The organism is Chryseobacterium sp. T20, from assembly GCF_047345655.1.
Lineage (GTDB): Bacteria > Bacteroidota > Bacteroidia > Flavobacteriales > Weeksellaceae > Chryseobacterium.
Genome location: NZ_JBLFDU010000002.1, coordinates 461,370 through 519,040, shown reverse-complemented (window position 1 = coordinate 519,040; position 57,671 = coordinate 461,370). Strand labels below are relative to the sequence as shown.

Genomic DNA, 57,671 nt, shown 5'->3' with positions numbered 1-57,671 from the left:
GTTCGATATAATCAGATTCACCATGAGCCCAGTCGTACATTGGATAAATTTTCCATGCAGTACCGGTTCTGTGGTGAGGCTTATTCAAAATTCTGTACATAACAGGGTCACGCATATTCATGTTGGGTGAGACCATGTCAATTTTTGCACGAAGAGACATTGAACCACTTTCAAATTCTCCGTTTTTCATCCTTTCGAATAAATCTAAAGACTCTTCAACAGGACGATTTCTGTATGGAGATTCAATTCCTGGCTCAGCAGGATTTTTTCTTTGCTCAGTAATCACTTCAGATGGCTGCTCATCTACATAAGCTTTTCCTTCTTTAATTAACTGAACGGCCCAATCGTAAAGCTGCTGGAAGTAATCGGATGCATACAAAACTTTATCCCATTTAAAACCTAACCATTCAACGTCTTTCATAATAGAATCTACGAATTCCTGTTCTTCTTTCTCAGGGTTCGTATCGTCGAAACGAAGGTTTACGGGAGCATTGTATTTTTCACCCAGACCAAAGTTAATGCAGATCGCTTTTGTATGCCCTACATGCAGATAACCATTGGGTTCAGGTGGAAAACGGAAACGGATCTGATCTCTTTTCAAACCGTTTGCCAGATCATCTTCTATAATTTGCTCAATAAAATTGAGTGATTTTTTTTCTTCTTCCATTAAAGTAGCTTTTATTTTTTTGCAAAAAAAGTTTCACAAAGTTACGGAAAAATAAGCTTTTGTAAAAGTGATAATTTAAAAGCCTTATGTATTGTATTTCAATATTTTTCACTAATTTCGGGATGCTAATACCATTTTAACCAATTAACCGTCATGGCCGTTTATATCTTAAGCAACCGGAAAATTATCCGGCACAAAGGCGAAAGAGTAGACTCTTTTTCCAATGAAGAATACTCGATTCCTAATTTCAGAATCGCCAAGTGCGATTTTGATAATTATAAGGAACCTACCGCACAGATCAAAAAGAAAAAAGACTATACCAACAGAAATATTTTAAATTACAAGCTTTTTTCCGAACCCGAAAAACAAGGGTATGAAGAAGTTTTAGACGTTCTGTTGAGTGAAAAAGGAATTAAAAACTCCCCTCTTACAGCCAATAATCTTGGTGGCACCCAAAGAATGTTTTATGAATTGTACAAAAACATGTCTTCTACCAAAGACAGAAGTGATGTACTGATATTCATCCATGGTTATCTGTATGATTTTGATGATGAATTAAAGGCCATACTTGATCTAAAAAAAATATTCATTGATAATCCAGCATCTCCTGTAGAACATATCTTATTTGTCAGTTGGCCCGCTTCCGGCAGTATGATCCCTTTGAGTTATTTTGATGATAAGGCTTCCAGCATCAATTCCGGAACCTCTCTGGTGAGATTGTTTTATTTCTATACTCAGTTTCTAAAAGATATTTTCTCCAACCGGGATCTTGCTCCCTGTAATCAAAGAATACACCTGATGGCTCACTCTATGGGAAACAGAGTGCTTCAAAGTATGCTATACAGTCTTAAAAGAGAGAATATACTTCGTGTTATTGACCAGGTTCTCCTGTTAAATGCAGATGTAAGCTATAAAGTGTTTGAAGATTCTGAGGATTCATTTAATAAACTCCCCTTATTAGCCAACCGGATTTCCATTTATTTAAACAGACAGGATATTATTCTGGGAGCTTCTCAGTTTACCAAAAATATTCTTACCCCGAGACTTGGTAAAAATGGACCAAGTGATATTGCTCATTACAAAGATATTGTGTCTATTATCGACTGTACCTTTGTAAAAGATGATCTTCTCAATAGTCTTAAATATGAAGTAGGAAATCATTGGGGATACCTTTCAAGCTCTCAGGTACAGAAAGATATCTTTCAAAATTTAAACGGAATTGACAGAAATCTTATCACCAACAGATCAAAGGATAACGAAAATATTTTCACAATTATTTCTTAACAAATAATTAAAATAATTCTTAAAAAATAAACTCTGTGTTAAAATTAGCCTCAATTTACAGTATGGCACAGAGATTGCTAATTCAAAGGTTAGGGAATTACAATTTTTTATTATGGGACAGATTAAAAAAAGGTTTTCTGATATATTAAACTATATCAAGAAAGCCATCTTCGTAAAAGATGTGATTTAACTGAGTAAAAACCTCTAAATCAACAAAATATTCGATACAAAACTACTACATCCTCATAAAGACCGGATTAAAAAAAGCCCTCATCTATTCTGCATAGGAAGGGATTGCTAAATTGAAAAACCGGAACTACCTTTTTAGATTTCAAACAATACAAACTTTTTAGTAAAATTGTTAAATATTACTAAATAATTCCCCATGTGTTGTATAATTAAAAAAAGTTATCGACATTTACTTACCAATCAAATAAAATCAATAACATGAAAAATCTAAAGAAAATCAAAAGAGGGGAATTAAAAACCATCAAAGGAGGAAGACCACCTCTTGGATGCAACAGTTGGAATCCGGTTGCCATGTGCTGCAGATCATGGGCCCCTGACTATTGTGGTCAGACTACTTGCCCGGATTCACCACCGCCATTATGCTAATTAATTTTATAACAGTTATATTTTGAACCACAGCAGCTCATTTCTGAGTTCTAAATCGGATTCAAAATTATTGACAAATAAAGCTCCAGTGCCTAACCCTTGAGGCATTGGATTTTTTTTGGTAAATGTATACTGAGCAATAGCATTCAAGCCGATATTACTCTCCAAAGCTGAAGTAATCCACCAGCCTATATTCTGATTTTCTGCCAGAGAAATCCATTCATCTGACCCTGAAAAACCTCCTACTAAAGCAGGTTTCAGAATAATATACTGAGGATTTATCCTTTCTAAAAGCTGTTTCTTTTTTTCAGGATCAATAATTCCAATCAGTTCTTCATCCAATGCAATGGGAGTCGGTGTTTTTGCACATAACTCAGCCATATCATCCCAATTTCCAGCTTTGATAGGCTGTTCAATGGAATGAATATGAAGATCTGCAAGTTGCTGCAACACAATCACCGCTTCCTCTTTACTGAATCCTCCGTTGGCATCCACACGAAGTTCCAGCTGTTCTTTGGAGAATTTTTCTCTTAATTTCTGAAGAATAACATGCTCAGACTTCCAATCGACACCAATTTTTAATTTGATACAATGGAAACCTTTTTCCAGTTTCTCCTGAATCTGTTCTTCCATATATTCTGCATCTCCCATCCATATCAGCCCGTTGATGGTAATAGCAGATTTTTCTTCGGTAAATTCACTGGGAAAATAAAGACTGTCACCATATTTCAGATTCTGAATTGCCTGCTCATATCCAAACCAGATGGAAGGAAATTCTTTCAGTTCTTCTTTCAAAAAGTCGGTATCCTGATTGATATTTTCACAAAGCCATTTCAGTTTTTCTTCGTAATCGGGTCTGTCATCAAAACTCAATCCTCTGAAAATAGCGCATTCCCCTACTCCTTTTCTTCCATCTTCGGAAATAGCAAGAATAAAGGTTTCTTTATCAAGCAAAACGCCGCGAGATGTTCCACTCGGGCGTTTAAATTGTAATAAATATTGTAAGTATGTTGCTTCCATTTATTTCACGCTGTCGATACGCATAAATTCTTCAGCTTTTTCTACCATTTCAATACTTCCGCAGAAGAAAGGAATTCTTTGGTGAAGTTCTGTAGGTTCTATTTCAAGAATTCTTCTGAATCCATCAGTTGCTTTTGCTCCTGCCTGTTCTGCAAGGAAGGCCATTGGATTACATTCGTATAAAAGTCTTAATTTACCATTCGGAGCTTGTGAATAAGAAGGATAAATATAAATACCTCCTTTCAGCATATTTCTATGGAAGTCTGCTACCAAAGAACCGATATATCTTGAAGTATATGGACGGTCACCTTCTTCCATCTGACAGTATTTAAGATAATTCTTTACGCCCTGAGGAAATTTGATATAGTTTCCTTCGTTAATAGAATAGATTTTACCCGTTTTTGGGAAAGTCATATTAGGATGAGAAAGATAATAGGTTCCTAAAGATGGATCTAATGTAAATCCGTTTACTCCATTTCCTGTTGTATAAACAATCATGGTAGATGAACCGTAAATAACATATCCTGCAGCAATCTGGTTGATCCCTTTCTGTAAAAAGTCTTCCAACTGTACAGGTGTTCCAGGTTCTGTAACTCTTCTGTAGATTGAGAAAATAGTTCCTACGGAAACATTAACATCAATATTGGAAGATCCGTCCAAAGGATCAATTAATACAACATATTTACTCAAATGTCCGTTTTCACCACATTTAATATCAATAAAGTCATCATTTTCCTCAGAAGCAATACCACAAACAACCTCTCTTTGAGACAAAGCCGTAATAAAAATTTCGTTAGCAATCACATCTAGTTTCTGCTGCTCTTCTCCCTGAACGTTTTGGTTTCCTGCAGCACCTGTAATATCTACAATTCCGGCTTTATTTACTTCTCTGTTTACCACTTTCGAAGCCAATCTTATTGCACTTAGAAGACGAGAGAATTCACCTGTAGAATATTGAAAATCGTCCTGTTTATCAATAAGAAATTCTCCTAAAGTCTGTAATGGTTGATTTGACATATTTTTCTTTTTACGTTTTGCCCAAATTTCGGAAAATTTATTGCATTAAGAAAATTTAATTAAAAAAGAGATTAACTACTGTATTTCAACACAATACAGACCAAACACAACATAATACCTGGCCATTATTAAAAATTACATCTCCAGATTTGTTTGCTAAGACCCATAAAAAAAATAAATTATTTCATTATTTGTTGATTTTAAGGAAATCTTAATTCTATCTCTGCGCTAGGCTATTTCATATCTCGTTGTAAATTTATAATTTTGACGTCCGTAAAAAACTCATGTAATTTTTTATCTAACAATTTTATTTTTAACAATTTAATGAAAATTTTCAAGTTTGGTGGAGCATCGGTAAAAGATGCTGACAGTGTAAAAAACGTGTCCATGGTTCTAAAAAGCCAGGGATTTGCCAAATGTTTGCTGGTAATTTCAGCAATGGGCAAGACGACAAATGAGTTGGAAAAAGTTGTAGAACTTTATTTCAAAAAAGATAACTATCAAACTGAGATTGAAAAGATAAAACGAAAACACATGGAGATTGCGGAAGGACTTTTTCCTGAAAATCATGCGGTTTTTGCTGAAATCAATCTCTTTTTTGATGATATTGATTCTTTTTTAAGAAGAAATAAATCTCCTAACTACAACTTCGTATACGATCAGGTGGTAAGTTGCGGAGAAATGATCTCCACTAAAATCGTGAGTGAGTATCTGAATGAAATTCAATTTACGAATCAGTGGCTGGATGCCAGAGATTATGTAAAAACGGATAATTCTTACAGAGAAGGTACGGTAGACTGGACAAGAACGGAAGAGTTTATTTCCCATCTTAATCCTGAAATCTGCTATGTAACTCAGGGATTCATCGGTTCTGACGACAATAATTTTACGGTGACGTTAGGAAGAGAGGGGTCTGACTATTCTGCTGCTATTTTTGCGTATTGCTTAAATGCTGAAGCAATGACGATCTGGAAAGATGTACCTGGAGTAATGACCGGAGATCCGAGAAAGTTCAATGATGTAAATCTTCTTTCCAACATTTCTTACGAAGAAGCAATTGAGATGGCTTACTATGGAGCAAGTGTTATTCACCCAAAAACATTACAGCCACTACAGCAAAAAAATATTCCTTTTTATGTAAAATCTTTCGTAGATCCTACCAAAGAAGGAACAAAAGTAGGTGCTTCTGACAAAAACCAACAGGAAGAATCTTACATTCTGAAAGAAAACCAGGATCTTTTGAAAATCTCAACCAGAGACTTCTCTTTCATTGCAGAAGATCATATGAGCCTGATTTTTGGATATTTGTCCAAGTATAAAATTAAAGTTTCCCTAATGCAGAATTCTGCAATCTCTCTGGCACTGTGCCTAGAGGATAAATTTAATCATATTGATGAGCTCAACGAAGAGCTTCAAAAAATTTTTAAAACCGAAGCAATTAAAAATGTATCTTTATTCACAGTAAGAAATGCGAAGAAGGATCACATTGATAAATTTTACCATGAAAAAAATGTATTATTGGAACAAATCTCCAAGAATACTCTTCAAATGGTAACACAATAATATTAATTGCGACTAAACACACATGAGTTTAATTTCGAAAAACGATCTGATCAAAGCTTCCGGCTTAAGTAAACTTGGGTTCCTCAAGAACCCGGTAGCATCTGCTGTGATGAGCATTGCTAAAATAAACGAAGTAAATAAATTATACGATAAATTAAAAGACAAGGAAGGCAAAGACTTTTTCGACTCATTTGTGAGAGAAAGAAACCTAAGCTATGTAGCTTTTGAAGAGGATCTGGCAAAGATTCCGAAAACGGGACCATTTGTTTTGGTTTCCAATCACCCGCTGGGTGCTATTGACGGAATTCTGATGTGCAAGGTCTTATCAGAGGTTCGTCCGGATTTCAAGGTAATGGGCAATTTCCTTTTGGAGAAGATCAAACCTATGGAGCCGTATGTAATCGCTGTAAATCCTTTTGAAAACAGAAAAGAAGCTTACAGCAGCTCTTCGGGAATGCGTGAAACCCTCAAGCATTTGCAAAACGGAGGCTGTGTAGGTATTTTTCCGGCAGGAGAAGTTTCCAACAAGAACAATCCTTACGGAGAAATTTTAGATAAGGAATGGGAAAAAACGGCACTTAAGCTGATCAGAATGGCTAAAGTTCCGGTAGTTCCTATGTATTTCCATGCTAAGAACAGCAGACTTTTTTATCAGGTGGCTAAACTTCACCCGAATTTACAAACTCTGATGCTTCCTGCAGAAATGATGAATGACAGGGAAAAACCTATCAGAATCAGAATCGGACGTCCTATTACTGTAAAGGCAATGGACGAAATGGAAACGATTGAGGAATTGGGAGAGTTTCTGAAACGTAAGGTCTATATGATGAAATCTTACTATGAAAAGAGAAAATCTCTTGCCCAAAGTATTAATCTTCAGAATTTATCAGTAAAGTTTCCTTTATTGAAGGAAGAAAATATTGTTCAGAATATCATTGATGAAACCCCTCTGGAAGACATTATTAAAGATGTTGATAAATTGAGAGGAACTGATAAAATGCTTTTCAGTAACGGAAATTACGAAATCTACTTTACGACTTACGAGGAAATCCCTTCTATTATGAGGGAAATCGGACGTCAGAGAGAACTTACCTTCCGTGCTGTAGGGGAAGGAAGCAATCTTCCATTTGACCTTGATGAGTATGATAAACATTACCATCACCTGTTCCTTTGGGACAATGGTGAGAAAAAGCTGGCTGGTGCTTACAGAATGGCATTGGGTAGAGAGGTAATGAAGAAATATGGCATCAAAGGCTTCTATACCAGCTCTTTATTTGAGTTTGAACAGGACATTCATCCTTTCTTCAAAAAGGTGATTGAAATGGGCCGTGCTTACATCTGTCAGGAATATCAGCAGAAACCACTCCCACTCTTCCTTTTATGGAGAGGAATTGTGCATGTATGTCTGAGAAATCCTGATCATAAATTCCTTATGGGTGGGGTGAGTATCTCGAATAAGTTCTCTGAATTCTCAAAATCATTGATGATTGAGTTCATGCGTTCTAATTATTTTGATTCTGCAGTAGCTCAGTATATCACTCCAAGGAATGAATATAAAGTAAAGCTTCGTGACAGAGATAAAAACATTTTCTTTGAGGAAATGGAATCTGACCTTAATAAACTGGACAAGATTATTGATGATCTTGAACCAGAATTGAGACTTCCTGTTCTGATCAAAAAATACATCAAACAAAATGCTAAAGTAATTGCTTTCAACGTTGACCCTAACTTCAATGATGCAATTGACGGATTGATGTATATCCGAATCAGTGATCTTCCGGAAAACACGATTAAACCGGTATTGGAAGAGATGAGCGAGCAGATCAGAAAGGAGCAGGAAAATAATCCGGCTGATAATCAGTAAGTTTTTAACTTTATTCAAAAAAAGTACGATGAATACTTGCTTTGTATACTAAAACTTACTACTTTTGCATCACTTTAAAACAACGAAGTAAGTCAAACAAAAATATAATGGTTTCTTAGCTCAGTTGGTAGAGCAATGGATTGAAAATCCATGTGTCCCTGGTTCGATTCCTGGAGAAACCACTTTAAAACCTCTAATTCAGTTTAGAGGTTTTTTTGTTTTCTATATTGACCTTAAACCTATCCTTTTCCGGAAAAATTAAGACATCATATCTTTCTATCTATGTATTTATTCAAAAATAATTAATCAAATCAATGGGAATTATTTTTTCATTTGACAGGTAAAACTTAATTTAGTGAGCCAAACTTAATTACAAATACAATTATGGAAGTAAAATTATTAGCCAATACCTTTTGGGGTATTGCTGCTCTGTTCATTTTTCAATCATGTGCAGAAAACACTATGGCAACAGAGGATACAGTTGCAACTCAAAAAAACACCTCTGCATTAAGGAATGCCACCCCCTTCAGTGTACCAATTGCCGGAAATTCGTTTTTTACCGTAAAGCCATCTGGAGCCAGCGAAGTCATCACCTCCACTAATTTAGGTAACTGGACCAACTCCAATACTGTGATCAGCACTTATTTCAGGGTGAGCAATACCGGAACTTTAAACATTGGATTAAAGGCTTCTGTCCCTTCGGGCACAAGTATTGTAAAAGTAACAGTAGGCAACACCTCCCAAAATGTTACTTTAACCGGATCTACTTCTAAGAATTATACTGTAGGAGATTTTACGATTTCTTCTCCGGGTTATGTAAAAGTTGACCTTCAGGGAGTCTCTAAAACCGGAGGATATTTTGCGGATGTTACAGATGTTACTTTCAGTGGAACTGCTTCTGCAGGAACTAATATCTACAGTAATGACCCTTCATATTACTATTGGGCACGTAGAGGACCTTCCTGCCACCTTAATTATACAATTCCAACCACCAGTAATGTTAGCTACTATTACAACGAAGTAACAGTCCCTGTGGGGGAAGATAAAATTGGCTCTTATTTTATGGCCAATGGCTTTAGTGCGGGCTATTTTGGAATGCAGGTTAATTCTGCTACAGAAAGAAGAATTTTATTCTCAGTATGGAGCCCATTTGAAACCGATGATCCCAATAATATTCCTCCTGATCACAAAATCATTCTGAACAGAGCCGGAACCGGAGTAACAATCGGAGAATTCGGCAATGAAGGCTCGGGCGGACAAAGCTATTACAAATACAACTGGAGCGCAGGACAAACCTATAAATTTTTATTAAAAGGTGAACCCGATGGAACCGGAAAAACAGATTTTACAGCCTGGTTTTTATCTCCGGATTCTACGACATGGAAACTGATAGCCAGCTGGAAACGACCTCAAACCAGTACTTATCTTAAAAGCTTCTATAGTTTCGTTGAAAATTTCAATCCTGAAAACGGATATCAGGGCAGAAAAGCAGAATTCAAAAATCAATGGGTAAGAACTTCAGATGGGAACTGGGCAGCCATTTCCGGTGCAAAGTTTAGTGTAGATAACACTTATAATGCCCAACAAAGAATAGATGCAATAGGCGGAACAAATGGTAATGCCTTCTTTTTACAAAATGGAGGATTCTTTAATACAATTGTTGCACCCGGCACACAGTTTTCTGTTACTGCACCTACCCAGGCTCCGAATATTAATTTTTCTACACTTCCTTAAAATGATCACTTAAAAATAACAAGCCAGCTACTTTAAATAATAGCTGGCTTTTTTATCTTGTCTTTTTGAAGATCTATTTGAATTTTCATCAATTAATCCGGAGCACCTACACTATCAAACCCTTCAGCATAGCTTATCACTTCTTTTAAATTAGGTAAACCATAATAATTATTTCTTTGCATGTCTTCTTTTAAATGAGGCCATTTAATTTTACTCCTTGAATTATCTTCAAAATATGCTCCTAAAATATTCCATCTAGGATCCCAACCATCCTGATGTCTATGATTTTTTTTGAACAGGAAATCATAAGTATTTGCAAGATAAGCTACCATTTTAATTTTTTCATTCTCTGAATAATTATTGTACTCATCTGTTTCTAATAATTTTGACCCGAACTCCATTAACCCATATAAATCTTTTGGATTTGAGCTTTTTTGATAAGCATCAGTCAAACTCTGTAATATTCCCTCCCGTACTTCTAATTCATTATTACAATTTTTAGCAAATATAAGTTCACCTATTTTATATTGATCTTTAGATTGAATATATTCATTAATAAGCATTTCATTAAATTTAGGTTCTTTATCAAAACCAAAGGTTTTAACCAGCATTTTAACAAATAATTTATCACGCTCTAACAACCAGCCTGCATAAGATTTATTATCATTAAATAAATACTTGTTTCTAGCTATAATTGTTTGAATATTTTGCTTTCTGATATTTTTCAAGTCAGCCATATCTTTCCAGTAATATATCTTAACATCTGTTGCATGATTATTACTTTCAGCTTCTTTTTCATATTGGGATAATTCAGCATTCCCGGTATAATCCAGTATTTCAGGAATGCTGTATAAATCTGAAATGAAAAGTCCATTCTTAAAAACATAAGTACTGTATGGATTCACATCGATACTGTTTGAATTTTTATACAGCTTCAAGTCTTTTGAACATTTGTCTTCGAAATTGACATGCAAATACTTTGATTCCGATTTTGGATCAATTACCCTTTTGAAAATCGTGTTAATTTTATTAATAAACTCTTCTGTACCTGGTTTCTTATATCCATTATCATCTAGTTGTTTTGCTATAATAGATTCAGTAGCTTCTAAATCTTTTAATGTAAATTTATAGGTCGGATAATCTGTTTCACTTTTCTCTCCACTTGCTCCGGCTAATAACTGTGATTTAAGAACAGGCAGAAAAGAGTTTTTCATACCCAATGATATATTTTGTGAATACAATTCATTCAATACTAAAATAGCCAGAGAAATTATAACCTTCTTTATCATTGTTGTGTTTTTAAAATAAAAGCACAGTTAGATTTAACTGTGCTTGATATATTATTTTTTAGGATGTTGCTTTCGCCATTCTGTAACATTCATAGGTTGATTATCCGGTCCACATGTTCCATTGTATTCACATTCTTCAACAAAATATTCATCATAGTCTGCATTATCCCACCATTCTTTAAATTTTGGTAGGTTAAAATAATTATTTTTCTGTAAAATATTTACCTCGTCCTGATCTAAAAAGAATCGTAACCTTCCCATCATTTTAGAATTATCTCCATATCCTGAAACATACCTTTTGTCATACTTATATTGTTCAGAAAAATAAACAATATTTGCGAGTATTTTCACCTTATCTTCTTTTGAAACACTTGCTTCTTTGTTATTAAAATCAGCAAAATATTCAAGATAATTTTTTATATTATCCAAGATAAATCTATTTTCATTTGACATATCGTTTGTTATATCTGGAGTATAAATCTTTTGTAAAATTTTAAAAGTACTAGCATGTATTTTTACTGTTTCATCACATTGCTTTACCCAAAACAATTTCCCATAATCAGACGGGTCTTTTTTATCAAATTTTGTTCTTTCAATAACCCACTTCAATAAATCAATATCCTGAGTGTAGCCAAAAGTTTTTACTAAAGCCTCCATAAAATAGGAATCATTAAGGGTAAGCCATTTGTATTGAGCCTTATTATCATTAAACAAATAGAGGTTACGTGCAACTAATGTTTGTATATTCTTCTTTCTCTGCTCCTTCAGATTGGACATATCTTTCCATAAATATTTCTTAACTTCATTTCCGTTGGCATCTTTATAGTTTTTTGAAGCCGAATTTTCTTCCTGAGCTGCTTCACTATATGTTTTTTGATAATCAATAATCAAGGGAAGTGGATAAAGATCAGTAATGAAGTTCTGATTTTTAACTACAAATACCCCATTATTCTCTGCATTATTTGGAAAAAAATTCAACTCCTTATCACACTTATCAACTAAATTGATATACAGAAATTTACTGGTTGAGTTTTTATCAATAATCCGGTTAAAAATCTGTTTTATTTTATTACTAAATTCTTCATTGCTGATAGCTTTATAACCATTATCTAAAAGTAATTGATTCAATATTGGAGTTGCTACTTCCAAATCTTTATCGGAATACTGGTATGGATTATCAAAAGAAGGTTTTCCATATTCTAACTGTTTTTTTAGCATAGTATTAACATCTTGATTAAATTGCAGACCTGCTGAACTTTCTGTAATAGTTGTCACATTCTTATTATTTTCAGCCTTTTTATCCTGACATGATACTAAAGCAGAAGAAATAAAAAGCAGGCTCATTAAAATTCTATGTTTCATTTTCTTTTTATATTTTAAAGTTCAGATCCTTTTGCACCAGGATTTCCTTTATATTCCGGTAAATTATAATCTGCGTCTGTAATTTCGTAATTTGTAGGGACTACATAGGCATAATAATCAGAAATCTCATAAGCTACACAATACAATTTCTGCGATTGATTACCTCCTAAAATAACGACTTTATTTCCTTTTTTTCCAGCAACAAAACCTACATGCCCTCCTCCGGTTCTTGTTTTCACAGCAATTGCTCCGTAAACAGGTTTTTTCAGGTCTTTTCCTTCTGCCCATGTTGCCCATTTTAATGCTCTCACAGCATCATATCCTTTATCAGTAGTAACTCCTTCGTAACCGTAATGTTTCATAATCCAGTTGACAAAAGCCGCACACCATGCAATAGTTGTTTCATTTTCTGTACCATTTTTCATTGCATTTTCATAAGGAGTTCCATCAAAAAACTTCTGAATTTCTTTATTGGTTCCGTTTTCTACTAGATTCCTTGCTTCTTCTTTCCAAACCAGTTCCATCCATGGCGCTCTTCCTTCAAGATTTGGCATTGCCACTACTTCTCCATCGCAGACTTTTTTATCGTATTTAAACCATGTTTTAAGATTGGAAAGACCTTGTTTTCTATGTTCCCATCCATTAGGATTTACTTCTAATTTATGACTCAAGGTATAGCCGTTTAATACTTTACAAATTAAAAAATAATAACGTTCTTCCTCATCCTCCATTAATAATGCAGTTTCATTTAATGTTTTCCCAAGCGCTTTACTAAAATATTCCCTTTTAAACTTCATTGCATCCTTTTCTGCTTGCGAATAGTCTTTATTAGGATTTTCCTTCCAATTTGGTATTTTTTTATAAACTGACCAAAACCAACCACCACTGTCTACCGCTAAATAAAGCTTAGTAGCCACCAATTCAGGATATGTAACAATATCTTCAGGAACTTTTTCATCATAATCTTTATATGCAACAGGATCACTCCCATCCCCAGTAAGCTGCTGTATTCCACGACCTTTATATTTGTAGCCACTAGAGGCATGAGAACTTGATTCTTCTCCTGCTGTTCTAAAAAAACTGGTTTCAGAATAAACATTTGCTAAAAATGCTATTTTTTGAATGCATTTATTAATATCATATTTTCTAAACATAGCATTCAACTCCATTGTTAAATCTGCAAAACTTTCACGATCCATGTCTGTAGATTCCCATATTTCTTCTTTACCACGCATATGTTTTACCAAACTTTTGATTTCACTTTCAGTAAAATCACGATTACAATAACATGTTTTCTGTTTTCTCACTTCCGCCATTTCCACCACAATAGGCATCACATCATTCTCAATAGCCTCCGGTGTCTCTTTCTGAGATACTTTGAGACAACCACTCTCGTAGAAAATAAATTGCTTACGCAACTCCAACATCTCTTGCTGAGTAAATGCTGTTCCATCTTTCTTCTTCGCATGAATTCCCAGTTTCTCCATATCCTCTGTTCTTACCAGATCGGCAGGAAGTGTACTATTGATGGTTAACTGGCTTTTTTCTATTTTCCAGACTTTCTTTTTGGGATCGGCAGGATCCTGAACCTGGCGGGAAACCTGTGCAATATAGTAATCAAAGTTTTTCGGTGGATTTTTCCATTCTTCTTTTGCTGTAAAGGAAACTTCCAGAAGACCGTCTTTACCAGTTTTTTCCTCGTTATAACTTTGTTTGCTTTCGTGGGTATAGGTGATATGATCTTTTTCGTTTAAGCCTTCTTTGGGAATCTCCTTCAAAACATCAATCTTCAGAACTTCTTCAGTCATATTAACGGTATGCACCCAAAGTTTGTGGGTTTTTCCATAGAAAGTCTGCATACGCTGAATATCTTTACCATCTTCGGTAGAAAACATAATGGAAACGATTTTCTGCTCGGAAGTGATGACCAGTTCTTCATTGGAATCTAAAACTTCCAGATAAGTTGTAGCACTGTCTACCACCACAGGTTTCGTTCCCTGAATGGTAATGTTACCCGGAAGCACAATATCTCCAGATGAGCTTGCCTGAAGCTCCACCGTAAATACGATTCGGTAAGACGGATTGGGATTTTCCGTTGTTTTTGGTATAGCCGCCAGCAATTTTTTCTTGTAATCGTCATTGGTGGTAATCAGGAAAGAAGCTTTACCTTCATTATTCAACGTGACTGTTTTCTCTTCCAGCATGTATTTGTCTTTCTCCTTATAGAAATCATCGCCCTCACCTTTTACCCAGATTTTTACTTTTAAAGCCTGGTTTTGCAGTCCATCAATTTCAATAAATCCATAGGTTTCTTCTCCAAATCCGGTTTCCGTACGTTTCACACCGGTTCCATAAGCCCACAGCGCTCTTTTTACAGCAGGTTCAGAAACTTTTACTTTTGCTTCTATTTTCTTTCCATCCGTATAATCTCCTGTTAAATAAGCAGAAAGAGTATATTCTCCTAGATCATTAAAGGTAATGGTTCCGTCTCCGTTATTGATTACTTTATCGGGAACTTCTATTTTTATGGCTTCATTGCCAGCCAGCGTAGCAATTCTTGCCGTTGCTGTATATTTTATTTTTGTTCCTTTCGGAATATTGGCAGCCGGAAGGGTGAATTTATCTATGACATTTTGAATCACCTCAAAATTAAAACAGTCTGATCCGGAAAAGCCAGGTTGCTTTCCTGCTCCCAAAGGATTAGCGTAGGCTTCAAGTATATATTTCCCAAAATACTGGTTACTGGCCAGTTTTGCATCATTATACAGAAGTTCGGCCACCTTTTTATTGATTGTGCCTGTTCTGAAGGAAGGAGAGTTTTCAAATAAAGCCACTCTTCCTATACCTTCTTTTTTAAGATACCAATATACAGAAGTCCCTGAAGGCATGTAATTGACATTAAATTTCGAAGCCTGCACTTTGATCGTATCACTGAATCTCACCAAGCCAGGTTCTCCTTTAACACCCATGACTCCCAGGTTGTTTTCGATTTTAATTTCTACAGATTGCGGTTTGGGATCTGTAGGATTTGTAAAGGCCTCTATGGTATATTTTCCTGCATTTTTAAAAGTGAGAATAACACGATCGCCTGCACCCGCAACGGAAACAAGGTGTGATGAAGAAGCTCCGGACGAACTGTTGTACAATACTGCAGTTCCTTGTTTTACAGTCCAATGAACAGTATTTACAGGCATAAAGAATCCTCTGTTCAATATTTTCGCCTGGTCTGTTGTACTGTTGAGTTTACGTTCAATGGATAGTGGCAAAGGAATATTAATCAGTGTTGAGGATCCGGGGCTAACAATTTTCTTTACAAAATCCTGTATAACTTCTACATTGAGAGAGCATTTAGCATCACCTGCTTTTTTACCATAAGCTTCCAGCCTGTACTTCCCTTCTGTAAGTCCATCGAATATTTTACTCATGGATTGGCTGAAATTGCTTCCCAATCCAATAAATGTTTTTATTTTATCTTTTGTTCCTTCCCCTTTGAAGAGTGCCCAGATAATCTTTTTCTCATCGCCTTTGAACAGAGCTTTCAGATCCAGATTATCACCACCAAAAGGATTCATAATAGGAAGAAGCGGGCCATTCATTCCTTTGATATAATAGTAAGTACCATTAAGTTTATCAGTTGGTATCGGCCTTATCATTGAAATGGATGACACTGCTATACTCGCCTCGGAAGCAGAAGATGAAGGCCATTGCGGGGAAGTATTGGCAACAGAAAATTCATCGGCTTCTTTGACATCGATCTGTGAAACATTGTTGGCCTGCCCGGTGGTTGCAAAAGCAATTGTTCCAGGAACACCGTATCCCGGACAGTTTCCTGTAGAAGCATCCAACAGGATTTTCATGCTCTTGTTGAATTCTACATTTTCGTAATAGTCTTTATATTTGATATTGCACTTGCCTTTGCATGGATAGGTTTTTCCATCCGAACCTTTGCAGTTTCCGAATCCGTTTCCTCCTCCGAAACTGTCTGCTTTATCATCAAGATAGGTTGCTACAGGCTTATTCTGTGCAAAATATTTGTTTTTGCCCAGCTTTTTTTTCTGGCTTTTGACTTCCATCGGAACGGCCGTCCCATTGGAATTGTTGGTTACAGAACTGCTGCAGTACGCAGTGGCTCCTTCTATAATGATGTATCCTTTATCCGCCATGTCATTTGTTCATAAAGTTTAAGTCATTGTGATCGTTTCCCGGTATACTGTTTTTTCTCCATCTGACAATATAAAGTCAGCTTTCTTTTTGGAATACTGTTTTTTGTGAGAATTGTATTCCATTTCTATATGCAATCTTACGTGATACTCTCCCGTCTGATACAGGTATTTTGTATCTAATTCTTTTTTTATTGTTTCCGGAGTTTTAATTTCAGAAGTAAAGAAAGCTTCAAAGCCATATTCTCTCTGTTCTGCAATAATAATTCCGCGGCATTCTACATCTCCGATTCCTTTGATATTCCAAACAATGGATTCTTCATTTTTCCCTCCGTTGTCTACATAGTAAGGAGCAAATAAAAGAAGATTCCAAAAGGGTTCTTTGAGCTTATTTTTATAAAAACCGACTTCATCTTCAAGCACTGATAAGTATTGATTTTTGAAAATCTCTACATTTTGATACTTTTCCTGAAGGTCTGATGTTTTGAGTTTCCAGTTCTCTATATTTTTCTGATGATCTGCAGCACCCAGAAAGTTTCCTTTTTCATCTACTTTTATTTCCAAAGGATAAGAGCTTTTTTCCAGGACATGTAGGATTTCCATGAATTTATTTTCGGATGGAAAAGAGGAATCTTCTACTTTTTCTATCAGCCAGCTTTTGGTGAGATCTTCATTTACCTTTTCCTGAAGAGTAATGTTAAAAGATGAATAAAATCCTTTTGTTTCCCCAAACTGTATTTCAAGCGCATTTTCCACCTGATAATGATGGATTCCTGATGTATATTTCTGAAAAGGCTTTACTCTTGTTTCTACCATATGGGATTATTATTTAGAAAAAATAAACAGCACTATTTATCACAGTTTTTGTTTGCCACCGTCTCTTCCGGCAGATTGTAGAGGTATATTTTCTCTATTGTTCCTTTTCCACATTTGCTTACCAGATAATTGGCTATAAAATCCTGCTGATAATGTGATATTTCTTCTCCTAACAGCTCTCCGGCACTTTCTTTATTGGTGATAAAATATGAAGTATTATCCGTTTTTCTGTAAAAAACAAAGTTGAGTGAGGAGGTTTCCGGTTTTGTAAGAACCTTATTGTTTTTCAATCTGTTTTCTACATACTTTATAATTTCTTTTTTCAGAACACTTTCAGTGGGTTCCGGATTGTCTATAAGTATATAGTATGAAACCTTGACCGCATTTTTATAATAAGCATTCGTAAAAGTCATATGCTCAAGAGGAATAAAGTCAATATGTTTCTTGTCACAGCTCAAGGCTATTAAAAGAAAGCATGCAACAGTAATCATTTTTATAGATTGTAAGTACTTCATTTTTTTTGTAATCCCTATTAGGTTTAATCGTTATTCATTTAATATTCTCCCGGCCTTCTTCTGCCCATGTTACGAAGATGATCTTCTCTTTCTTTCTCTGCTCTTCTTTTACTTTGGCGTTCTGCTTTACCGATGTTGATACTTTCCTTAAAAGTTTTTTCAAATTCAACTTTTGTGATAAAAGGTTGATATCCTCTGATATGCTGCAAAATAAACCAATACCTGAAGCCGAGCAGATAATAATATTTCTTTTCAATATCCGGCATATCCAATCCGAAATGATCATATAAAACGACTTTATAGGTTGCATCATAAGTCCCATTTCCGGATTTATTAAATTTTGTCAGCTTCACCTCGTAGGCCCAGGTATCATTCATACAGATCGTGAGTCCTCCCATAAAAGTGTCTTTCATCGTTGAAAACTGCGGATGTCCCCATCCTCTTCGTCCAAACTTTCCAACCTCATCATCTGTAAAGTGTATTTCATCATCTTCAATGGATGCAATACTTCCATGATTTTTCTTAATCCTGTCTGCAATTTCATCCTCCATACTTAAACAGAATCTTTGATTTGATGGATGGGCCAGTACATGTTTTGTAAGGATAGGATTGGTATATTCCCCTCCTTCACTTCGTTTAAACTTTTCAATCATATCAAAAGCAACCGTTTCCAGCTCGCCAACTGAAAAAAGTGTTCCTACCATACGCTTGAAGCCGGTCCATAATTCTTCATCTGTTTTGTCTCTTATTTCTGACTTGATCCAAATTCCTTTACTTTCAACATCCTGCAAAGTGTACCGGGAAGGATACTGATTGGAAACTCCCAGCCCATAGCACATATCATCGGCCATGTTAACTCCTTTTCTGTCTTTTCCTTTAATTTTAAATCTGTCAATATAAAGAGGTAATGGATTGGTGATTTTCACCTCAACACTCACCTTGTCAATTGGAGTTTTAAAATAAGCATACACACGCATATCATAGCATGGAAGCTTCACCTGGATAGTCGAAGTATCTCCTGTGATGGAAGAATAATCAAAAAAGAAGGGAATAGATATTCCATTGATCTTTTCCTGCCATTGCAGTTTTTTATACTCACTCTTCGTTGCAGATCTGTTAAAAGTTGCTTTGAACCAGTATTTTTCTCCTTCTTTAGGTTTTGCTATTTTTCCTCCATGGTCATCTAAAGGGCCTTCTACTTTTATTACCAGTAATGTATTGTCTTTTTTCGCCTGGTATTCATCAAATTTCTTCCCTCCTTTTTTCCCATAAAAGGTGTTTTCCTGAGGAGATTTAAAATCCAGGGTTCCTTTGGAAGCATCTTTCATAATATGCTCCGCTTCCTTGTAAGATCTACCAAAGACATTTCGTACGATATTTCCGCCTTCGCCTGCCATATTACTGCATTTTTACCTGTTTACCACTATTGATAAGCACTTCCTTGGCACTTTCCACATTAATCGCATCTTTTGTGCTGATGTAAGAACCCGCTTCCATATTTTCCGTAATGTTTTTGGCTGTAGATTTTCTACCTGCTTCTGCCGTTTCAATAATATTGCTTGCTGTCAGATTATAATCATCATTAGCCGTTTCAGTGATGTCTTCTCCAGCCATAATATTTATATTCCTCTGGGCAGAAGCAATAATGTTTTTTCCGGCATTGATCAGCACATTTTCTCCGGCTGTGAAGGTGATATTTTTGGGAGCATTCACCACAATATTACCTTTTCCGTCCATGAGATAAGTATTTCCACTAGGATCTTCAATGAAAATACTTCCTTCCTGATCGTTAAAAATCACTTTATTACCGCTTCTTGTCTGAATAGATTTAAGATGGTTATTAATACTTCCTCCCAATGCAACCTGTCCGTGGAACATTCCTCCCATAGCAAATGGAAAATCGGGATGATGGTATTCAAAACCGACCATTACCTGATCTCCTACTTCCGGCACAGCTACAAAACCTCTGTTTTGAGTAATCATATCTGTACCTCCAGCATCTGGGCTCATCATTCTGATAAAATGGGTGGTATCCGGATTTTTCTGCCAGTCGAATCTTACCTGTATTCTTCCCTGGTTAAGTGGATCTGTATTGGAAATAACAGTGGCAACCTGTGGCTCGGCCTTGGGTTGTATAAAATCCGGTTTTGGCATAAAGCCTGTTCCTTCAGCAATCGCTTCAAAACTACCATTATAATATCCTCTGGCGTTGACTTCATGAGTCACCTCCGTAATAGTAAGTTTTGTAAAATAGGATGTCTGACTGGTGTCTGGCTTTCGCATTTCCATATCAGCAAGGCAACCTGGATACAGAAAAGGAACCGTAGTATTTCCTGCCACTGTAAAAACTTCCACAGCAGCACTTCCGGCAGCACTTTTCTGAGAATCGCTTACATCCACAAACATATTGGCATTAATAGGTACGGGCGACAGAGAAGGTGTTTTAAAGATACTGTTATTCAGTTCATAAGCTTTTGAAGGTATTTCTCCCAGATGCCTGATATTATTTTCTGAGCCCTCCATTTTAGTATGACTACTGCTGTTATATCCAAAAAACTGAGGATTGGTATGAACAGCATTCAGTTCTACCTGAACATCTGTAGCATTGCTTCCATAGACAAGCTTGATCGGTTTTTCAGAAGGCGGAAGTTTTCCGAAATGAAGGACTTCACCATCATAGTAAAACTGTTCTCCGTAAGCTTCTGCAGTTCTTGCAAGATAGTTATAATGGGTCTCGTTATATTGTGAGCTATAATTGATATAGCTTTTATTCTGTGTATCAACTCTGAAATCAAATTTCTCTGATCCCAAGGCTTCTTTAAGTATTTTGTTGGCAATAATTCCTGTATTAACGGCCTGATCACCTCCAAAACTTTGAGTATGGGGAGCAGCATCCATCAAAATGGTAGGACTCTGACCTCTCAGTACAATATTTCCCAGACTCATTTTTTCCTGGCTGAATGCGGCTTTCGTGATTACTCCTACAAAAGTTCTTTCCGGACTTTCACTTTCATAATCTTTATATTTGAAAACAATAGTAATTCTTTTTCCCAAAAACTGACGGGCTTGTTCCAGTGTGTGGTTTTGAGCTTCCCCAAGAGAATCATGGGCGAGAATAAGTTCAAAATTGTGATGGCGTCTTGCACTTTGCTGTAGGCGGAAATGCTTGAAGTGTTTGATTATTTTGCCTTCAATCACAATATCCAGTTTTACCACACGGTTGATTCCGGGAATATGATTCTCAGAAATCTTATCGGAATTCGAGGCATTTTTATTCATAGTGATTAGGTGTTTTTTCAGAACTTTATTTGGAATAAACAGTCGTTCTATAAGGTTAAAAAAGGCAGAACAGACTCCCTTGAAACGGATGTACTATTCTGCCTGATATTTAAATTCTGAATATGCTTAAGAAGGCCATGCTCCGAAGTAAGAAGAATTCCCCAGATCTATCTGTTCTGCACTTACCACAAAACTGATATACATACTGTTGTCATCCACAGCGTCGAAATCTACTTCATGCTGGATTACATAACCATTGTTCCATTTCAATGTTGTTAGCGTTCCTTCTTCGTGAGATTTGTTGAAAGTAATCTCTCCTACAGTAGGCTTATACTTTCCGTTCAGTAAACTTTCCAGGATGTCTGATTTATCAGTAGCTTCCACTGTAATTTTGATAAGCGCGTTGGAAGGATCTGATGCTACACGTCCTGATACGTCTGTAGCTCTTGATACGCTATAGTTAAGTTTTAATAGCTTTTGTCCTTCTCCGTTGTTGAATTTTAAAATTCCTCTTGAATTTCTTTCTGCCATGATTGTAAATTTTAATGGTTAATGTATTGTGATTGTTTGTTTTCTATATCACCAAATATAGATGTATTTATAAAAAGCAAATAGCGTTTATTATTAAATTTAAAAAAGTGTAGTAATAGTACGACTAACACTTGTTAGGTAAATTATGTGTTATAAATCAAGTGTTTGCTGTTTTTCATAACTAAAAATCGGATTATTTTATGGTCTGTTTAAAATTGTTTGAAGAAGCAACAATTTAACTCCAAAAGTAGTCCTGCAGAAAAATCTTCTGCTCCATCCTGTGTAAGTACAACATTTTTTGAAAAAAACTCCAGATATCAGGGCTGAAAATCTTTTAATAAGGTACTTTGAAAATTATATTCAAAAAAAACAGAAAAAAAATAAATATACCAAAACACTGATGAACAATAGATTAAAACTACGATCCAGCTATACCAGCATATTTATTCAAAAAAATCAAACGAAAAACTTGCGCGGTATTATAAAATGTTATACTTTTGCATCACTTTAAAACAACGAAGTAATAAACGAAAACATAAATGGTTTCTTAGCTCAGTTGGTAGAGCAATGGATTGAAAATCCATGTGTCCCTGGTTCGATTCCTGGAGAAACCACTTCAAAACCTCTAATTTATTTTAGAGGTTTTTTTGTTTTTTATATAAAGCTTCTTTTCAGCATTCTCTAAAGTTAAGCCACATCAAAAAACTTCATCACATGCTAAATCTAATTGGATATTGAGAATTTGTATATAGTTGAGTGTTTATATACATTTTTAGGGGTGAGTATGGGTGATGGAAAATGAGACTGATTAATCGCGTCGGGAAAATTTTGCGTTTCTAAACAAAAAGCTTCTCTTTCCTGGTAGATGTGATCTTCTTTTCCTTTTACATTTTTTATCCAATTGGCAGTATATAACTGCAAACCCGGCATAGTGGTAAATACTTCCATTTTTCTACCGGACTGCGGCTCTATAACAGTAGCTACTAAATCTAAATGATGCATACGGTGTCTTAAAACAAAATTATGATCATATCCATTTCCAATCGTAAGTTGCCCATGATCCGTATCAATTCTGTCTCCAATACCTGTTAAAGAGGTAAAATCAAACGGAGTATTTTTTACTGTTAAAATCTCACCTGTAGGTTCAAGGTTTTCTGTAAGAGGAGTGTAAAAATCAGCCTCAATCTGCAATTGATGGTTATTTATTGTTCCACTACCTTCTCCCGCTAAATTAAAATAAGAATGGTTTACCAGATTGAGTATGGTTTCCTGGTCTGTTGTCCCTGAATAATCTAACCTTAATTCATTATTTTCATTAAGGGAATAAGTTACCGTTACAGATACTGTACCAGGGTAGCCCTCTTCGCCATCAGGAGAAGTATATTGAAAAGTCACTTTCGAGGCAGAAGACTCTTTAACATCCCATACTTTTTTATCAAAACCCATCAGACCACCATGCAAATGATTATCTTCATTATTAACTGTTAATGAGTATTCTTTTCTGTTTAATGTGAATCTTCCTTTCCTGATACGATTAGCGCACCTCCCACAAATGGCACCTTGATAAAATTCATTATTATCTATGTATTCTTGTGCTGTTTCATATCCCTGTACCACATCTGTCAGTTTTCCGTCTTTAGCTTTAACATTAATACTCACTATAATTGCCCCATAATTAGTTACCTGTACAATCATTCCATTTTGATTGTTAAGAGTAAATAACCGGACTTTATGATTGTTGTGAACTGTATTAAAAGCCACTTCATTGATGACACCCATTTTTTAAAAGTCTAATTTAACAACTCCTTTTTGTCTGATGAATAAAGGATGACAAGAACCCGCTCCAAATAAATGATTTAAAGTTGTGGTATATTTTTCAAGTAAATTTTCAGGGACAAAGGCCTGTATTGTTCCTGCAAATCCTCCACCATGCACACGCCATGCTCCGGCACCTTTTAGCACCAATTCGCTGTAAGCTAACCCCAATGAAACGGCTTGTTCCTTTACATTATTTGATACATAGATGTTTTGATTGTACATATACGAACTATGTCCCGAATCTATGACCAATTGTAAAAATTTTTTAAAATCATTATTCTCTAATGCGGTCACTTCATCTACTACCCGGTCATTTTCACATTCAAAATGAATGGCTCTTAAAATAGCCCGGTCTCCTACTTTTCTACGGATAGAAGGGGCAATATCCATTACTTTTTCCAAAGTGGTTTCTCTCAGCACACTACATCCTAAATGGGCTGCAACGTCTTTCATCTCTTTAGGTAAAACAGCATATTCATCATTCAAATTGGTATGATCGCCCCGGGTATCTGTAATCACTAAAGAAAAACCAGTAGATTCAAAATCAAAATTTACTTTTTTAACAACAGGATTGGTTACGTCTGCAAAGTCAATGATTACCAACCCTCCTACCGCACAAGCTACCTGATCCATTAATCCACAAGGTTTTCCAAAGAAAACATTTTCTGCATATTGTCCAATACGGGCATTTAATATGGGATCTATGTTACCCTCATTAAATAAATGACTTACAATTGCGCCCATTAAAACCTCAAATGATGCTGATGAACTTAATCCGGAACCTTTAGGAACGCCTCCATCAATTACAGCATCGAATCCTCCTATTGTATATCCCAATTCTTTTAATCGGGCATTAATTCCACGAACAAGGGCATTTGAGGTTAAAAATTCGTTCTCATTGGGAATAAGATGGTTCAAATCTACTTCAAATGATTGATAACCTGAAGATTCAATCCGGATTATATTGGAGTTATTTTTAGCAGCAACAGCTATATTATCTAAGTTTATGGCACTCGCTAATACACGGCCATGATTATGGTCTGTGTGATTACCTCCAATTTCGGTTCGCCCTGGTGAACTAAAAACAGAAACCTCTTTTTCCCCAAAAATTTCTTTAAAACGGGATAATGTTTTGGTATACCGGATTGCTTGCTGATGTAATAATTCTGAATTCTGTCCGTACAACTCCCTAAATTGAGGAATATCACCGTCATTAATTAAAGAATCAATATATTTATTATTTGACATGTATTGGTATCTGATTTATAAAACAGCCTGTTTTTATGAAGAGCTATTTTATTTATTTTTATAATGAATTGTTGAACTTTTTTTAAGAATCCCGGCACTTTGTTCCGGAGTAATATCTCTTTGGGCTTCTGCTAACATTTCGTATCCTACCATGAATTTCTTCACACTAGCTGAACGAAGCAAAGGGGGATAAAAATGCATATGAAAATGCCATTCTTCATGAGATTCCAAGTCTGTAGGTGCCTGATGTATTCCTGCAGAATAAGGGAAAGAGGTTGAAAAAATATTATCGTATTTCGTTGTCAGATCTTTCAACATATGAGCAAATAAATCTTGATCCTCATGTGAAAAATCCGACAGACTGGTTAAGGGTTTTTTACTAATGATCATTGTTTCATAGGGCCAGGTTGCCCAAAATGGAACCAAAGCCACAAAAGCTTTATTTTCTAAAATAATTCGCTCTTTACTTTCAATTTCTTTCTGAAGATAATCCGACAAAAGGGTTGTTCCATGTTTATCATAATAGCTTTTCAAATTTTGCTGCGTTCTGACCACTTGAGAAGGAATGGATGCCTGTGCCCAAATCTGACCATGAGGGTGAGGATTACTACAGCCCATCACTGCCCCTTTGTTTTCAAAAATCTGAACATGATTAATATAATCCAGTTTCCCAAGGCTCTGATATTCATCTTTCCAAACAGACACCACTTTTGTAATTGCTTCTACAGACATTTCAGGAAGAGTCAAGGAATGATCGTTTGAAAAGCAGATAACCCGGTTAATTCCCCGTTCAGGTTTCATTTTAAATAACTCATCCTCTTCATCCTCCATTTTATCTATGGTTACTTCTTCTTTCAATAAAGCTCCAAAATCATTATCGAATACATATACACCTTCATAGCGAGGATTTTGGGTCTCATTAGCTCTTGAATTTCCGGGACATAAATAGCAATTTGGATCATATTGATTTTGAACACTTATTAAAGGCTTTTCCTGTTGTCCTTGCCATGGGCGTTTTGCCCTTTGCGGTGATACCAAAACCCACTCGTCCAATAAAGGATTATATCTTCTGTGTGGATGATTTTTGCTGTTAAATGAATTACTCATACTGAGTTTATTATTTATATCAGTTTGACCCGTTTTCAGGGTTTAATTTGTCCAAAACAGGTTCGGATAATGTGTTTAATTCTTTTTGAAGTTTATTATTTTTCTGTTCAAAAATAACAATCTCATTATTCCCCTTTTTCAAGTAACATCCCGGTAAATACAGAGTCTGTTGTGGCCCTACCGACCAATATCTTCCCAGATTAATTCCATTGACAAATACAATCCCTTTTCCGAAAGGTCGCATATCTAAAAAAGTGTCTCCTACCTGCGATACATTAAAATTTCCTTTATAGATAACAGGTCTGTTCTCTTTTACATCAGATTTTTGTTTTGCATCAATTACCGGAGCCTTTTCAAAAGGAAGTCCGTACATTTCCCAATTTCCTGTTATTTTTCGGTCATTAATAAATACAGGAGAAATAATTCCTTTTGTATTCTTATTAATCTCAGCCCCATAGTTAATTCTCCCCATGTTTTCTACTATAATGTCTAATTTTCCGTTGAAGGGTATATTAACATTACATTCATATTTTTTATAATAACGGTTAAGCTCTCCTACTTTTTCTCCATTCACATATACAATCGCATAATCTCTTAATCCATCAAGTTTTAAAGTTCCTTTAATTGGCTGATTAAAATTTTTACTATACCAAACATAGCCATGCCCTTGATTTAACTGCTCAAAAGTCAAAGGGTTGTCACTAATTATTGGTTTTACATTCTTTTTTAAATCTTCCAAATCAATTGCCTGAGATAGTTGAATACCCGGAATCTTAATAACTGGAATTCTAGAAGGAACAGGAGGAGTAGAGGAATTTTTTAATAATTCTCTTAATTTCATATACTTTTCGGTTTCCCAACCTGCCTCAGTAATAGGAGCATCGTAATCATAACTGGTCATACTTGGCTGTATATCGTGATCTTTATCGTAATTAGCTCCAGAGGTAAATCCGAAGTTAGTTCCTCCATGCACCATATAAATATTAAAAGAAATATCATTATTCATGAATTTTTCAATGTGGCCTTTTACTCTTTCTGCGGCTTTACGGGGAAAAGGTTCTGCCCAATGGTCTAACCAGCCCGGATAGTATTCCGCAACCATAAAAGGACCTTTCCCATTATGGTATTTTTTCACCTCTTTCTTAATATTTTCCGGGTCTTCATCTCCATTTGCAGTTGGTAAAGCACCAGGCAAAGCGCCTCCTTCAAATAACCAGTCTCCATCTGAGGTAAAAAACTCCATTCCTTTGAAGCCAACTTCTTTTAACTGATCAAATACAGATGAACTGTATTTTTTATGATCTTCCAGCTTAATGTCTTCACGTTGACTAACAAAAGACCCAAATTCATTTTCTCCCTGCACCATAACAATAGGACCTCCATTAACAATCAGATAAGGTTTTACTACCTTGTAAAGCTCTGTGAAATAAGCTTTTGTTGAATTTAAAAAAGGAGTGTTATATTCTCTGATTTTCATATCCTTGTCGTTTTGTAAAAACCAGGGATAACCTCCGAATTCCCATTCTGCACATACATAAGGACCAGGGCGAAGGATTACCATTAAACCTTCTTCTTTTGCTATTTTTAAAAATTCAGCTAAGTTTCGATTGCCGGTTTGAAAATCCCATTTCCCAGGAGCTATTTCATGATAATTCCAAAAAACATAAGTAGCTATCGTATTTAAACCCATAGCTTTAACCATTTGTAACCGATGTCTCCAATAAGCCTGAGGAATTCTGGCGTAATGAATCTCACCCGAATGCAATTTAATTGGCTGTCCGTTCAATTTAAATTCTCCATCCTCAATTTTGAAAGATTCATATTTAATAGGTTTTTGCTGGGCATTTATTACAGTTGCTCCCATTAAACAAAAGGCTAAAATTATGTTTTTAATAAACTTCATTGTATATGTTGTATTAGCGATTAAAGTTAATTATGTATTAAAACAAATTTATAAATTTACCTGATGCTGCCATACTGGCTACCACCGGTTTTTGCAGCTTTACCACCAGTTTAAAAAATATTTAAATAGTATGAAACTTATTAAAATTTTTCAAATGCAAAACTCAAAATTATTTCTGTTACCAAAAACGAACATAAATAGCAGTCAGAAGTAATACAATAATGACAATCAGGAATAATGTTCTATTGTCCACATTGAACATATTTTTGTCTGTAACAAAAGCTTTTGGATTTACTTTTGGACCAAAGACACTTAAGAGAACCATTACGACTACAGTAATGAAAAATGACCAACCCATATTGATCAGGAAAGGGATCTCTGTAATGGTTTTCACCACGCCATTTTCCAATTTTTCATAAGTAAATGCTGTATATATCCATGTTTCTTTTCCAAATAGTTCAACTGCAAAACTGTTAAAGAATATAGATAATAAAAAACCGAGAATAACTCCAACTATAGCAGCAGTTCCGGTAGTTCTTTTCCAAAACATTCCTAAAATAAACATAGCAAATACACCCGGACTAATAAAACCAGTATATTTTTGTATGAATGTAAAACCACCTTCACCACCGATTCCCAAAATATCTGTCCACGTAAATACCAAAGCAATAAGCATTGCTACTATAATTGCCCAACGTCCTGTTCTTACCATTTGCGTTTCAGATGTATTGGTTTTTAAATATTTTTTATAAATATCTAAAGTAAAAATGGTGGATATACTATTTACTTTTCCGGCAAGTGATGCTACTATTGCAGCTGTTAAAGCAGCCACTGCGAGACCTTTAAGTCCAGATGGAAGCAGTCCCAGGATTGCAGAATAAGCACTGTCTTTTACCCCATTAAAATTAGACAAATGACCTTTTGTATAGAGTACATAAGCTGCAATCCCAGGAAGCACAACGATTACTGGCATAAAAAGTTTTAAAAACCCTGCAAATAAAATTCCTGTTCTTGCTGTTTTTAAATCTGCTCCTAATGCTCTTTGGGTAATGTATTGGTTGCACCCCCAATAATTAAGTTGTACAATCCATTGTCCAGCAAGATACATTGCTAAACCTGGCAAAACTACATATTTCCGTACCGTTAAATTTTCTGGCATTGATAAAGTAGTGGTGGTAATTTGTGGTTTATCGAGAATGAGGTTGAAATGTCCCGGAGCTTCTTTCAAAAGGGTATTTAAACCCATTAAAGCATTTCCAACAGCAGCACCATTAATTCTCTGATCCACAACCTGTAGCGCCATATAAACTGTAGCAAAGCCACCAATAATAAGAACTGCCACCTGAATAACATCCGTGTAGCCAATGACTTTCATTCCACCTAATCCAATAACCAAAGCCATTAGTAAAAGTGCCACCATAATGATATGCAGATGCCCTCCACCAAGCAATGAATCAATAGCTACAGCTCCTAAATAAAGAATGGAAGTAAGATTAACTATTACATATAAAAAAAGCCAAAAAACAGCCATAATAAGAGAAACAGCCTTATTGTATCGTGTTTCCAAAAACTGAGGCATCGTATAAATCTTATTTTTGAGATAAATAGGAATAAACCATACTGCAATAATTATCAGTGCAATTGCAGCCAGCCATTCGTAAGCGGCAACAGCTACTCCTGTGAAAAAACCTTCTCCACTCATCCCAATAAATTGTTCTGCTGAGATATTAGATGCAATCAAACTCGCTCCAATTGCCCACCATGTCAGTGAACCTTCTGCAAGGAAATAATCTTTACTTCCTGTAGTTTTTGATTTTTTCCGATTGTATATCCACAGGCCATATACTGTTACAACAAAAAAATAAATTAGAAATATAACAAAATCAAGTGTCGATAGTTTTCCCACGCTTAAAAATTTTATAGTAAGTTTATCATAGATTTCTATACTTTTTCAGCACTTTCATGTACTATAAAGTATTTAACAGGTTAGCAATCCTAATAGATCATTTAGAATAAAACTGATTTTTTTACACCAAAATCACATAAAACAAAACCTTAGATTATCAAATGTATAAATTTGAAAAACACAACCATACTTGTTCCTACCAGTTTTTGTATATTTACTACTAGTTTAAAAAATTGGCAATGTTATGAAGCTTATTAAAATAATCCCCGATTCTGTTATTCCTAAATACCAACAGATTATAAATTCCATTGAACAAGCACTTGCCCAACAACTATTAAAAAAAAATGACAAATTACCTTCCATCAACAAAGTGTGTATGGAATTCGGTGTTTCCAGAGACACTGTCCTGTATGCCTACGAAATACTGAAAAAGAAAGGAATAGTAAATGCTATTTTGGGCAAAGGATACTATATAAAAAGTACTGATTGGAATTTTGAAGAGCGCATCTTTTTACTGTTTGATGAACTGAATGCTTTTAAGGAAAATCTTTATTATTCCTTTTTAGAAGAGATACAGCAACGAGCGAATGTACATGTATTTTTCCACTATTTCAATATTGATGTCTTCAAGAAATTAATAGAAGAAAACAATGGAAGTTACACAAAATATATAATTATGCCCGGGAATATGAATGATACAGCTCCCATTATTAAGATGCTTCCCAAGAAGGACGTATACATATTGGATCAAACCAATATATTTTTAAGGGAATATTCATCAGTACATCAGAATTTCGCAAAGGACATGCACAATGGATTATTAAAAGCGAAGACTAAGCTTGAAGCCTATCAAAGATTAATTCTTATTTTTCCGGGACAAAAAGAGCCTGTAGGTATGGTAGAAGGATTTACCAGTTTTTGTGAGCAGTATAAAATGAAGCATGAGATTATCTGTAATTTCACGGATGAGGAAATACTGAATGGAGATGTATTCATCATTCCGGATGACAAGCATCTAGTAAACGTCATTAAGCAATCTAAAAAGCAGAAGCTAAAGATCAGAAAGGATTTCGGAATTATCTCCTACAACGAAACGCCTCTTAAAGGTATTGTAGAAAACGGTATTACTACAATTTCTACGGATTTTTGGCAAATGGGAAAGATTTTGGCAGAAATGGTTCTTAATACCAAAGAAGGAAGAATTGAAAATGCTTCTAATTTAATCATAAGAAATTCTCTATAATTATTTTTGAACAAAGGCTCAGATTATAAAATCCGAGCCTTTATTTTTTTAGCTTTAAACTTCGTCATTAAAAGTCAATAGAATTCAGTGTTTTGTCAACCAGCAATCCGTTAGAAGCTTTTATATTAAATGATCCGTTTCGTTTTGCTTTAAATTTAATGATGAATAAATCCGCTGTACCTTCTAAAGAACGTTTTTGTCCTACATTAACCAGCGTAGGATATAATACTTTCTCTTTATTGGTATGTAATCTATCATAAGTGAGGTTTTCCATTTGTTCAGTATGTAATGGTGTAATGCCTATATATTCCAGTTCCTGCTGGTTATATGGAATGGCAAAACTCAGTGCATTTACAGATTGCAGATTATTACCTTTTACCACCACTTCTACAATATCATTCTTAGCATATTGCTGTTTTGAGACAGAGACTGTAATGTTACCTTTCAATGGTTTCAATTCTTCATCGCTAACTCCACCATCTATTTTTGTAGCGACATTGGAGATATCAAATGCATCAATGAAACCGTTCTTATTTATATCTCCATTGCTAATATACCCTTCAAAATCCGAATCTCCTTTTCTCAAACCTGTATAATTCATATACGAAGTAAAATCATTCCTATCAATTTTCTGATCATTATTGATATCGCCAGGAAGTAAGCTTACAGAACCCGGGACTTTAAAGACGTATAGCTCATTTCCAGAACCAAAGTTTCTGAAGGCATTGCTGACTTCAATTTTAATGAATCTTGTGGTAGGATGTGCAGCAAAATCTAAAGATTTGGTTTTGTTAGTTCTATCCCAGGTAAAAGAGCCAAGTTCCGTCCAATCTTTTTTATTATCACTATGTGAAACTTTACCTTTCATCCAGATTCCGTTGTAACCGCTGCTTCTAGGAATGTATTCCAATTTACTTATTGTATTAACAGAGCCTAAATCTAAAATCATTTCAAAAGGAACCTTGCTCTTTTCATAATCTGAATGCCAGCCTGTACTCACATCCTGATCAAAAAGATTTTCTATCCCTTCTCCTTCCTGACTTGGAATAGTGGCTGTAGCTTTTATCCCTTTAATTGCAAATTCGTAAGGATTTTTATTGGTTTGGGATGAAAAAGAAACCCAATCAGAAGTATTGGTTTTATTTACGGCTCTTACTTTGAAATCATATTTTGTTTCAGGGGTCAGTCCTTCAAACAAGAAAGAGTTATCTTTTATATTACTGTATACCATATTATTATATAGTATTTCGTAATAATCCGCATTAGGTATTTTATTCCACGATGGCACTATTGAATAGGCAGTGTTTGTATTTTCTGAAGTGACTGGTTTTAAAGTTTCTGCCAATGCTCCGGAATTATTTTTCAATTGATTGGAATTGGTAAATTGGTAATCTTTAATGACAAGCTCTACTTTGTTTTTGCTGATATCGGTGATTTCTGATTTTACCCAAAGTTGTGGATTCCGAGAAATCGAAACCTTTGAAAATTCAGAATCTTTTGTAGAGAAATTATTGAATTCCGGTTGACTATTGTAAAAATATACGTTTGTGGCATTATTGAATTCATCTAACGTATTTACTGTTTTCAGCTTTATATTTTTGCCTCCAACAGAAAGTTGTACACCGGATGGTTTTTTAGTAACATTAATTCTAAATTCTGTTATTTTTTCTTTTTCAAAACCATTAAAGTTACCTTGAGCAGGAGCAATGCTTATTGTTGCAGTATTTTTTACAACATTACTTTCTATAAGGGTGCTTACAGATTCTTTTTTCTTATAATTTTCGGTTACGCCATCATCATCATATTCTGTAAAACTGGATTTTTCTGAAGGATACACTTCATAAATTCTTAATTTTTTATTGATTTGACGAACATTATTATTAGCATTTACCATCGGAATAATAGCGCCTGGCTTCACAAATAAAGGAAGCTTCCAAATGGGTGCATCGAAATGATTTAAAATAATTCCTCCTTCATACGTTTGTCCTGTGAAGTAATCAATCCAATTTCCTTTTGGGAGGTAAATATTATTTCTGATATCATTCCCTTCTTTATCCACTTTTGTGGCCTGATATATGGGAGCCACTAAAAAATAGGGACCATACAGATACTGGTACTGAGTAGATTTTCCGAGGGTATAATCATTAGCCTGTTGTAAAAACATTGCTCTGATGATTGGCAATCCATCTACAGCTTCCTTAGCCACACTATACGTATAAGGAAGTAAGCTCGACTTTAATTTTAAATAATTCCTGTTGATAGAAGTAACTGATTCACCCAAGGCCTGAGGATACTTTTCATTGGCTCCCCAGCCATCCATATTGAGCTGCATAGGAGTGAAGGTTTTCCATTGGAAATCTCTGGTATGGATAACCGGGTTTTGGCCACCAAAAATGCCATCCATATCCGAAGTAATGTTAGGCTGGCCAGACAAACCAGAACCTATATAGGTAGGAATATGGAATCTTATGTATTCCCACTCTCCACCAGTTTGGTCACCAGTCCAGATACCTGCATATCGTTGTGAACCCGCCCATCCGTCCAGCGAAATAATAAAAGGGCGACTTCCATTACCATAGCGTGGCATGATTTGAGCCACATCTGAAATACCATTCAACCCGAATGAATAGCCAGGGCCTACCCAGGCAACGTCCGTTTTTAGTACTCTTACTCCAGCATCCCCCACTTCTTTTATGATATCTCTCTGCAAAAGAGTAGCGACTCCTTCTTTTGGATGTAAATCTGATTGTGTCCACAGTCCTATTTCTACTCCATTTTTTCTGGCATAGTCTCCAAATGATTTTAAATTGGCGATGTTGCCTTCCAAAGTTTCAGTTTGCCCATACCCAGCTCCATATCCATCATTTGGCAATATCCATCCTAATGGCATATCTGCATTTTTATAACGGTCTATAACTGCTCTGGCTGAAAACTGATAATTGTTCTTTTCGCCATTTAATGATTCTTTAACTCCTCCATTGTCTTTTTGGCTCTCTTTATATCTTTTTCCGTCTTCAAATGGTATTCCTTTATCATCTTCCTTCCAATAATCTCTGTTGTAGGCATTAAGATGTCCTTCATAAAAACCGAACTTGGGTAAAAGTACAGGGTTTCCTGTAAGCTGGTAAAAATCATTCAACAAAGATTTAGGCTGATCATCTACCATAAAGAAAACGTCAAGATAATTAGTCTCATGAGCCAGCTTCACTTCATTTTTATTTTGTTTACCAAAATCATAATATCCTTTTTTGAAAGTATGCCACATAAAGCCATATCCATTTGTAGACCAGTAATAAGGATTTGGAGATGCTACACCACCGTCAGTCCAGTTATTTTGATTTACAATAAAAATAGTATTTCCTTTATGGGAGAATCTCCCATTCTGCACACCTCCTCCATAGAAATATTCATCTTTTCCCTGAGATAAAGTCAGTACTACTTCTTTAGAGTTAAATTCAATGGGAGCTATAAAAGAAAAGATCTCTTTGTGAAGGTTCAGGTCAAATACTTTAAATAAAGAGGTAGCCTTTTCAATTTCTATTTTAATTTTATTGGTGGACACAGAAACAGTCTGTGATAAATTATTGACAGCAATTCCTTTTACTTTTTTTCTCGGCTGGTCTGCCAAAATCTGAGCAGGAGGTATCGCTTCCGGGTTTCTTATTTCTCCGCCTTTGGGATCTAAAAATAATCTGAAAATATTTTCTCCATAAAAATCTATTACTATTTTTTTGTTGCCGGAAAGAAAAACTTCTACAGAGGTTTCTCCTTTCTTAGAAACATTTTCAATATTTTGAGCCTTGGTTTTTCCCGTGGAGAAAAAAAGAAAAGAACTCAGGAGTAAAATCTTTTGAATTTTTGGATTTAAAACTGTATTCATGTATGTTGCCTTTATCTATTAATTTACATTTTATACCACCCTAAGAAAATAAGATAAATATTTAAGATAAAATAACTATAATCTTTTGTAATATTAAAACTTTCAAAAATCAATATCCTTTTGCTGCCTGAGCTTCTTTTAATTTTGGATTTAAATCCACTGCAGTTTGAGGATAAGGGAATCTGTAAAATTTATCATTCCAGACTCTTTTTGCAACCTGTGTATTTGTGATATCGTAAGCTGTTTTCATTACATTTGGAGCAATTTTCCATCTTCTGATATCATAGAATCTATGTCCTTCATTAGCGAGCTCTATTCTTCTTTCATTTCTAATAATACCTCTCAAGGTCTCCTTTGTCTGAGTTCTGCTCACTCCTGTCATGCCTACTCTACTTCTGATTTTATCTAATGCATCATAAATAGAGGCATCTGGCCCGTAAAATTCATTTTTTGCTTCAGCATAAGTAAGCAATACCTCTGCATAGCGAATCAGCATAAAATTATTACTTGCATTTAAGTTTTCATCTAATGAGTTATAGTCAGCCATTTTCTTATAGTTATAGCCAATTTTTGATGTGTTATTTCCTCCTTTGCTCCATGTGAACAGTTTGCTTGTTCCAAAGCCATTTAGATAAGACCAAGGGCCATTTGGGTGCATAATACTTGCATATAAACGGGTATCTCTGTTTTTGAATTCGTCAAGGTAGGAGCCATTTGGATTTCCATTGTTATAGTTTAACGCTCTTGTATCATTAGAAGGAGGTGTAAATGCTGTTCCGTCTTTTTTCCAATATGCATTCACCAAATCGATTGTTGGGGTGATAGAGCTCCATCCACTCTCTTCATTGGGCAATAGAAGAAGAGTCATGTAGTTGCTATATGCTCCTTTTGAATCCGGTACATATTGAGCTTCTAAAATTGATTCTATACTGCCCTCATTTTTAGCCCAGAATAATGCCTGATAATTACTTAAGCCTTTGTAAAAATTATCTTTATCCGTGGTAGAAGTAAAGGTAACAAAGCTATCGTAGTTTGTACTTGTGTCTACTGAAGCTGTATTGAAAAGTCCGTAAGTTCCGGAATTCATTACGAGTTGAGCAGCTTCATAGGCTTCTTTATATTTTCCTGTGTATAAATAAACCCTTGCCTTAAATGCTAATACGGCTCCTTTTGTTATTCTACCCTTATCTTGACCGGAGGTATAGATAGCGGGTAAATCATTTTCAATAGCATTTAATTCACTGGTTACAAAATCATCAATTTCAGCTTCAGAAACAGGTGTAAGGGAGGCGCCATCTAATTCACCTGATTTCTGTACTAATGGAAGAGCTCCGAAGCGCTGAGATAAATCAAAATAATTAAAAGCTTTTATAAATCTTGCTTCTGCAATATATCTTTTAGCAAGATCTTTGTCCATTGGAATTTTATCAATATTTTCTAAAAAGGTATTTACTCTTCTAATGGTTGTAAAATCATATCCGAAATCTGTAGAAGGGAGTATGTCTCCTGCAGAAGCATCTACTGCAGTTGTTTCCCAAGGATATTGAGCATATGAATTATCGGCATAACTATCGTTATACAAACTGCTATAAGCCGCGGAAGACATGTATGCATAAATACCGTTGAGTGCCATGGTAGCATCTTTTTCAGTTTTCCAAAAGGTATCTTGTGATATTTTGTCTTCCGGAAACCTATCCAAATTACAAGAACCAGTAACTATAGTCAGAGTAATTGACAGCAATATAATTTTTATTTTTTTCATTTTTAGATGTTTCATTTTAAGTTAAAAGGTTGCATTTATGCCAAACGATACGGTTTTTAAATTCGGATATGTGGCACGGGCACTAGCCATTTCAGGATCAAAATCTTTCACCCTTTTATCTCCTCTCAGCGTAAAGTAATTTTCTAAGTTTGCATATATTCTGAATTTTTTCAATCCTATGCGGCTAACTACTTCCTGAGGAAGGGAATATCCTAAAGTAACAGACTTGATTCTGAAGTAACTTGCATCAAAAAGCCAAAAATCTGAAGTGACACCTATATTCTGAGTTCCTCCCCCAGCTGGCAATACTCTATGGTACAAAGCATTAGGATTTGGATTTTCAGGAGTCCATCTGTTATCTAAAACATATTGCTTTACCCCTGCACCATTGAAAAATGCCTGAGAGGATTCTTTATCAAGATATACCTGAACATTGGATACCCCTTGTCCCACTACGCTGAGATCAAAATTTTTATATCTACCTCCTATGCTTAAACCATAGGTAAAACTGGGAACATCATTTCCTATTACCGTTCTATCATTTTCATTAACAACTCCATCTCCATTGATATCTACATACTTGATATCGCCAGGCTGAGAGGAGCTGTATAATTTGGGATAATTATTATTAATATCTTCCTGGGTTAAGAGACCAGCAGTTTTATATCCATAGAAATCACCAATTGAGCCTCCTACTTGTGTTATCCAGTAATCATTATATAGAGACTTGTTATTTACAAGGGAAAGAATATTATTCTGGTTTTTAGCAAAATTAGCATTGATGTAAAAGTCCCCATCTTCAAAGTTTTTATTGTATCCCACAGTAACTTCGACCCCTTTATTTTGTACATTACCCGCATTAATTGGAGGCGCTTCGTTTTCTGCTACCCCTGTCTCATATTCTAACTGATTGCTCATCAATGCACCTTTTGTAAGACGGTTATAAAAATCTACTGAGAAAGTGAAAGTATTGCCGAATAAAGATCCATCCAGACCTATATTTTTAGTAACAATTTTTTCCCAACCTATGTCCGAAAAACCAAGTCTGCCTGGTACCACTATCCCTACTATAGCATTCCCCAGAACAGAAGAACCATTATTCATATAGGTCTGACTGTCATAATAACCAATAGTATTGATAGATCCGGCGCTGCCATAAGAACCTCTCAATTTAAGGGTATTAATAAAATTAAGGTTTTTAATAAAATTTTCTTTATCTAACCTCCAGGAAGCCATAACTGCTGGAAAATAACCCCATCTGTTTTCTTTAGCAAAACGTGAAGATGCATCTGCCCTTATAATACCTTCTAAAAAATATTTTTCCTGATAATTATAATTGATACGGGCGAAAGCAGACTGGAAAGCATATTGCTGAGTATTAGATTTCAGTTCATCTAAGGTTCCATCAAGGGTACTAAGAGCACTTAAAGAATGTAATCCATCTTTTGGTATATTGGATTTTTTACCTTCTATTGTTCTATAGGTATAATCCTCATAAGAAGCACCTCCCAAAACTTTAAAATAATGTGATGATATATTTTTTTCATAACTTATCAGGACCTGAGTATTGAGTAATTCATCAGAATTCCAAGACTCAGAATAGCTGTTAATAGCTCTCGCAGTTGCACTAATAGGAGCTTGAGTTAAAAAATTGTACACAGGGTTTAGTGTATTTACAAAAGTTCCCGAACGGTAATTCCAGTTGGAATAACTGATTTGAGCATCTATATTTAATCCTTTTACAGGAGTGTAGTTTCCAGATAATGCTCCCATAAATTTTTGATCATTTGATTTAGAATCTCCACCTTCTATGTTATTTCTTACGGGGTTGGTATTTGCAAATGTATTATCTACTTTACCAGCATTCATAGATCCCCACCATCCATTGGATTGTCTTACTGCCATAGTAGGAGATATTCTTGCCAATTCTATCGTATTAATACCTCCTCCCTGATCATTGATCATTTGTTTGATAAATGATATATTAGAATTTACTGTAAGTTTATCACTTAATTTAGACGATGTATTTGTTCTAAAAGAATACCTCTCCATACCTTTTGTAGGGGAAAGAGACTCCTGCTTCAGATACCCTAAACTTGCGAAATAACGGGTTTTATCTCCACCTGATACATTAATCTCATTATTAAGCACATTGGCCATTTTTCTGTAAGTTTCTTTATACCAGTCTGTATTAGGGTATCTGTCAGGATCTGTACCTGCAGCTGTAATATCTATTTGCTCTTGCTTGTACTGAGAAAAATGACCAACATTATTATTAGCATTGTAATATGCTTCATTTTTTAGCTTCATATATCCAACAGCATCTACATATTTAGGTAAATAAGTAGGGGTCTGATAGGCATTATACATATTATAACTGATATTCATCTTACCTCCACCACCTTTTTTGGTCTCGACAAGAACTACTCCATAGCCAGCTCTTGTACCATAGATAGCTGCTGAAGCATCTTTTAATATGCTTATATTTTCTACATCAGCCGGACTTAGTCTGGAAAAGTCTGCAGCACTTGAGATAATACCATCTATAATGTAAAGTGGAGAATTACCAGCAACACTCCTTCCCCTTACATTTAAGCTAGAAACAGAACCTACATCTCCTAAAGAAGATTTAATTGTAACTCCGGGTAAAGCACCTTGTATACTGGCGGTTAAACTTGTTGTTGGGCGATCCTGTAGTATCCTTTTGTCAACAGAAGCTATAGATCCGGAAATAGTTCCTTTTTTCTGTTTTCCGTATCCTACTAAAACAACTTCTTCCACATTTTTTATTTTCTTCACAGTGTCCGAAGGCTTGTTTTTAGCTTCCTGTGCATATACAAATGGTATAGAGGACATTAGAACTGCACTCAAAATAATCTTTTTTTTCTTCATGCTTTTATTAATTTTATTTATTGGAATATTATTCTATCTAAGAGTAGCTGCTTTCTTACTATTCTTTTTTTCTTATTTTTCCTTTGCCTGAGTGGGAACTGGCTATTACTAAAACATTAACTATTTGTTACTCAAATGTATATTTTTACTTCACACCTCCATACTAGTAACCACCAGTTTTTATCCCTTTACCACCAGTTTGAAAATGATTAGAATATACCTTGTTAAAATGCCTCCTGTAAATTGATGATGGTTGAAAGACTTAATTCCTGCTTTTTTTGTTTTTTAAGAAAAATAACACACAACACACTGATAACATGCATTATATCAGTGTTTTTATTTTATTCCAAGGGATCAACAATTAAATATTAATGTTAATTTTTAAAGGTTAAGAAATCTTCATGAAGCAAGTTTAAAGTTCATTTTCAAAATGTTTCAGGTAACCTTTTTGCTGTTCCATAGCAACATTTCTCACGCAAAAAGTATGTTTTACTCGCTTCTGTTTTGTGTTTTTAATAATGAATTATAAGCCAAAGAACATTGAAAGATATCTTCAACATCTTTGGCTTTAAAGTTTTTTTGGATTGAAAAAAAAGAATTGTAAATAAGTTTAGAAAGGCTTCCCAAACCATCATTAATTACATCAAAAAGATGTACAACAAGGTGTACCTAAATTAGATTTATAGATTTTGTATTGGTGAAGAATTACTTCTTATCAAAGCATGGAATAGAGTGCAAAGAATTTCGAGTACAATTACCCAAAAACTTTGCAAATTGCTTAAAATTTCTGAAATATAGCCATAATACTCCCTTCACAAACTTTTAGGGTGTGAAATTTGTTCTACATCATTTACGGTATTTACCAGAATTTGTATTTTTCTGTTTACCCTGTTTATTGAATTTCAATTTTTTAGAATTTCCACCTTACGAAAGCTTCCATAGCAGCATAAGTAGCAAGCCCCATTTTATGATAGGTCTCTGCTGTTTCTCTGTTTCTTTCTTCTGCTCTTTGCCAGAATTCTCTCATGTCTGTTCCCTGGAATACGACTCCATCTTTTTGAGATTGATGCTTGAAAATTCCATAGCGTTTCTCCAAAATCTGGTCCGGGCTTAGAGGAACTGCCATTTCTATTTCTTCTATAGACCATTCTTTCCATGCTCCTCTATATAGCCATAACCAACAATCTTTCATGTATTCCTTCGATTTTAAATTTTTAACAGATTCAAAAATAGCATCTAAACATACTTTGTGCGTTCCATGAGGATCTGCTAAATCACCAGCCGCATATATTTGATGTGGCTTTACTCTGTCTATTATATCTGTTACAATTTCTATATCTTCTGTACTTAATGGCTTTTTTTCTATTCTGCCGGTCTCATAGAAGGGCATTTCCAAAAAATGAATCTGGCTGTCTGGTATTCCTACGTAATAGCAAGTGGATTTTGCTTCTCCTTTTCTTATTAAGCCTTTTATATGTCTTACTTCAGGAATGTCTATATCACTATTTTTCTTATTTTGCAAAAACTTGATGGCTTTGTCAAAAATCTTTTGTGCCGCATTATTTTCTATACCAAACATTTCGTTGTAGTCACATACAAAATTTGCAAATCGCAATGCTTCAGAATCTGCTACGGCTATATTTCCGGAGGTTTGATAAGCCACGTGAACCTCATGCCCTTGTTGATGCAGCCTTATGAAAGTTCCACCCATACTAATAATATCATCATCAGGATGTGGACTGAATATAAGAACTCTTTTCTTGGCCGGGGTTTTCCTTTCTGGTCTATTGCTGTCATCTGCTCCTGGTTTACCACCTGGCCATCCTGTTATGGTGTGTTGTAATTTATTGAAAATTTGAATATTGATAGTGTAGGCTGGCCCTTTATCTGCCAACAGATCGCTCATTCCGTTTTCTATATAATCCGAATCGGTAAGCATCAATATTGGTTTTTTTATTTTTTGGGCTAACCCCAAAACTGCTTTTCGGATTAATGCATCAGTCCATTCTATTTTTTCTACCAGCCATGGAGTATTAATTCGGGTAAGTTTATGAGCAGCTGCCTGATCTAATACAAAAGTTGCGTTTTTGTGTTCCTGCAGATAGGAAGCCGGCACCAGATTGGTAACAGGGCCCTCTACAGACTCTTTTATAATATTTGATTTAGATTCACCCCAAGCCAGAAGTATTACCCTTTTCGCTTCCATTATTTTCTTCACGCCCAATGTAATAGCTGTTCTGGGAGTATTTGACAGTCCTAAAAACTCATTGCTTGCTGCTACTCTTGTAATATGATCTAAAGCTACAAGACGGGTTTTGGAATTTTGTAGGGAACCCGATTCATTAAACCCGATATGACCATTGCCACCAATACCCAGAATCTGCAGATCTATTCCGCCTAAGGCTTCTATTTTAAGTTCGTATTCTGTACAATAATCTGCTATTTCTTCTTTGGATAATATTCCGTCAGGGATGTGATAATTTTCAGGAAGAATATCTACTTTATCAAACAATAACTCTTTCATAAAACGAACATAACTATGTACGGAATCCGGTTCCATAGGATAATATTCGTCAAGGTTGAAAGTAATCACATTTTTGAAGCTCAGGCCTTCTTCTCTGTGCATTCGCACCAATTCAGCGTATAAGCTCTTGGGTGAAGATCCTGTAGCCAACCCTAAAATACAAGGTTGTTTTTGAGACTGCTTGACGCGTATAAGATCAGAAATTTCTTTTGCTACAGATTTTGAAGCTGAAAGCGAATCCGTGAAAATAACTGTTTCTATCTTTTCAAATCTTTTTTCGAATCCTGTAGAGGAATCTATTGTGCTTTTTAACATATTAATTTGGTTTTGGGGAGTGCTAAAATTAAATTTATATCTAATTGGAAGGATATGCTTTTGAATGCTTACATTAATTGTAATCTCAGATTATTCCCATAAATTCTCCGGATACAGCTTCTTCTCTCTTAATTCTGAAATCCTTTTTTGTACAATTTCTTTATCTTCAGGATAGGTAACTCCAAACCACCTGTCATTAGATTTCAGTAATTTTACATTAACTTTTCCGGATGCTATACTGTCGGCAACCAAAGTTGGCAAATAGTATTCTGCTTTCAAACTCTCTTTGTTTTTCTCTAAAAAACGCATAAAAGAATCATTGCCAAATTCAAAACACCTGGGTGTGAACCCCCAAAAATTCATAGATACTGTTGCCTCCTCTTCAATTGTTGTAAAACTCTCGTCTTCTTCTTTGTACCTTAGCCCGTTTTCACTTTTCTCTATATATGTTCTTTCTGTTACATTTAATAAGTTTCCATTACAATCTACATCACATACACCCCGGGAAACATAGCCATGGTCTGAAACCGTATTTTTCAGTAAATAACCTATCATACTAAAATGATAAGAGTTGATATCTGTTTTTTTTAGAAAATCATACATCACCATAAAGGCATCTCTTCCATAAAAATCATCAGCATTAATAATGGCGAAGTTTTCATGTACCACATCTTTAGTAAGCAGTAAAGCATGCCCTGTTCCCCAGGGTTTGGTACGTTCTGCATTTAGATATTCCAGAGGAACACTATCAATCTCCTGATACACATACTCTATTTCAGCTTTTCCTTTTATTTTTTTTTCTATTAATGGCTTAAACTCATTTTCAAAACTTTTACGGATAATGAAAACAAACTTCTTAAAACCAGCCTGCAATGCATCATATAAAGAAAAATCTATAATGGTATCTCCCTGTGGAGTAAATATATCTAACTGTTTAAGGCCTCCGTATCTGCTGCCCATTCCGGCTGCTAAAACGATGAGTGTAGGATGGTGATTTGTATTCATTTCTTTAATAAATTCTGGATAAGTATCTTGAAAACTATTATCTATATTCGAGGATTTTCTTAAGCAATCTTAAAGTTTCATACAAAAAAACACTACAAATTCATAAAATGAAACCTTATACAAAACTTATATATTTTTCAATAAAAAACAAAAAGAACAGGTACTACAGAGATACACTACAATATTACACAATTGATTTACAATAATTTACCCTTGTAAAAATAATAAAAAGTAATAAGGTCTAATTTAAACTGATGCACTGCTCACAGTGGGCTAAGTTTTAAAAACGAAAGTAAAAGCTGCAAATAAAAATTTTGCTACAAAATAGCAATTAATTCTATAATCAGTGTATTATATATAATTAATAAATAAAATACAACATATTAAAGATCAACATATTAAAAACAATAACAAATGATGTAGTACCAGTGTAGTAGATATTTTTTATTATTTTGATTAATAATTTTCACATTTGAGATCAATTCATCAGATAAGGATCAAATGGTAAGAAATGTTTCGGGTGCTTTCTGACTACACAGTAAAATAACTGATTAATGATCATTCATTTCTATAACAAAAAAATAGAATTACTTATTCAGCCAGCTTAAACATTCAGCAATTTGCATTTTACTGATAAAAATTTCAGTATTCACTTCCGGTTCCGGTGAGAGCCTAAGCTCTACTTTCTGGCTGGAATGTTTGATAATTTCTGAAACTGAGTCTTTATTAATGATAAACTTGCGGTTTATTTTAAAGAAAATTTCAGGATTCAGCTTCTGAATAATATCTTTAATGGTATCATCATAAATATAGGTCTGATGATCTTTAGTAGTCAGGAAAAGGTATTTCCCGGAGGCAAAAAAATAAGCGGTGTTATGTTCATCTATTGATTTGAGTTTATTTCCCTCTCTTACCATAAAACGTTTCATGACCTCATCGCCTGCCTGTCGCAGTGATGAAATAGATTTAAGAACCGGTTCAGGATCAAAATTATTTCTTATGGAAATAAATTTCTGTAAAGCTTTATGCAAATCTTCTTCCTCGAAAGGTTTCAGAAGGTAATCAATGGTGAAATGCCTGAAAACCCTCATGGCATATTCGTCAAATGCGGTAATGAAAATAATCGGGGTAAAAAGCTCTATCTGTTCAAAAATTTCCAGGCTCATTCCATCTCCAAGATGAATATCCATAAAAATAAGATCTGCCGAGTCTTTCTCAAAGAAATCAATTGCCTGTTTTTTGGAACGAAGAATAACAGTCTCTGTAACAGGGACAATGCTCTGTGTATCTAAAAGATTTTTCAGATAATTCACAGCCAGCAGCTCATCTTCTATAATGGCAATTTTCATAACGATGCAAAAGTACAAAAAAACCGCTGAAACAATTAAGTTCAAGCGGCTTCCTCTGTATTGAATTTGATATGAAGTTCTATAAATTAGGGTTATTCTTCTTCGCACTCATTGGATATTCAATGGTATATCGCGGATCATTCTGCTGAAGAATATACTCTTTGCCACTAATAATATGGCTTATTTTTTTCTGATTTGCTCTTCTTAAGTCGAACCATCTTTGTCCTTCCAAAGCAAATTCTCTGAATCTCTCATCCAGAATAAAGGTCATAAATGCTGTAGAATCCATTAAGTTTACTGCATTTTGTACTGAAGTATATCCATCCGGAGTATATCTATTTTTTAATACTTTCAGAAGTGTTTCTTTAGCTTCAGCCAGTTTGTTCAACTTTAATAATGCTTCAGATTTTATAAAATACTGCTCTGCAGTTCTGAAAGACACTTTGAATTCTAAACTTCCTCCTTTGGTGATTTTATACTTACTACCATTTTTTTCAAAATACATGCCAAACCTTTTATCTGCAGTAGAATTGTATGAAGAAATAAGTTCCGGAGATGCAAAAGATAAGTTCTTTATAGAGTTATCCCATGTATTATCCAAAGCCATAATAGATTCCGGAGAAGCATAATGGTTGGGTGGAGTGTTGACCGTATTTAAATTGCTCAACTCTCCTTTTACTGCCAATACCTGATCTGCATAGTTTAAAGCCTTATTCCAGTCTCCTTCATATAGAGCAGCTCTTGCCTCAAATGCCAGCAATGCTGTTTTTGAAAATCTATAATTGACTCCCAGTGCCTGCTTCTGCTCTACCATCAGATCCTCAGCCTTTTTAAGGTCTGCATGAACCTGTGTGTATACTTCCTGTACAGAAGATGGCTTCAATACCTGCTCAAGATCAATCTCAAGATTGATAGGAACTCCTCTGTCCGTAGAAGCTGTAGCACTATTGTACGGCTTTCCATATAAATTCACCATATCAAAATACAGGTAAGCACGAAGAGCATACGCTTCTGCTAAAATCTGATTCTTTTCAGGAGAATCCTGCATGGTTTTGCTTCCTTCATTGATAATTTGATTCAGATAGAAGTTCACGGAATAAAAGCTTACCCATGGAAATTCTGTAGATGCCTGATCATTATTAGCATCTTTCCACATTGCCATTTCACGATAGGAAATAAAATCTGCCGAATTATCATCAATATTCACCTCATCAGTACGAAGGGCCACCAGTGATTTGTGAACAGGATATTTTGAATATGCAGATGTAAGGACTTTTCTATAGTCTTCAGTAGTCGTAGGAATCACTTTCCCTTCCGGCTGAATATCTAAAAACCTGTCGCATCCGATACTGATAAAGCTGATTGCTGCAAGTGCTATGATTGCTGTAATTTTTCTCATTTTTCTCAAGTTTTAAAAAGAAACATTAAATCCTACGGTCACCGACTTGGTGATAGGCTGTGCATAAATATTACCATAGGTTTCCGGGTCGAAATATCCTTTATATCCGTTACTGAATACAAACAGGTTACGTCCTTCAACACTCAGTCTCAAACTACTGATTCCCATCGGATTTGTAAATTCTTTAGGAAGTGTATACCCCAAACGGATACTGCTGATTCTGATATAGCTGATTTCTTTTGCCCATACATCCAGTAAGCTGTAAGCATTTGAACGGTTTCCGGTAAACCATTTATTCGCCATCCATCCGTCCGGGTTAGCTTCCATATCAGGACTTGTAATTCCCGGAAGCGAACCTCCAGCTTCATAAATATCTCTTGTGTAGTTTCTTCCTCTGTCCAGCTCCATACCTCGGTAAGAAGGTGTTCTCATTACCGTCTGCTTCAGGTTGAATGTTGCAGAGATGGTAAGGTCAAAATTACTTACTTTAAATGTGTTGATAATACCTCCGGTAAACTTAGGATCTCTGTCTCCCACATAAGTAAACAGACTTCTTAGCTCCGCATTTGAAAGTTTGGTATCAACAAGCTGCCCTGGTAGGAAATCTGCATATACATCATATAATTTAAAGAATTCTGCTGCTGAAATCTTCTGATCTCCTTTCCAGAATAATGGGTTTCCCTGTTCATCCATTCCTGCGGTTTTCAAAGCAAAAACAGCATTTACAGGAAGTCCTTCTCTTGATGGAAGCAATGCATTATCACGCGGCTGCTCGCTCAATACTCTACTCTTGTTGTGAGCAAAGTTGATGGTGGTTGTCCATTTGAAATTATCATGATTGATGTTTCTGGTAGATATGGCCAATTCAAAACCTTTATTGGTTAAGCTTCCCCAGTTCATCATCGTATATTCAAAACCTGTTTCCAAAGGAGTTTCTTTCATACTGATCATATCCGTTCCTTTTCTGCTGTAGACATCAGCGGTAAGGCTTACACGGTTATTGAACAATCCTAAATCAAGTCCTAAGTTGGTATTGGTAGTTTTTTCCCATCTCAGTTTATCGTTCGGAGGGCTGAGAACATTGATAATGGATTCTTTTCCTCCCGGAAGAATTGTAGCATCATTATATTCACCGATAAAGAATGGCGAGGTGTTTCTGTCAATATTTCCCTGAAGACCATAAGATGCTCTCAGTCTAAGGTTGGATACCGCAGAAATATTTTTCATAAAGTCTTCCTTCGTTACCAGCCATGATCCTGAAACGGCCCAGATTGGAAGGTATTTATACTTTTTGTTAACTCCAAACAGGTTAGTACCATCATATCTCACACTTCCAAAGAATGTATATTTCTGATCATAAGTATAAGAAGCTGTAGCAAACATAGACGCATAAGCATTCTCTATAGGAGCTGCTTCACGGTAGGTTTCATATCTTTTATCCGCTGCAAAACTTGAATTCGGGAAAACGATTGCTGTGACTCTTCTTGTTGCAGGATCGTATCCGAAAGCTCTCGTGATAGTCGTGTTATCTTCTGTTTTACGGATTTCTGTACCAGCCATCAAATCAATTTCATGCTTATTGATTTTTGTGCTGTACGCTGCCTGCAATTTCCAATTGTATTGGAAGAAATCATTATCCCAGTTTTGTTTTACCGCACCAGCCGGTAGAAAGTAATTGTATTTACCGTCTTTATAGTAACGGGTATTTTCTCTCATTTTTCTGGTGAAGTAGGTATTCTCTGCTGCAAATTTCTCTGTTTTATTAGCATCATACTGAAGGCCTAACTGAGAGGTAAATCTTAAACTTTTTGAAGCTTTATATTCTAAATCTAAAATCGCTTTCAAAGAGTTATTTTTCAGTGAATAGTTGGTATTCTCTCTTTCTTCCAGGAAGTTGAAAGGAATATAACGGTCTTCAAAACCATCCATATCTTTATCATAGTTGTAACTTCCGTCTGCATTAAAAGGTCTCAGATATGGATTGGCATTTCTTGAATAGTTAACCGGGTTTATTGAAGCATCAGCATCCGTTACAAAAGAGGTACGTTCACTTTGCGTTCCGAAAATAGAGATTCCTGCATTTAACTTATCGCTTAATTTGTAGTTGTTTTTTAAAGTCAGGTTATAACGCTTAAAACCTGTACCGATAGTTGTTCCTTCTTCATCATAGTATCCCAGGGAGAAATAGTAATCTGCGCGGTCACTTCCTCCGGAAACACTTAATCCGTATTGTTTGTTGATGGCATTTCTGTACAACAGTTTGCCCCAGTCTGTATTGCTATTTCTTAAACCGTTAATCTGTTGGCGAGTCAATGAATTCAATGCATCAAAACCTCCGTTTCTGAAAGCATCAAGCTGGCTATTTTGAGTCAGAATTCTCATTACTTCTCCTTTATCTGCACGGTACGTAAGATCTGCACGCTTGGCAAGCATCAATTCCAGATCTACTTTTTCAGAGGCATTTAAAAGGTTTAGTTTATCAAAGTCAGGACGTGATGTCACAAAAGTATCTGCTGAGAAGTTCAGTTTCAGACTTCCTTTCTTTCCTTTTTTAGTGGTAATGGAGATAACTCCATTGGCTGCTCTTGCTCCATAAATAGCTGTTGCTGCAGCATCTTTAAGGATGGTAATATCTTCAATATCGTTAGGGTTCAAACCTGCGATAGAAAAGTTCTGAAGCTGGTCAATATTGTCTTTATCCGTAAAGTTCGGTACATCATTTCCTTCTAACGGAAGACCGTCAATTACCCATAGCGGGTCCTGAGGACCGGAAAGAGAAGCTGTACCTCTGATTCTGATCTTCGCCGGACTTCCCGGAGCTCCCGTTTCAGGAGTTACTGCCACACCGGCAATCTGTCCTGCCAGCATCTGGTCTACACTGGCAACACCAGCCTGGCTGATGTTGTCCATTTTCACTGTAGAAACCGCTGAGGTCTGCTTACGCTTTTCAATTTTCTGATATCCGGTGATGATAACTTCCTGGATTTTATTTTTATCCGAAATCTCAGAAGTCAATCTGATGGTATAGTTGGTCTGCCCTTCGTTAAGCTGAATGACTCTGGATTCATACCCAGGATAACTTACCGATACCGTTTTTGTATCAGCAGGGATTTCCAATATAAATTTTCCGTCCTTATCTGTCACTGTACCTACAGATACACTTTCGATAATTCCTTCTAATTCTGTTTTTGTAGAGACCGACTGTGTCTCGATTTTTATAGATGCACCGGTAATAATGTTAGATGTATTTGCATCTTCAATTTTCCCGGTGATGGTTTTCTTTTGCTGGGCCATTGCTATATTAGCAGCCAAAAGAGGTAAAAGTATTAGAGTTTTTTTCATTGCCGTTTATTTGTTTAAAGCCTCTTGTATACGAATGATTAAATCTGTGTAATGTGCTCTGGAAGCATCATCACCTCTGTACCTTGTTCTGTTCAGTAAGTCCAGAACTTTCTGAAGCTCTGCTCTCTTGTAAGTTGTCACTTCAGATACTCTTTTCATAGATGAATAATTGATATTCCTCAAACCGTGATCATCTTCATGGAAATTACAGATGGTCGGGATATTCAAAGTATCATCTACTTTCAATCCTTTCACTGCCGTCTTTTCAAATAGTTTGTTTACCGAAACAATCAAAGCATCCACATAGTTTTTCTGGGTCATCTTTTCAAGCATTGTAAGGCTTCCTTTTTTACTGAAAATGGCTGTTCTTACCTGATCAAATAAATTTTCAACGGTGTAAATCTCTTCTTTAGATCCTGAAACCTGGTGTTTCATCTCGTTTTCAAGTAACCTCAACAATCTGTCATCCATCAATAAGGAGTAGATAGTTCCATATTGCATTCCTCTTGCCAGGGTATACGGCGTCTGCTCGAATGGTCCCATTGGTGAATCTTTAACCGGATATGTCTTTTCTGTAATCGAATTAAAGAATAACCATTCCGGAAGATTGATTGCATTTTTAACAAGATAATCAACCGCTCTTCTCTGAATTTCTGCAGGTACCGCTTCGTAAGCTTTCTTCTTATTACCAAAAACAGTATTGTTCAGATAAATCCCTCCTACATTCGCCATCACATGACCTGTATACAAATCCCACTGCCCGATCACTCCCAGATACAGTTTTCCGGCATCTGTATATTCTTTACCATCTTCATAGGTCCATTTCAAGAGGTTGTTAATCACCACTTTCAGGTTTTTGATTCCGTATTCGCTGGCTTTCATCGCATCATCACCTAAATCTTCAGACTGCGAACGCGGATCAATGGTTTCCAGGTAGCTCTGCTGCTCACCGTAGAAATACATCGGGTCATCTTCGTGTTTTTCAATTAAGTTTTTCAGTGCTTTTTTCTCTACGAATTCATCCGGATACCAACGGTACCCCCACTCTATGGCATATTTATCATAAAGACCAATTTTCGGAGTGATTGCTGTAACGCCATCTTCCGGCTGAGCTACATAATTGTAACGTGCATAATCCATAATGGAAGGTGCCGTACCGCCCATTTTGTCTGTAAATTCTTTGGAACGAAGCGACTCTACCGGGAATGCAAAGGATGCTCCCATATTGTGCTTCAATCCGAAAGTGTGTCCTACTTCATGAGATGAAACAAAACGGATGGCTTCCCCCATATGTTCATCACTGAATTTATTTCCTCTTGCTTTTGGATCAATAGGCCCTGTCTGAATTCTCATCCAGTCATGAAGAGAAGTCATTACATTATGCCACCAGATGATATCTGCTTCGATAATTTCCCCACTTCTCGGGTCTACTACTGATGGTCCCATTGCATTTGACTTTGGCGAAGCGGCGTAAGTAATCACAGAATATCTTACATCATCAATATCAAAATCTTCATCTTTCTCATCCGGCATTTTCGCAATCACTGCATTTTTGAATCCTGCCTGCTCAAACGCCGCCTGCCAGTCATGTACTCCGGCAATGATTTTCTCACGCCATTGTTTTGGAGTTGCCGGATCGATATAATAAACGATCGGTTTCTTAGGCTCTACCAGCTCTCCTCTTAAATATTTTTCTTTATCTTCATCTTTAGGTTCAAGATTCCATTTAGTAATGAAAAACTTTTCATCCATTTTTTGCTGGTTGTCATTAAACGACCAGTGTTTTTCAGAGAAAAATCCTACTCTTGAATCCGCTACTCTTGGTTTCATCGGTATTTTAGAAAGCAGAACCAGATTGGTTGTAACGCCTAAAGTTACCGGAAGATCTACCCCACCCTCATTGACAGAAGTAGACAATTGAGATTTCACCACAAGGTTTTTAGGAAATGTTTTCACTCCTTCTATATAAGAAAGACTTGATTTCACAGATCCTCCCAATCCTACATTGCCCAACACATCGTTAAAACTTTTCTGATTCCCATCAAAAACTTTGTTCACTTTAATGGCTACCGCTGTAGAGTCATTATTTTGTGCCTCAATGTCAAAAACTTCAATAACAGATTCTGAAAAGTTGTCTTTTACAGATTTTGTAATGGCATCATTTTTTGGAGATGACACTTTAGGCACCACCGTTTTTACCCATACTTTTTTAGCTACAGGATCGCGGTGAAAAGAGATGACCTTATTTTCATAATTCATTCCTTTGTTTAAACCTGCCTCATTAACCTGCATAGGTACCTGAGAAAGTTTGTTAACCACCAAAAACTGACGTCCCATCAAACTGTCAGGAATTTCAAAATAAATATCCGTCTTTACCTGAATGGTATTAAAGAGTCCTTTTTTATAGGTTCCCTTTTTAATCAGGTCTTCAATTTTTTTTGTTTTCTTTGACGAGGAAGCGTCTGTCTTGTCTGTTTTCTCCTTATTGACCTTTACTGTATCTTTATCTTTCTTCTGTGCTATTGCCATTGGTGAAGCCATAGCAAGACCGAGATACAGTGCGAGCCTGTAATTCTTCATTAAAATAGTCCGATTCATTCCAAATAGTAAATATCTTAGTTTCAGTAAGCAAAGCTATAGGTATCGTGAATCATATATATAATATTAGGGAGTGAATGGTGATAATTCGGGAGTGAATGGATTTTATTTTTACTCCATTAAAGGCAAAAAACATACGAAATATTCACCATCTACAGAAATATGAAGAAGATTATTCTTAAAATATCCATAAATTTGATTCAAATAATCAATTCCGAATTTCTCTCCCTGTACTGTTTCTTCTTTAGGTTGCCAGGTATTCTTTACCGTAATCCCATTTTCATCAACGGTAATGATGATTTCCAGAGGCTGATCTATGGTTGCAATATTGTGTTTGGTTGCATTTTCCGTGACAATCTGAAGAGATAAATAGGGAATTCTTTTTTCCAGACTTTCCGGAGCATTAATAATCAATTCAAACTTCAATTCTTCATCAAACCTGCTTTTCAGAAGTTCCATGTATTGCTGTATAAATTTAATTTCCTGCGAAACCGGAACAATATTATCTTTAGGAGGCACTATAAGATACCTGTAAATCTTAGAAAGATTCATGGTAAACTTCTGTGCATTTTCCTTATTAATCCCGATCAGCATATAAAGGGAATTCAATGAATTGAAAAGAAAATGTGGATTGATATTATTTTTAAGCTGCTGAAGCTGATTGATCACTTCTGCTTTGTGCATCTTTTCGTTCTCTACTAATAATAAATTCTTCTCAGACTGTATTTTTTCTTTTTCCTGATACGCCAGGCTGGTTGCTCTCTGGAACAATATGAATACCGTTACAATGAGAAACAACGCTGCCAGAAAAATATAAACAGTATAGGTTTTTATCTTGCTGATATTTTCGTCAATAATAAAATTCACATGATTCACTACCGTATATCCATCAAAATTATCAGTCTTCAATGGCTTTATAAAACGTGTTACCTCCACTCCAAGATATTCTGAAACTGCTGTTCCTTTGGTATATCCTGCTTCAGTTTTGCTGGTCAGTGTATCATTAGCTTTAATATCTGTAAAGTCAAAAATATTCTTCCCAATATATTTTTTTTCCGGATGGGTAATACAGATTCCTTCTTTAGTAAAAACATAGGCGTAAGTATTGGAACTTTTATCCACGTTAATAAAATATTGATGAAGGTCATCCAGGCTCACGGTAGAGCCATAGTACAATTTGTTTTTATCAGGCAGTACCAAAGAATCGTAACTAATCCAATACATGCTGTCCTTTTTGGTAAGCAAAAGGTCTTTGAAATGTCCCGGACCGTTATTTTTTATCACAATAGAATTCTCTTTATGATCTGTCTTCTTGAAAATATCAGATAAGGGATTATTGCTCTCAGACTTTCCTGAGTCACTGTTTTCATAATAATACCAACTATAAGGCAATAGATTCCTTTTTTTGTTTAAATCATTTAAAACCAAAGAATAATCCTTATAATTCTTCAGACCGTCTTTCTGAATCAGTGCACGAAGCAGATATTGATAATCCTCAATATTTCTGAATTCATGTTCTATGGATTCATACTTTCGGAAGAATGTTTTCTTTGCGAAATCATCGGTATTTTTACGGCTGTCTTCAGTGATCAGAAGACTCAGAACAGCAAATGCTGCCACAGCAATCAGGCAGGCAGACAAAGCAGTAATATAAATGGACTTTTTGGATAAAGCGTGCTTAAAATTAATAATCAAATTCTCTAAATTGTAGGTTCCTCAACATATAAATTATTCGTTTGCAAAGATATAACAAAGATTTCAGGACTGAAAAGTGAATTATTTTTATCTTTAAAACCACCATTATGTAAGCTTATTCTTTAAACAAAAACATGTATTTTCAGCTATTTATTTCAAAAAAAATAAAAAAACTACCAAAAATATGGTAGTTTTAATGTATTCAGATTCTAACTTTTTCTACAACTTTCTTACTAATTCTTCGGTATTCAGGATGGTGGCAAATTCTTCACTAAGATTAGCTAATGCCATGAGATGAACCAATTCTGCTTCATATTTTTCTCCATGTATCCCTACTCTGTCAAAAGCTGCCGTAGCATCAGAAATCACATAGGTTTCATATCCAAAATTTCCCGCCATTCTTGCTGTAGTGGAAACACAATGATTGGTCGTAATTCCCAGAATTACCACAGTGTCTATTTTCTGAAGATCTAATTTTTCTTTCAGATCCGTTCCTATAAAGGCACTGTTGACATTTTTTGTAATAACACATTCGTCATCCTGAGGTAAAACATGATCATTAAATCCAAATCCAGGATTAGATTCATGCAGTTTGGATTTACTATTGGTTGAGCTGTGCCTGATGTGAAATACCGGCAAATTCAGGTTCCGCCATGTTTCCAATATTTTTCCGCTTAATTTTTCTGCTTCTTTGTTATTTCTGTTTCCTCCCCAATAGTTTTCATCAAGAAATCCTTTTTGAATATCAATAAGAAGCAGTGCTGGTTTTTTATCTCGTAACTTCATCTGTTTTTATTTTATACATCATTGGAAAAGTCTGCTCATAAGAAACTTATTATATTCATCTTTCATAGGAGAATCAAAGAGATCGAATACATGCAGCGCACCGGGAATTACCCATAATTCTGTTTTCACTCCTGCTTTATATAAGAGCTGAGCATATTCTATATCTTCATCTCTTAAAGGATCCAACTCACAGGCAACAATGGTAGTTTGTGGCAACCCGGAAAAATTATGGTAAGATGTAAGGTCCGAATATTGAATGCTTTTATCTTTATTTTCTTCGCCCAGAAAATGCAACCAGGCTGTCTTTGCGTAATTTTTATTCCACAGTGGAATATCCGTAAACTCCTCCATTGAAGGAGTATTCAGCCTGTTGTGAATGACAGGATATAGTAAGAACTGATGTTTTATATTTTTAATATGATGATCTGCTGCCATCTGAGTTACCGCCGCTGCCAGATGTCCGCCAGCACTTGCCCCGAAAACAGTGATATGATCAGAATTAATCCCAAGCTCAGAAACACCATGTCTTATGATCCATTGTAAAGCATCAAAACCATCTAAAACAGGAATGGGAAACCGGTATTGGGGAGCCAGCCTGTAATCAACAGAAATAATAGTTGCCTTAAGTATATCTGCAATTTCAAACATATGGTTATCCACCTGCTCCGGCAATCCGAAAACATATCCTCCTCCATGAAAGTAAAGAAGAACCTTGTCATGGTTGAAATCTTCAGGCTGGTATACGTGAAGTCTGATCCCGTATCCATCTTCTGAACTTGGTATAAAAATATCTTGCACAGCAATATGATCCGGTTTTTTAAAAGGATGTGCTTTCGTAAATTCTTTTCTTTCCTGCTGAATAATTTCCGGGCTATTCAAAAATAAATTTTCATCAATTTCCAACGAATAAGGAACATTTTCAATGCTATTTTTCAAATCAATGTTAATTCTATCAAAATTCATAATATCTCAAATATTTTATACTAAACAAGTCACAAAACCATTTTTCATCAGAATATGTCCTGTTTTTATTTGTAAATTTACCTATCAACATTATGCTTTCCAAGCGTACAAATGATTGTCTGGAACGAACAAAAATGTAAGTATGAGTATTAAAGAATCATCCACCAATAATGAAAATAAGAAAACACTGGAGTACAGCTGTTCAGAAATATATGCCGTGAATCTGATCAGTGGCCGCTGGATACTTTCCATCTGTTATCATCTCAAACATGGGAAACTGAGATTTTTTGAACTGAAAGATAAGATCCACAATATCTCAGAAAGAATGCTTACCCTTCAGCTGAAAAAAATGGAACAGGAAGAGCTTATCACTAAAAGAGTATATGCAGAAATTCCCGTAAAAGTAGAATATGAGCTTACAGAAATTGGTAAAAAACTGATTCCGGTTCTGAATCAGCTTGAAGTATGGGGCAACGAACATAAAAAAGTGAAGAAAAAATAGGTTAAATTCTGAATACTTTTTTAAAGAAAAAGTCTAAAGAACAACATTTATTTTATACACAAACCGAAAGACAAAAAAAACAGGCATAAGTCTTAAAGTTAGTTAATATCGTCATTCAGACCACAGATTCAGCGTGCTATATTTTTAAAATTAATTATCTTCGCCTACAAATCTTATTTGAAAATGAAGAAGATCATCTCCGGGATATCTATTTTTTGTGCCATCGCGATCTCTGCTCAGGAAGCGATCCAGTTTCAGGAGCTCCCATTCAAAGATATTATTGCAAAAGCCAAGAAAGAAAAAAAATTGGTTTTTATTGATGCATATGCTTCGTGGTGTGGTCCATGCAAAATGATGGAAAAAAATGTATTCACGCAGAAAGCAGTAAGTGATTACTACAACACCAACTTCATTAATGCAAGATTTGATATGGAGAAAGGAGAAGGAAGAGACATTGCTTCAAAATTCGGAGTACGTTCCTACCCTACTTATCTTTTCCTGAACGGTGAAGGAGAACTTGTTTCCAGAAATACTGGGTATATGGAGGAAAGTCTTTTTGTGGCAATGGCACAGGACATTAATTCACCCGGAAATAAAAAAGGTTCTCTTAAAGACCGTTTCGCCAGTGGGGAAAAAGACCCGGAATTCCTGATCAACATTATGAAGCTTAATGCTAATTCAGATTATGAATTCGCAAAAAAAGCTTCTGAAAGATATTTCCAGAATAAAAAGAAAACTGAAGAGCTTACAAAGGATGAAATTGGATTTCTTCTTTACTTCGTAAAGTCATCAGAAGATACCAACTACAATGTCTTTGCATCCCGAAAAGCAGAGATTATTAAATATCTTCCTGAAGAAACTTATACCGAATTTGATGCTCAGCTGAAGTTAGGAAAAATAGTAGAACAGTCTATTGATGATAAAAATAAAAAAATCAACGATGACTATTTCATGAAAACTGCCGAACCACTGGTTGGAAAAGAAGCTGCAGTCAAAAAACTGAATCAGACGAAGCTCAGCTATTATGAACAGAACAGTAATTTTCCTGAATACGAAAAAGCCGCTTTAGACTATTATAAAAATTCTGATGCCTTTGATCCTAACGAGATCCTGAGAGCAGCATGGATATTCGCAGATCATGTGAAAACACCTGCTTCACTGAAAAAAGCAACAGAATGGGCAGAAAAATCTGTCATGAGAAGCGAAACTTCTGAAAACACTTACATTCTTGCTAAACTCTATTATCTTACAGGAAATAAAGAAATGGCAAAAAATTACGCTGAAATGTCCAGAAATATGGCAGTTCAGGGCAATAAAGATTCTCAACTGGCAGATGAATTATTAAAGCAAATAAAATAAACATTAATACTGGATGAAATATAAATTATTAGCAGCAGGCGTACTAGCCTTCCTGTCGGCAACTACGTTGAGCGCGCAGGAACAGGAACAAGGAGGACAGGATAAAAGTTTATACATTAAAGGGAATGCTTTATTTGCTCCGATAGGGATTTTAAACCTTGGAATAGAAAAACAGATCAGTCCAAAATATACCCTTCAGGGAGATGTTTTCATTTCACCATGGAAATCTTTCGGAGGGCATAAACTACAGTTTTACTCTATTTCTGCAGAAGGAAGATATTACTTTACTGAGGCTTTCAAACATTGGTATGTAGGTGCTAACGTATCCGTAGCTGCTTACAATGCCACAAAATGGAATT

37 protein-coding genes and 2 tRNA genes (2 of these 39 cut by a window edge) are annotated in these 57,671 nt (G+C 35.4%); 11 read left to right on the top strand and 28 right to left on the bottom strand.

The annotated features are described in order from the left end of the window. Positions 1 to 667, bottom strand: partial view of a glutamine--tRNA ligase/YqeY domain fusion protein gene (locus ACMA47_RS07650; protein WP_413929325.1) — the start only. Its footprint begins 1,007 nt before the window's first position; only the first 667 of its 1,674 coding nucleotides appear in the window; its start codon is at positions 665 to 667; the stop codon falls past the left edge of the window. 153 nt (positions 668 to 820) lie between these two features. On the opposite strand from ACMA47_RS07650, the gene ACMA47_RS07645 reads away from it, so the two are divergent. Beyond that, the gene (locus tag ACMA47_RS07645) at positions 821 to 1,951 is read left to right on the top strand and encodes an alpha/beta hydrolase (protein WP_413929324.1); all 1,131 of its coding nucleotides are present in this window, start codon (positions 821 to 823) and stop codon (positions 1,949 to 1,951) included. 447 nt (positions 1,952 to 2,398) lie between these two features. Next, positions 2,399 to 2,566, top strand: coding sequence for a bacteriocin-like protein (locus tag ACMA47_RS07640; protein WP_156121559.1), 168 nt, complete (start codon positions 2,399 to 2,401; stop codon positions 2,564 to 2,566). A gap of 15 nt (positions 2,567 to 2,581) precedes the next feature. On the opposite strand, the gene ACMA47_RS07635 is transcribed toward ACMA47_RS07640, so the two are convergent. Together ACMA47_RS07635 and fbp are read right to left on the bottom strand one after the other, a co-directional pair. Next, positions 2,582 to 3,586, bottom strand: coding sequence for an o-succinylbenzoate synthase (locus ACMA47_RS07635; protein ID WP_413929323.1), 1,005 nt, complete (start codon positions 3,584 to 3,586; stop codon positions 2,582 to 2,584). Beyond that, the gene (fbp, locus tag ACMA47_RS07630) at positions 3,587 to 4,603 is read right to left on the bottom strand and encodes a class 1 fructose-bisphosphatase (protein ID WP_034695188.1); all 1,017 of its coding nucleotides are present in this window, start codon (positions 4,601 to 4,603) and stop codon (positions 3,587 to 3,589) included. A gap of 324 nt (positions 4,604 to 4,927) precedes the next feature. Between fbp and ACMA47_RS07625 the strand changes: the two genes are divergently transcribed. The 4 genes from ACMA47_RS07625 to ACMA47_RS07610 all read left to right on the top strand — a co-directional run bounded on the left by ACMA47_RS07625 (position 4,928) and on the right by ACMA47_RS07610 (position 9,764). After that, a complete protein-coding gene (locus ACMA47_RS07625; protein WP_413929322.1) occupies positions 4,928 to 6,166 on the top strand; it encodes an aspartate kinase in 1,239 nt (412 codons plus the stop codon). Between the two features lie 22 nt (positions 6,167 to 6,188). Beyond that, positions 6,189 to 8,030, top strand: a complete 1,842-nt coding sequence (locus ACMA47_RS07620; protein WP_079242737.1) for a lysophospholipid acyltransferase family protein — start codon at positions 6,189 to 6,191, stop codon at positions 8,028 to 8,030. Positions 8,031 to 8,139: 109 nt separating this feature from the next. Then, positions 8,140 to 8,212 (top strand) — tRNA-Phe (locus ACMA47_RS07615). A gap of 202 nt (positions 8,213 to 8,414) precedes the next feature. Then, entirely contained in the window at positions 8,415 to 9,764 is a 1,350-nt protein-coding gene (locus ACMA47_RS07610; protein WP_413929321.1) for a DUF3472 domain-containing protein, read from the top strand. A 92-nt stretch (positions 9,765 to 9,856) separates the two neighbouring features. Here ACMA47_RS07610 and ACMA47_RS07605 read toward each other — a convergent pair whose 3' ends face one another. The 8 genes from ACMA47_RS07605 to tssD form a co-directional block, all read right to left on the bottom strand. Then, positions 9,857 to 11,053, bottom strand: a complete 1,197-nt coding sequence (locus ACMA47_RS07605) for a hypothetical protein (protein ID WP_413929320.1) — start codon at positions 11,051 to 11,053, stop codon at positions 9,857 to 9,859. A 51-nt stretch (positions 11,054 to 11,104) separates the two neighbouring features. Continuing rightward, positions 11,105 to 12,415, bottom strand: a complete 1,311-nt coding sequence (locus tag ACMA47_RS07600) for a hypothetical protein (RefSeq protein WP_413929319.1) — start codon at positions 12,413 to 12,415, stop codon at positions 11,105 to 11,107. A gap of 14 nt (positions 12,416 to 12,429) precedes the next feature. Next, complete coding sequence (locus ACMA47_RS07595) at positions 12,430 to 16,578, bottom strand: TIGR02594 family protein (RefSeq protein WP_413929318.1); 4,149 nt, start codon at positions 16,576 to 16,578, stop codon at positions 12,430 to 12,432. A gap of 18 nt (positions 16,579 to 16,596) precedes the next feature. Continuing rightward, positions 16,597 to 17,391: a hypothetical protein gene (locus ACMA47_RS07590; RefSeq protein ID WP_413929317.1), complete on the bottom strand. Its 795-nt coding sequence runs from the start codon at positions 17,389 to 17,391 to the stop codon at positions 16,597 to 16,599. A gap of 32 nt (positions 17,392 to 17,423) precedes the next feature. Further along, a complete protein-coding gene (locus tag ACMA47_RS07585) occupies positions 17,424 to 17,906 on the bottom strand; it encodes a hypothetical protein (protein WP_413929316.1) in 483 nt (160 codons plus the stop codon). Positions 17,907 to 17,944: 38 nt separating this feature from the next. Further along, a complete protein-coding gene (locus tag ACMA47_RS07580) occupies positions 17,945 to 19,303 on the bottom strand; it encodes a DUF3289 family protein (RefSeq protein WP_413929315.1) in 1,359 nt (452 codons plus the stop codon). 1 nt (position 19,304) lies between these two features. Beyond that, positions 19,305 to 21,185, bottom strand: a complete 1,881-nt coding sequence (locus ACMA47_RS07575) for a type VI secretion system Vgr family protein (RefSeq protein ID WP_413929314.1) — start codon at positions 21,183 to 21,185, stop codon at positions 19,305 to 19,307. Positions 21,186 to 21,311: 126 nt separating this feature from the next. Further along, positions 21,312 to 21,716 carry a type VI secretion system tube protein TssD gene (gene tssD, locus ACMA47_RS07570; protein WP_034695169.1) on the bottom strand — a complete coding sequence of 135 codons (405 nt, stop codon included), beginning with the start codon at positions 21,714 to 21,716 and terminating at the stop codon, positions 21,312 to 21,314. 541 nt (positions 21,717 to 22,257) lie between these two features. On the opposite strand from tssD, the gene ACMA47_RS07565 reads away from it, so the two are divergent. Then, positions 22,258 to 22,330: transfer RNA gene (locus ACMA47_RS07565), tRNA-Phe, on the top strand. Between the two features lie 109 nt (positions 22,331 to 22,439). On the opposite strand, the gene ACMA47_RS07560 is transcribed toward ACMA47_RS07565, so the two are convergent. The 5 genes from ACMA47_RS07560 to ACMA47_RS07540 form a co-directional block, all read right to left on the bottom strand. Beyond that, complete coding sequence (locus ACMA47_RS07560; protein WP_413929313.1) at positions 22,440 to 23,495, bottom strand: aldose epimerase family protein; 1,056 nt, start codon at positions 23,493 to 23,495, stop codon at positions 22,440 to 22,442. A gap of 3 nt (positions 23,496 to 23,498) precedes the next feature. After that, positions 23,499 to 24,782, bottom strand: coding sequence for a galactokinase (locus tag ACMA47_RS07555; protein WP_413929312.1), 1,284 nt, complete (start codon positions 24,780 to 24,782; stop codon positions 23,499 to 23,501). A 48-nt stretch (positions 24,783 to 24,830) separates the two neighbouring features. Next, a complete protein-coding gene (locus ACMA47_RS07550) occupies positions 24,831 to 25,889 on the bottom strand; it encodes a UDP-glucose--hexose-1-phosphate uridylyltransferase (RefSeq protein WP_413929311.1) in 1,059 nt (352 codons plus the stop codon). 19 nt (positions 25,890 to 25,908) lie between these two features. Continuing rightward, a complete protein-coding gene (locus tag ACMA47_RS07545) occupies positions 25,909 to 27,753 on the bottom strand; it encodes a beta-galactosidase (RefSeq protein WP_413929310.1) in 1,845 nt (614 codons plus the stop codon). Between the two features lie 217 nt (positions 27,754 to 27,970). Continuing rightward, positions 27,971 to 29,698: a sodium:solute symporter family transporter gene (locus ACMA47_RS07540; RefSeq protein ID WP_413929309.1), complete on the bottom strand. Its 1,728-nt coding sequence runs from the start codon at positions 29,696 to 29,698 to the stop codon at positions 27,971 to 27,973. 244 nt (positions 29,699 to 29,942) lie between these two features. Between ACMA47_RS07540 and ACMA47_RS07535 the strand changes: the two genes are divergently transcribed. After that, positions 29,943 to 30,941: a GntR family transcriptional regulator gene (locus tag ACMA47_RS07535; protein ID WP_413929308.1), complete on the top strand. Its 999-nt coding sequence runs from the start codon at positions 29,943 to 29,945 to the stop codon at positions 30,939 to 30,941. A gap of 67 nt (positions 30,942 to 31,008) precedes the next feature. Here ACMA47_RS07535 and ACMA47_RS07530 read toward each other — a convergent pair whose 3' ends face one another. From ACMA47_RS07530 to ACMA47_RS07475, 12 genes are all read right to left on the bottom strand, one after another. Next, the gene (locus ACMA47_RS07530; RefSeq protein WP_413929307.1) at positions 31,009 to 34,821 is read right to left on the bottom strand and encodes a TIM-barrel domain-containing protein; all 3,813 of its coding nucleotides are present in this window, start codon (positions 34,819 to 34,821) and stop codon (positions 31,009 to 31,011) included. 109 nt (positions 34,822 to 34,930) lie between these two features. Continuing rightward, positions 34,931 to 36,583, bottom strand: a complete 1,653-nt coding sequence (locus tag ACMA47_RS07525; protein WP_413929306.1) for a RagB/SusD family nutrient uptake outer membrane protein — start codon at positions 36,581 to 36,583, stop codon at positions 34,931 to 34,933. Between the two features lie 21 nt (positions 36,584 to 36,604). Next, the gene (locus ACMA47_RS07520) at positions 36,605 to 39,475 is read right to left on the bottom strand and encodes a SusC/RagA family TonB-linked outer membrane protein (RefSeq protein ID WP_413929305.1); all 2,871 of its coding nucleotides are present in this window, start codon (positions 39,473 to 39,475) and stop codon (positions 36,605 to 36,607) included. 910 nt (positions 39,476 to 40,385) lie between these two features. After that, complete coding sequence (gene nagB / locus ACMA47_RS07515) at positions 40,386 to 42,314, bottom strand: glucosamine-6-phosphate deaminase (protein ID WP_413929304.1); 1,929 nt, start codon at positions 42,312 to 42,314, stop codon at positions 40,386 to 40,388. Positions 42,315 to 42,404: 90 nt separating this feature from the next. Next, positions 42,405 to 43,319 (bottom strand): nucleotidyltransferase family protein, encoded by a 915-nt coding sequence (locus ACMA47_RS07510; RefSeq protein ID WP_413929303.1) that lies wholly within the window; start codon positions 43,317 to 43,319, stop codon positions 42,405 to 42,407. 587 nt (positions 43,320 to 43,906) lie between these two features. Then, positions 43,907 to 44,668 (bottom strand): LytR/AlgR family response regulator transcription factor, encoded by a 762-nt coding sequence (locus tag ACMA47_RS07505; RefSeq protein ID WP_413929302.1) that lies wholly within the window; start codon positions 44,666 to 44,668, stop codon positions 43,907 to 43,909. Between the two features lie 79 nt (positions 44,669 to 44,747). After that, positions 44,748 to 46,067 (bottom strand): RagB/SusD family nutrient uptake outer membrane protein, encoded by a 1,320-nt coding sequence (locus ACMA47_RS07500; protein WP_413929301.1) that lies wholly within the window; start codon positions 46,065 to 46,067, stop codon positions 44,748 to 44,750. Between the two features lie 12 nt (positions 46,068 to 46,079). Then, a complete protein-coding gene (locus tag ACMA47_RS07495) occupies positions 46,080 to 49,409 on the bottom strand; it encodes a SusC/RagA family TonB-linked outer membrane protein (protein WP_413929300.1) in 3,330 nt (1,109 codons plus the stop codon). A gap of 6 nt (positions 49,410 to 49,415) precedes the next feature. Then, positions 49,416 to 51,989 carry a zinc-dependent metalloprotease gene (locus ACMA47_RS07490; RefSeq protein ID WP_413929459.1) on the bottom strand — a complete coding sequence of 858 codons (2,574 nt, stop codon included), beginning with the start codon at positions 51,987 to 51,989 and terminating at the stop codon, positions 49,416 to 49,418. Between the two features lie 129 nt (positions 51,990 to 52,118). Further along, positions 52,119 to 53,702: a histidine kinase gene (locus tag ACMA47_RS07485; protein ID WP_413929299.1), complete on the bottom strand. Its 1,584-nt coding sequence runs from the start codon at positions 53,700 to 53,702 to the stop codon at positions 52,119 to 52,121. A 219-nt stretch (positions 53,703 to 53,921) separates the two neighbouring features. After that, a complete protein-coding gene (locus tag ACMA47_RS07480; RefSeq protein ID WP_413929298.1) occupies positions 53,922 to 54,488 on the bottom strand; it encodes a cysteine hydrolase family protein in 567 nt (188 codons plus the stop codon). An 18-nt stretch (positions 54,489 to 54,506) separates the two neighbouring features. Beyond that, on the bottom strand, positions 54,507 to 55,451 hold the full coding sequence (locus tag ACMA47_RS07475) for an alpha/beta hydrolase (RefSeq protein ID WP_413929297.1): 945 nt from the start codon (positions 55,449 to 55,451) through the stop codon (positions 54,507 to 54,509). 142 nt (positions 55,452 to 55,593) lie between these two features. Between ACMA47_RS07475 and ACMA47_RS07470 the strand changes: the two genes are divergently transcribed. From ACMA47_RS07470 to ACMA47_RS07460, 3 genes are all read left to right on the top strand, one after another. After that, positions 55,594 to 55,953 carry a winged helix-turn-helix transcriptional regulator gene (locus tag ACMA47_RS07470; RefSeq protein WP_413929296.1) on the top strand — a complete coding sequence of 120 codons (360 nt, stop codon included), beginning with the start codon at positions 55,594 to 55,596 and terminating at the stop codon, positions 55,951 to 55,953. A gap of 183 nt (positions 55,954 to 56,136) precedes the next feature. Next, complete coding sequence (locus tag ACMA47_RS07465) at positions 56,137 to 57,312, top strand: thioredoxin family protein (protein ID WP_413929295.1); 1,176 nt, start codon at positions 56,137 to 56,139, stop codon at positions 57,310 to 57,312. A 13-nt stretch (positions 57,313 to 57,325) separates the two neighbouring features. After that, positions 57,326 to 57,671: the 5' portion of a DUF3575 domain-containing protein gene (locus tag ACMA47_RS07460; protein WP_413929294.1), read on the top strand. Its footprint extends 287 nt past the window's final position; 346 of the gene's 633 nt are visible here — the first part of the coding sequence; its start codon is at positions 57,326 to 57,328; the stop codon falls past the right edge of the window.

Coding starts and splice junctions, on each gene's coding strand:
- ACMA47_RS07645 (WP_413929324.1), top strand. CDS start 821: ATGGCCGTTTATATCTTAAGCAACCGGAAAATTATCCGGCACAAAGGC.
- ACMA47_RS07640 (WP_156121559.1), top strand. CDS start 2,399: ATGAAAAATCTAAAGAAAATCAAAAGAGGGGAATTAAAAACCATCAAA.
- ACMA47_RS07635 (WP_413929323.1), bottom strand. CDS start 3,586: ATGGAAGCAACATACTTACAATATTTATTACAATTTAAACGCCCGAGT.
- fbp (WP_034695188.1), bottom strand. CDS start 4,603: ATGTCAAATCAACCATTACAGACTTTAGGAGAATTTCTTATTGATAAA.
- ACMA47_RS07625 (WP_413929322.1), top strand. CDS start 4,928: ATGAAAATTTTCAAGTTTGGTGGAGCATCGGTAAAAGATGCTGACAGT.
- ACMA47_RS07620 (WP_079242737.1), top strand. CDS start 6,189: ATGAGTTTAATTTCGAAAAACGATCTGATCAAAGCTTCCGGCTTAAGT.
- ACMA47_RS07610 (WP_413929321.1), top strand. CDS start 8,415: ATGGAAGTAAAATTATTAGCCAATACCTTTTGGGGTATTGCTGCTCTG.
- ACMA47_RS07605 (WP_413929320.1), bottom strand. CDS start 11,053: ATGATAAAGAAGGTTATAATTTCTCTGGCTATTTTAGTATTGAATGAA.
- ACMA47_RS07600 (WP_413929319.1), bottom strand. CDS start 12,415: ATGAAACATAGAATTTTAATGAGCCTGCTTTTTATTTCTTCTGCTTTA.
- ACMA47_RS07595 (WP_413929318.1), bottom strand. CDS start 16,578: ATGGCGGATAAAGGATACATCATTATAGAAGGAGCCACTGCGTACTGC.
- ACMA47_RS07590 (WP_413929317.1), bottom strand. CDS start 17,391: ATGGTAGAAACAAGAGTAAAGCCTTTTCAGAAATATACATCAGGAATC.
- ACMA47_RS07585 (WP_413929316.1), bottom strand. CDS start 17,906: ATGAAGTACTTACAATCTATAAAAATGATTACTGTTGCATGCTTTCTT.
- ACMA47_RS07580 (WP_413929315.1), bottom strand. CDS start 19,303: ATGGCAGGCGAAGGCGGAAATATCGTACGAAATGTCTTTGGTAGATCT.
- ACMA47_RS07575 (WP_413929314.1), bottom strand. CDS start 21,185: ATGAATAAAAATGCCTCGAATTCCGATAAGATTTCTGAGAATCATATT.
- tssD (WP_034695169.1), bottom strand. CDS start 21,716: ATGGCAGAAAGAAATTCAAGAGGAATTTTAAAATTCAACAACGGAGAA.
- ACMA47_RS07560 (WP_413929313.1), bottom strand. CDS start 23,495: ATGGGTGTCATCAATGAAGTGGCTTTTAATACAGTTCACAACAATCAT.
- ACMA47_RS07555 (WP_413929312.1), bottom strand. CDS start 24,782: ATGTCAAATAATAAATATATTGATTCTTTAATTAATGACGGTGATATT.
- ACMA47_RS07550 (WP_413929311.1), bottom strand. CDS start 25,889: ATGAGTAATTCATTTAACAGCAAAAATCATCCACACAGAAGATATAAT.
- ACMA47_RS07545 (WP_413929310.1), bottom strand. CDS start 27,753: ATGGGAGCAACTGTAATAAATGCCCAGCAAAAACCTATTAAATATGAA.
- ACMA47_RS07535 (WP_413929308.1), top strand. CDS start 29,943: ATGAAGCTTATTAAAATAATCCCCGATTCTGTTATTCCTAAATACCAA.
- ACMA47_RS07530 (WP_413929307.1), bottom strand. CDS start 34,821: ATGAATACAGTTTTAAATCCAAAAATTCAAAAGATTTTACTCCTGAGT.
- ACMA47_RS07525 (WP_413929306.1), bottom strand. CDS start 36,583: ATGAAAAAAATAAAAATTATATTGCTGTCAATTACTCTGACTATAGTT.
- ACMA47_RS07520 (WP_413929305.1), bottom strand. CDS start 39,475: ATGAAGAAAAAAAAGATTATTTTGAGTGCAGTTCTAATGTCCTCTATA.
- nagB (WP_413929304.1), bottom strand. CDS start 42,314: ATGTTAAAAAGCACAATAGATTCCTCTACAGGATTCGAAAAAAGATTT.
- ACMA47_RS07510 (WP_413929303.1), bottom strand. CDS start 43,319: ATGAATACAAATCACCATCCTACACTCATCGTTTTAGCAGCCGGAATG.
- ACMA47_RS07505 (WP_413929302.1), bottom strand. CDS start 44,668: ATGAAAATTGCCATTATAGAAGATGAGCTGCTGGCTGTGAATTATCTG.
- ACMA47_RS07500 (WP_413929301.1), bottom strand. CDS start 46,067: ATGAGAAAAATTACAGCAATCATAGCACTTGCAGCAATCAGCTTTATC.
- ACMA47_RS07495 (WP_413929300.1), bottom strand. CDS start 49,409: ATGAAAAAAACTCTAATACTTTTACCTCTTTTGGCTGCTAATATAGCA.
- ACMA47_RS07490 (WP_413929459.1), bottom strand. CDS start 51,989: ATGAAGAATTACAGGCTCGCACTGTATCTCGGTCTTGCTATGGCTTCA.
- ACMA47_RS07480 (WP_413929298.1), bottom strand. CDS start 54,488: ATGAAGTTACGAGATAAAAAACCAGCACTGCTTCTTATTGATATTCAA.
- ACMA47_RS07475 (WP_413929297.1), bottom strand. CDS start 55,451: ATGAATTTTGATAGAATTAACATTGATTTGAAAAATAGCATTGAAAAT.
- ACMA47_RS07470 (WP_413929296.1), top strand. CDS start 55,594: ATGAGTATTAAAGAATCATCCACCAATAATGAAAATAAGAAAACACTG.
- ACMA47_RS07465 (WP_413929295.1), top strand. CDS start 56,137: ATGAAGAAGATCATCTCCGGGATATCTATTTTTTGTGCCATCGCGATC.